Source organism: Streptomyces sp. NPDC054872, assembly GCF_053610705.1.
In genome coordinates this window covers 1-47,809 of the sequence record NZ_JBSGYY010000059.1, presented here as the reverse complement: position 1 = coordinate 47,809, position 47,809 = coordinate 1, and the positions used below count along the sequence as shown (strand labels likewise).

Annotated in this window: 45 protein-coding genes, 2 tRNA genes and 1 pseudogene; 19 read left to right on the top strand and 29 right to left on the bottom strand. The window is 69.5% G+C overall.

Features of this window, described 5'->3' with window-relative positions:
- Positions 1 to 117: 117 nt before the first annotated feature.
- From ACWGIH_RS41335 to pdhA, 9 genes and pseudogenes are all read right to left on the bottom strand, one after another.
- Positions 118 to 660 (bottom strand): bacterial proteasome activator family protein, encoded by a 543-nt coding sequence (locus ACWGIH_RS41335; RefSeq protein ID WP_249588835.1) that lies wholly within the window; start codon positions 658 to 660, stop codon positions 118 to 120.
- Positions 661 to 780: 120 nt separating this feature from the next.
- Positions 781 to 1,179, bottom strand: coding sequence for a hypothetical protein (locus ACWGIH_RS41330; protein ID WP_453451380.1), 399 nt, complete (start codon positions 1,177 to 1,179; stop codon positions 781 to 783).
- A gap of 102 nt (positions 1,180 to 1,281) precedes the next feature.
- The gene (locus ACWGIH_RS41325; RefSeq protein WP_453451379.1) at positions 1,282 to 2,259 is read right to left on the bottom strand and encodes an NAD(P)H-quinone oxidoreductase; all 978 of its coding nucleotides are present in this window, start codon (positions 2,257 to 2,259) and stop codon (positions 1,282 to 1,284) included.
- Between the two features lie 39 nt (positions 2,260 to 2,298).
- Positions 2,299 to 3,420 carry a potassium channel family protein gene (locus ACWGIH_RS41320; protein WP_453451378.1) on the bottom strand — a complete coding sequence of 374 codons (1,122 nt, stop codon included), beginning with the start codon at positions 3,418 to 3,420 and terminating at the stop codon, positions 2,299 to 2,301.
- Positions 3,408 to 4,952: a molybdopterin-binding protein gene (locus ACWGIH_RS41315; RefSeq protein ID WP_453451377.1), complete on the bottom strand. Its 1,545-nt coding sequence runs from the start codon at positions 4,950 to 4,952 to the stop codon at positions 3,408 to 3,410. Before ACWGIH_RS41315 ends, ACWGIH_RS41320 begins: the two co-directional genes overlap by 13 nt.
- 224 nt (positions 4,953 to 5,176) lie before the next feature.
- A pseudogene (locus ACWGIH_RS41310) lies at positions 5,177 to 6,037 on the bottom strand (NTP transferase domain-containing protein); the annotation flags it as partial.
- 323 nt (positions 6,038 to 6,360) lie between these two features.
- Positions 6,361 to 7,899 (bottom strand): dihydrolipoamide acetyltransferase family protein, encoded by a 1,539-nt coding sequence (locus tag ACWGIH_RS41305; protein WP_453451376.1) that lies wholly within the window; start codon positions 7,897 to 7,899, stop codon positions 6,361 to 6,363.
- Positions 7,899 to 8,927, bottom strand: coding sequence for an alpha-ketoacid dehydrogenase subunit beta (locus ACWGIH_RS41300; protein ID WP_453451375.1), 1,029 nt, complete (start codon positions 8,925 to 8,927; stop codon positions 7,899 to 7,901). The genes ACWGIH_RS41305 and ACWGIH_RS41300 overlap by 1 nt, the downstream gene beginning before the upstream one ends.
- A complete protein-coding gene (pdhA, locus tag ACWGIH_RS41295; protein ID WP_453451374.1) occupies positions 8,924 to 10,114 on the bottom strand; it encodes a pyruvate dehydrogenase (acetyl-transferring) E1 component subunit alpha in 1,191 nt (396 codons plus the stop codon). The genes ACWGIH_RS41300 and pdhA overlap by 4 nt, the downstream gene beginning before the upstream one ends.
- A gap of 190 nt (positions 10,115 to 10,304) precedes the next feature.
- Between pdhA and ACWGIH_RS41290 the strand changes: the two genes are divergently transcribed.
- Positions 10,305 to 10,871, top strand: a complete 567-nt coding sequence (locus ACWGIH_RS41290; RefSeq protein ID WP_453451373.1) for an Lrp/AsnC family transcriptional regulator — start codon at positions 10,305 to 10,307, stop codon at positions 10,869 to 10,871.
- 21 nt (positions 10,872 to 10,892) lie between these two features.
- On the opposite strand, the gene ACWGIH_RS41285 is transcribed toward ACWGIH_RS41290, so the two are convergent.
- Together ACWGIH_RS41285 and ACWGIH_RS41280 are read right to left on the bottom strand one after the other, a co-directional pair.
- Entirely contained in the window at positions 10,893 to 11,486 is a 594-nt protein-coding gene (locus ACWGIH_RS41285) for a TetR/AcrR family transcriptional regulator (RefSeq protein WP_453451372.1), read from the bottom strand.
- Positions 11,483 to 12,997, bottom strand: a complete 1,515-nt coding sequence (locus ACWGIH_RS41280; RefSeq protein WP_453451371.1) for a 3-hydroxyacyl-CoA dehydrogenase — start codon at positions 12,995 to 12,997, stop codon at positions 11,483 to 11,485. Before ACWGIH_RS41280 ends, ACWGIH_RS41285 begins: the two co-directional genes overlap by 4 nt.
- Positions 12,998 to 13,190: 193 nt before the next feature.
- Here ACWGIH_RS41280 and paaN point away from each other — a divergent pair, with 193 nt between their 5' ends.
- Entirely contained in the window at positions 13,191 to 14,882 is a 1,692-nt protein-coding gene (paaN, locus tag ACWGIH_RS41275) for a phenylacetic acid degradation protein PaaN (protein WP_453451370.1), read from the top strand.
- 16 nt (positions 14,883 to 14,898) lie between these two features.
- On the opposite strand, the gene ACWGIH_RS41270 is transcribed toward paaN, so the two are convergent.
- The 3 genes from ACWGIH_RS41270 to ACWGIH_RS41260 are packed head-to-tail and all read right to left on the bottom strand — an operon-like array spanning position 14,899 to position 17,814.
- Positions 14,899 to 15,678, bottom strand: coding sequence for a TrmH family RNA methyltransferase (locus ACWGIH_RS41270; protein WP_453451369.1), 780 nt, complete (start codon positions 15,676 to 15,678; stop codon positions 14,899 to 14,901).
- A 16-nt stretch (positions 15,679 to 15,694) separates the two neighbouring features.
- Positions 15,695 to 16,951 (bottom strand): HTTM domain-containing protein, encoded by a 1,257-nt coding sequence (locus tag ACWGIH_RS41265; protein ID WP_453451368.1) that lies wholly within the window; start codon positions 16,949 to 16,951, stop codon positions 15,695 to 15,697.
- Entirely contained in the window at positions 16,948 to 17,814 is an 867-nt protein-coding gene (locus ACWGIH_RS41260; protein ID WP_453451367.1) for a DUF5819 family protein, read from the bottom strand. Before ACWGIH_RS41260 ends, ACWGIH_RS41265 begins: the two co-directional genes overlap by 4 nt.
- A gap of 221 nt (positions 17,815 to 18,035) precedes the next feature.
- Here ACWGIH_RS41260 and paaA point away from each other — a divergent pair, with 221 nt between their 5' ends.
- From paaA to ACWGIH_RS41230, 6 genes are all read left to right on the top strand, one after another.
- Entirely contained in the window at positions 18,036 to 19,034 is a 999-nt protein-coding gene (gene paaA / locus ACWGIH_RS41255) for a 1,2-phenylacetyl-CoA epoxidase subunit PaaA (RefSeq protein ID WP_453451366.1), read from the top strand.
- The gene (paaB, locus tag ACWGIH_RS41250; RefSeq protein ID WP_160506146.1) at positions 19,031 to 19,321 is read left to right on the top strand and encodes a 1,2-phenylacetyl-CoA epoxidase subunit PaaB; all 291 of its coding nucleotides are present in this window, start codon (positions 19,031 to 19,033) and stop codon (positions 19,319 to 19,321) included. Before paaA ends, paaB begins: the two co-directional genes overlap by 4 nt.
- Positions 19,318 to 20,070 (top strand): 1,2-phenylacetyl-CoA epoxidase subunit PaaC, encoded by a 753-nt coding sequence (gene paaC, locus ACWGIH_RS41245; protein WP_453451365.1) that lies wholly within the window; start codon positions 19,318 to 19,320, stop codon positions 20,068 to 20,070. The genes paaB and paaC overlap by 4 nt, the downstream gene beginning before the upstream one ends.
- A complete protein-coding gene (gene paaD, locus ACWGIH_RS41240; protein WP_453451364.1) occupies positions 20,064 to 20,555 on the top strand; it encodes a 1,2-phenylacetyl-CoA epoxidase subunit PaaD in 492 nt (163 codons plus the stop codon). The genes paaC and paaD overlap by 7 nt, the downstream gene beginning before the upstream one ends.
- Positions 20,555 to 21,631 (top strand): 1,2-phenylacetyl-CoA epoxidase subunit PaaE, encoded by a 1,077-nt coding sequence (gene paaE / locus ACWGIH_RS41235; protein ID WP_453451363.1) that lies wholly within the window; start codon positions 20,555 to 20,557, stop codon positions 21,629 to 21,631. Before paaD ends, paaE begins: the two co-directional genes overlap by 1 nt.
- Positions 21,632 to 21,770: 139 nt before the next feature.
- On the top strand, positions 21,771 to 22,904 hold the full coding sequence (locus ACWGIH_RS41230) for an acyl-CoA dehydrogenase family protein (protein WP_453451362.1): 1,134 nt from the start codon (positions 21,771 to 21,773) through the stop codon (positions 22,902 to 22,904).
- A gap of 75 nt (positions 22,905 to 22,979) precedes the next feature.
- Here the strand turns inward: ACWGIH_RS41230 and ACWGIH_RS41225 are convergent, their stop codons facing one another.
- The 4 genes from ACWGIH_RS41225 to ACWGIH_RS41210 all read right to left on the bottom strand — a co-directional run bounded on the left by ACWGIH_RS41225 (position 22,980) and on the right by ACWGIH_RS41210 (position 26,190).
- Complete coding sequence (locus tag ACWGIH_RS41225; protein ID WP_453451361.1) at positions 22,980 to 23,327, bottom strand: rhodanese-like domain-containing protein; 348 nt, start codon at positions 23,325 to 23,327, stop codon at positions 22,980 to 22,982.
- Between the two features lie 22 nt (positions 23,328 to 23,349).
- The gene (locus ACWGIH_RS41220; RefSeq protein ID WP_453451360.1) at positions 23,350 to 24,234 is read right to left on the bottom strand and encodes a J domain-containing protein; all 885 of its coding nucleotides are present in this window, start codon (positions 24,232 to 24,234) and stop codon (positions 23,350 to 23,352) included.
- A gap of 155 nt (positions 24,235 to 24,389) precedes the next feature.
- Entirely contained in the window at positions 24,390 to 25,856 is a 1,467-nt protein-coding gene (locus tag ACWGIH_RS41215) for a DUF2252 domain-containing protein (RefSeq protein ID WP_453451359.1), read from the bottom strand.
- Between the two features lie 247 nt (positions 25,857 to 26,103).
- Positions 26,104 to 26,190: transfer RNA gene (locus ACWGIH_RS41210), tRNA-Leu, on the bottom strand.
- A gap of 414 nt (positions 26,191 to 26,604) precedes the next feature.
- Between ACWGIH_RS41210 and ACWGIH_RS41205 the strand changes: the two genes are divergently transcribed.
- From ACWGIH_RS41205 to ACWGIH_RS41190, 4 genes are all read left to right on the top strand, one after another.
- Complete coding sequence (locus tag ACWGIH_RS41205) at positions 26,605 to 27,498, top strand: FhaA domain-containing protein (RefSeq protein WP_453451358.1); 894 nt, start codon at positions 26,605 to 26,607, stop codon at positions 27,496 to 27,498.
- A 10-nt stretch (positions 27,499 to 27,508) separates the two neighbouring features.
- Positions 27,509 to 28,033, top strand: a complete 525-nt coding sequence (locus tag ACWGIH_RS41200) for an FHA domain-containing protein FhaB/FipA (protein ID WP_361828992.1) — start codon at positions 27,509 to 27,511, stop codon at positions 28,031 to 28,033.
- Between the two features lie 120 nt (positions 28,034 to 28,153).
- Positions 28,154 to 29,701 carry a Stp1/IreP family PP2C-type Ser/Thr phosphatase gene (locus ACWGIH_RS41195; protein WP_453451357.1) on the top strand — a complete coding sequence of 516 codons (1,548 nt, stop codon included), beginning with the start codon at positions 28,154 to 28,156 and terminating at the stop codon, positions 29,699 to 29,701.
- Positions 29,702 to 29,727: 26 nt separating this feature from the next.
- A complete protein-coding gene (locus ACWGIH_RS41190) occupies positions 29,728 to 31,155 on the top strand; it encodes an FtsW/RodA/SpoVE family cell cycle protein (protein WP_453451356.1) in 1,428 nt (475 codons plus the stop codon).
- Positions 31,156 to 31,284: 129 nt separating this feature from the next.
- On the opposite strand, the gene ACWGIH_RS41185 is transcribed toward ACWGIH_RS41190, so the two are convergent.
- Entirely contained in the window at positions 31,285 to 31,722 is a 438-nt protein-coding gene (locus ACWGIH_RS41185) for a hypothetical protein (protein WP_453451355.1), read from the bottom strand.
- 697 nt (positions 31,723 to 32,419) lie between these two features.
- Here ACWGIH_RS41185 and ACWGIH_RS41180 point away from each other — a divergent pair.
- Positions 32,420 to 33,877 (top strand): peptidoglycan D,D-transpeptidase FtsI family protein, encoded by a 1,458-nt coding sequence (locus ACWGIH_RS41180; RefSeq protein WP_453451354.1) that lies wholly within the window; start codon positions 32,420 to 32,422, stop codon positions 33,875 to 33,877.
- Between the two features lie 168 nt (positions 33,878 to 34,045).
- Entirely contained in the window at positions 34,046 to 36,052 is a 2,007-nt protein-coding gene (gene pknB / locus ACWGIH_RS41175; RefSeq protein WP_453451353.1) for a Stk1 family PASTA domain-containing Ser/Thr kinase, read from the top strand.
- Between the two features lie 108 nt (positions 36,053 to 36,160).
- Here the strand turns inward: pknB and ACWGIH_RS41170 are convergent, their stop codons facing one another.
- Genes ACWGIH_RS41170 through ACWGIH_RS41145 form a run of 6 tightly spaced genes read right to left on the bottom strand, consistent with a single transcriptional unit; the run spans position 36,161 to position 40,611 of the window.
- Positions 36,161 to 36,922, bottom strand: a complete 762-nt coding sequence (locus ACWGIH_RS41170) for a class E sortase (protein ID WP_453451352.1) — start codon at positions 36,920 to 36,922, stop codon at positions 36,161 to 36,163.
- Between the two features lie 24 nt (positions 36,923 to 36,946).
- On the bottom strand, positions 36,947 to 38,287 hold the full coding sequence (locus ACWGIH_RS41165; RefSeq protein WP_453451351.1) for a class E sortase: 1,341 nt from the start codon (positions 38,285 to 38,287) through the stop codon (positions 36,947 to 36,949).
- Entirely contained in the window at positions 38,284 to 38,937 is a 654-nt protein-coding gene (locus tag ACWGIH_RS41160) for an aminodeoxychorismate/anthranilate synthase component II (protein WP_453451350.1), read from the bottom strand. Before ACWGIH_RS41160 ends, ACWGIH_RS41165 begins: the two co-directional genes overlap by 4 nt.
- A complete protein-coding gene (locus ACWGIH_RS41155) occupies positions 38,934 to 39,176 on the bottom strand; it encodes a hypothetical protein (RefSeq protein ID WP_453451349.1) in 243 nt (80 codons plus the stop codon). The genes ACWGIH_RS41160 and ACWGIH_RS41155 overlap by 4 nt, the downstream gene beginning before the upstream one ends.
- Entirely contained in the window at positions 39,127 to 39,819 is a 693-nt protein-coding gene (locus ACWGIH_RS41150; RefSeq protein WP_453451348.1) for a class E sortase, read from the bottom strand. The genes ACWGIH_RS41155 and ACWGIH_RS41150 overlap by 50 nt, the downstream gene beginning before the upstream one ends.
- A 21-nt stretch (positions 39,820 to 39,840) precedes the next feature.
- Entirely contained in the window at positions 39,841 to 40,611 is a 771-nt protein-coding gene (locus ACWGIH_RS41145) for a DUF881 domain-containing protein (RefSeq protein WP_453451347.1), read from the bottom strand.
- A 92-nt stretch (positions 40,612 to 40,703) separates the two neighbouring features.
- On the opposite strand from ACWGIH_RS41145, the gene crgA reads away from it, so the two are divergent.
- On the top strand, positions 40,704 to 40,958 hold the full coding sequence (gene crgA / locus ACWGIH_RS41140; RefSeq protein WP_160506128.1) for a cell division protein CrgA: 255 nt from the start codon (positions 40,704 to 40,706) through the stop codon (positions 40,956 to 40,958).
- A 278-nt stretch (positions 40,959 to 41,236) separates the two neighbouring features.
- Here the strand turns inward: crgA and ACWGIH_RS41135 are convergent, their stop codons facing one another.
- Entirely contained in the window at positions 41,237 to 42,133 is an 897-nt protein-coding gene (locus ACWGIH_RS41135) for a rhomboid family intramembrane serine protease (RefSeq protein WP_453451346.1), read from the bottom strand.
- Positions 42,134 to 42,249: 116 nt separating this feature from the next.
- Complete coding sequence (locus ACWGIH_RS41130) at positions 42,250 to 42,783, bottom strand: peptidylprolyl isomerase (RefSeq protein ID WP_453451344.1); 534 nt, start codon at positions 42,781 to 42,783, stop codon at positions 42,250 to 42,252.
- Positions 42,784 to 43,035: 252 nt separating this feature from the next.
- Between ACWGIH_RS41130 and ACWGIH_RS41125 the strand changes: the two genes are divergently transcribed.
- On the top strand, positions 43,036 to 43,758 hold the full coding sequence (locus ACWGIH_RS41125; RefSeq protein ID WP_453451343.1) for a DUF5324 family protein: 723 nt from the start codon (positions 43,036 to 43,038) through the stop codon (positions 43,756 to 43,758).
- A gap of 91 nt (positions 43,759 to 43,849) precedes the next feature.
- Here the strand turns inward: ACWGIH_RS41125 and ACWGIH_RS41120 are convergent.
- Positions 43,850 to 43,922: transfer RNA gene (locus ACWGIH_RS41120), tRNA-Ala, on the bottom strand.
- Positions 43,923 to 44,106: 184 nt separating this feature from the next.
- On the opposite strand from ACWGIH_RS41120, the gene ACWGIH_RS41115 reads away from it, so the two are divergent.
- A complete protein-coding gene (locus ACWGIH_RS41115) occupies positions 44,107 to 44,655 on the top strand; it encodes a helix-turn-helix domain-containing protein (RefSeq protein WP_453452812.1) in 549 nt (182 codons plus the stop codon).
- 49 nt (positions 44,656 to 44,704) lie between these two features.
- Positions 44,705 to 46,162, top strand: coding sequence for a protein kinase domain-containing protein (locus ACWGIH_RS41110; RefSeq protein ID WP_453452810.1), 1,458 nt, complete (start codon positions 44,705 to 44,707; stop codon positions 46,160 to 46,162).
- Here the strand turns inward: ACWGIH_RS41110 and ACWGIH_RS41105 are convergent.
- Positions 46,149 to 47,426 carry a hypothetical protein gene (locus tag ACWGIH_RS41105; protein WP_453452808.1) on the bottom strand — a complete coding sequence of 426 codons (1,278 nt, stop codon included), beginning with the start codon at positions 47,424 to 47,426 and terminating at the stop codon, positions 46,149 to 46,151. The genes ACWGIH_RS41110 and ACWGIH_RS41105 overlap by 14 nt on opposite strands.
- On the opposite strand from ACWGIH_RS41105, the gene ACWGIH_RS41100 reads away from it, so the two are divergent.
- The gene (locus ACWGIH_RS41100) at positions 47,407 to 47,631 is read left to right on the top strand and encodes a hypothetical protein (protein ID WP_453452806.1); all 225 of its coding nucleotides are present in this window, start codon (positions 47,407 to 47,409) and stop codon (positions 47,629 to 47,631) included. The genes ACWGIH_RS41105 and ACWGIH_RS41100 overlap by 20 nt on opposite strands.
- Positions 47,632 to 47,809: the final 178 nt, after the last annotated feature.

Sequence of the window (47,809 nt, the reverse complement as noted above, 5' to 3'; positions counted from 1 at the left end):
TCCCCCGGGCCACCCGGGCGTGCGGGGGGCGCGGTACCCGCCGAAACCCAAATAACCGCCGCTCGGGGCCCGGCCCCCGGGGGCCGGGCCCTTCGCGTCGTCCTGTCCGGCCGCCGCCTAGAGGTAAGGCCCTCCGGTCCGTCCCGCGATGCCGCCGTCCTCTTCCTCCTCGCCGCCGCCCACACCGGGCGGCAACGCGCGCCGCATCGATTCGAGCTGCGCCCGCGCCGCCATCTGCTGCGCGAAGAGGGCCGTCTGGATCCCGTGGAAGAGCCCCTCGAGCCAGCCCACCAGCTGAGCCTGCGCGATGCGCAGTTCGGCGTCGCTGGGTACTCCGTCGTCGGTGAAGGGGAGGGAGAGCCGCTCCAGTTCCTCGACGAGCTCGGGGGCGAGACCGTCCTCGAGCTCCTTGACCGAACTGGCGTGGATCTCCTTGAGGCGCACCCGGCTCGCCTCGTCGAGAGGTGCCGCCCGCACCTCCTCGAGCAACTGCTTGATCATGCTGCCGATGCGCATGACCTTCGCCGGCTGTTCGACCATGTCCGTCACCGGGACCTCGCGGGATTCGTCGTCTCCGCCGCCGCCGAGTGCCATTCCGTCCTGGCCCACGACCAGGACCTGCGGGCTCTCGGGCGACCTTTCGTTCCTCGGCATCTCCATGCCGCCATTCTCTCGCACCCGTACATCACACATCGGTGGTGCCCCCATTTGCCGCTGATCCACCGTGTACGAAGGGGCCGGAGGTGTCAGTCGTCCCTCTGTGTCAGCCGTCCGTCCGTGTCAGCCGCGGCGCAGCCGCACCGCGAAGAACCCGAGACCGAGGCCGATCAGGACCAGGCCGCTGCCGAGCGGCAGGACACGAAGGGCGGGTACGACGGGCTCGGTGGCCGTCCGCCGGGAGACGTCGGACGCCGTGGTCGCCCGGCCCTGGGGCCGCACCTGGGCCGGGGTGTCGGCGTGCGTGGGGATCTGCCGCGGCGGCCTGCGGGGCGGCTCGGACGCCGCGGCCGACGGCGGGGGCTCGTCCCGGCCGGGCCTGGCACGTCCTTCACCGGAGACGCTCCCGGCGCGGGTCTCGCCGGGAGAGGGCTCGACCGCGTACGACGCGTACGAGAGGGAGACAGGGGAGACGGCCATCAGCACCGTCAGGACCAACAAGGGGCGAAGCCATGGAGTCACCGCGCCGGCTCCCTCCCGTTACCGGGTCGGAGAGATCACTGAAGCTGGAGCAAGCGTCACATGGTGACGCTTGTCCGGCATCTCGAGTGACCCGCGCCGCGACTAGCGGACGAGCAGCACCTTCCCGATGTGGTTGCTCTCCTCCAGCACACGGTGGGCGGCGGCCGCGTCACTCATCGGCACGGTCTGGTCGACGATCGGGCGTACGTGACCGGTGGCGATCAGCGGCCACACGTGCTCGCGTACGGCAGCGACGATCGACGCCTTCTCCTCCGCGGGGCGGCCCCGCAGCGACGTCGCGGTGACAGCGGCGCGCTTGTTGAGGAGCGTGCCGATGTTCAGCTCACCCTTGGCGCCGCCCTGCATGCCGATGATCGCGAGGCGACCGTTGGTGGCGAGGGCCTGCACGTTCCGGTCCAGGTACTTGGCGCCCATGTTGTCGAGGATGACGTCCGCGCCCGCGCCGTCCGTGGCCTTCTTGATCTCCTCCACGAAGTCCTGCTCGCGGTAGTTGATGAGGATGTCCGCACCGAGCTCCGCACAGAAGTCGAGCTTCTCCTTGGTGCCCGCCGTGACCGCCACCTTGGCGCCGACGGCCTTCGCCAGCTGGATCGCCATCGTGCCGATACCGCTGGAGCCGCCGTGCACGAGGAACGTCTCGCCGGGTCGGAGATGGGAAATCATGAAGACGTTGGACCAGACGGTCGAGGTCACCTCGGGCAGCGCGGCCGCCGTGACGAGGTCGACGCCGTCGGGCACGGGCAGCAGCTGCCCCGCGGGAACGACGACCTGCTCGGCGTAGCCGCCGCCGGCGAGCAGCGCGCACACCTCATCGCCGATCTTCCAGCCGGAGACGCCCGGCCCGATGTCGGTGACACGGCCCGCACACTCGAGGCCCGGATAGGGGGACGATCCGGGTGGCGGGTTGTAGAAGCCCTGGCGCTGGAGCAGATCGGCGCGGTTCACGGCGCTGGCCACGACGTCGACCAGCACCTCACCCTCGCCGGGTACGGGATCGGGGACCTCGGCCCATACGAGCGCTTCGGGTCCGCCGGCTTCGGGGATCGTGATCGCATGCATGCGGGCGAGGCTACTCTCTGCTCTTTCCCGACGGTCCGATTACGTGCGCAGACCTCCGCGCGGCGGATTCGACTTGGCGTCGGGCGCCATCGGTGACGTCGGCGTCGCCCGCACGATGGTGATCAGACGGTCCATCAACTGCAGCTTCCCGACGGCGGGATCGTCGTACCCGAGCACGCGGTGACCGCGTACGACACTCACGACGAGGTCGTCCGTCTCGCGGACCCCCATCCCCACCTCGGCCTTTATCACCGGCCGCTCGACGAGATCGAGCCCGCTGCCCTGCTGGATCAGGTCCTCCATGACCATGCCCGCGCTGGGGCTGAGCACGGAGAGACCGAGCAGTCGTCCCGCCGCGCTCGCGCTGGTGATCACGGCGTCGGCGCCGGACTGGCGGAGCAGCGGCGCGTTCTCCTCCTCGCGCACCGCGGCCACGATCTTCGCCCCCCGGTTCATCTGCCGGGCGGTGAGCGTGACCAGTACGGCGGTGTCGTCCCGCTGGGTCGCGATGATGATCTGCCGGGCTCGCTGCACCTCGGCACGCAGCAGCACATCGCTGCGCGTCGCGTCACCGATGACGCCCGCGTAACCCTCCGCTGTGGCGGCGTCGACGACCTTCGCACTCGGGTCGACGACCACGATCTGTTCGGGCTTCAGACCGGTCGCGCAGACGGTCTGGATCGCCGAGCGACCCTTCGTGCCGAAGCCGACGACGACGGTGTGTTCACGCAAGTTGGACCTCCAGCGGTTCAGACGCCATTCCTCGCGCGTACGTTCCGTGAGCACTTCGAGGGTGGTGCCGACCAGGATGATCAGGAAGAGCACGCGCAGCGGCGTGATCAGGAGAATGTTGCAGAGCCGCGCACTGTCGCTGTACGGGACGATGTCGCCGTATCCGGTGGTCGAGAGCGTGACGGTGGAGTAGTAGGCGGCGTCGAGGAAGTCGAGGCGGTTGTCCGAGTTGTCGTGGTAGCCGTCGCGGTCAATCCAGACGATGAAGGTCGTCAGGGCGAGCACCGCGAGCGCCATGAGGAGACGCTTGGCAACCTGCCGCAGGGGCCGCTCGACGATCTGGCGCGGCAGCTTGATCCGATGGGTGACGAGGTGCTCGTCGGGGTTGCGGGCGATGGCGTCATGGCCGGGAAGTTTCACGTGAAACACTCCCCGGCCGTGCCGGTGTGCAGGTCCGGCCCGATCCACGGGAGGTCGAGGACCTCCAGCTCCTGACCGCGCCGCGCGCCGCCCGGCGGTACGACCGCGAGCCCGTCCGCCACCGCGATCCCGCGCAGCATCGCCGGGCCGTTGTAGTGCAGGGGCACGGCGTGATCGGCGTTGAGGGTGACGGGGACGAGACGGGTGTCGTGCGGGTGCCCGTGCACGTCCTCGCGCAGCACGGCGGTGTACGCCGACGGGGCAGGGCGCCCCGAGAGCGTACGCAGCAGGGGCTCGGCCAGGGTCAGCAGGCCGGAGACCGCGGCCAGCGGATTGCCGGGCAGGCCGACGAGGTGCTGGTCGGGGCGGAGGCGGGCGAGCAGCATCGGGTGCCCCGGGCGGACCGCGACGCCGTCCACGAGGAGTTCGGCACCGATGCGGCGCAGGATGGGGTGAACGTGGTCGACCGGACCGGAGGCGGTACCACCGGTGGTGACGATGAGGTCGGCCGCGGAGCCGGTGAGTGCCTGGTGGAGCGCCTCGGCGTCGTCACCGAGCCTGCGTACGGCGATGACGTCGGCGCCGAGCGAGCGCAGCCAGGGCGGCAGCAGGGGCCCGAGCGCGTCACGGATGAGCCCCTCGTGGGGGAGCCCCTCGGTCAGCAACTCGTCGCCCAGGATCAGCACTTCGGCACTGGGCCGGGGGATCACGGGCAGTTCGTCGTACCCGGCGGCTGCCGCGAGTCCGAGCACCGCCGGAGTCACCAGGGAGCCGCTCGGCAGGAGTTGGTCACCGGAGCGGCATTCCTGGCCACGGGGCCGGATGTCCTGCCCTTGGGTGACATCACGCCGGGGGTGCAGCCGCCCCTTGTCGTCGGTGAGGCCGTGCTCGCTGCGGATGACGGCGGTGGCCTCCTGCGGGATCCGCGCCCCGGTCGCGATCCGCACGGCTTCCCCGTCGGAGAGCGGCTCGGGCCGCCCGTGCCCGGCGAGGATCCCGTCGGCCCGGACATCCCAGGGCCCGGGCCCGGCGACGACCCAGCCGTCCATCGCGGAGGTGTCGAAGGAGGGCAGATCGGTGAGGGCGACGAGGGGCGCGGCCAGCACGAGGCCGAGCGCTCGCCCCAGGGGGACGGTGACGGGGGCGGAGGTGGAGGGCACGGGCCGCGGGGCGCGCCCGGCAGCGGTGCGGGCGGCGGGCCAGGGGGTGATGTCGCGGTGCTCGGGGCGGGCGCTGGGGTCGGCGTCACCGCTGGGGGTGGGTGCGGTGGGGGCGGATGCGGTAGGAGTGGGTCCGGTGTGGGTGGGGCCGGTGGGGGTGGAAGCGTTGGAGGCGGGTGCGGGTGCGGCGGGGGGCTGGGGCACGGTGCCGTGGCCGGGGCCGCCCAGGTCGCCCAGGTCACCAGTGGCGTCCCGTGCGCTTCGGGGGTCGCCGCCTGTCGGCCCGGCGTCGGCGCGCCTGCCGACCCTGCGGTCGTGGTCGTCGTTCACCAGGGCGAGAGCCTCGTCGAGCTCGGCGTCCGGCGCGGGCTGCCCACTCATCCGGCGTCCGGCCGCATGTCGTCCCTCGCGCCCTGCCCCGGGTCGGGGCGGGTGTCCTGAGGCGTGGGGTCGGGGCTGGTGCTGGTGTCCTGAGGTGTGGCGTCGGGTTGCCGGGTGGCGTCGGGGCGGGGGGACTGCTGGGCCTGCTGGGTGGCGCCGGGGCGGATGGGCTGCTGGGCCTGCTGGGTGGCGTCGGGCGCGGCAGCCGGCTTTCCGCCGCGGATCGCCTCCGGCGCCACACCAGGCGCACCGGCGGGCCCCGCGTCGGAGTCGCCCTCCTGCGCCCACCGGGTGGCCAGCGCCGCCGCCTTGCGGGCCGCGTCGGCGACCGCTTCGGGCCCGCCACCCTGCGCGGCCAGCGCCGCCGCGTACCCCACCAGGAAGGTGGTCAGCGGTGCCGCAGGCCTGGCCACGCCGTGTGCGGCGTCGCGGGCGAGGTCGAGCAACAGGCCGGTGTCGACGTCGAGCTCGATGCCCAGTTCGTCCTTGACTGCGGAAATCCATTCATCCAACACGTGCCCATGCTCCCTGATGCGGGCCCGAGCGGCCGCGATGTCGTCCCAGGTGTCGCAGTCGAAGGAGGCCACCGCGTCGGTGACCCGAGTGAGTTCGAGCCGCGCGGTGAGGGACCGCAGCGGAAGTCCCGTCAGACCGTCGTGCTCGGCGGCGAGCTTCGCGATCTCACGCTTCAGCGCGGCACCGCGATAGGCGGCGACCAGCGGCTGATCCCGGCCGCCGGCATCTCTCAGGACAGCGCCGTCAGCGCCGCTCTCCCGCAACTCGGCGAGGAGGCCGCCCACCGTCCGCTCCTCCAGGAACGGCAGGTCGGCGGAGAGCACCACCACCTGCTCCGCCTCCGTACACCGCAGCCCCGCGTCGAGCGCGGCGAGCGGGCCCGCCCCGGCGGGTTCCTCGCGCGCCCACCGCACGGGTCGGGCGGTCGGGCGGGGCGAGGCGACGACCACGGTCGCCTCGGCGCCGGAACACGCGCCGAGCACGCGGTCGAGCAGTGCGCGGCCGCCCACCCGCAGGCCCGGCTTGTCCGCACCGCCGAGCCGCCTCGCGCCGCCGCCCGCAAGCACCACGGCGTCGTACGGAAGGGCGCTCGGGGAGGCATGCGGGGAGGCCTGCGGGGACGTGTTCGCGGCATCGGCCGTGGCGGCATGCCGAGGATCGGGCGGGTCGGCATGCCGACGATCGTTCGGGGCGGCGTCCGAAGTGGCGGAGTCAGCGCCACCCGGAGCCCTCTGCGCGGTCATGCCCCCGAGTATGAGCGCACGAAGGATCAATGCCACCCCTCGTACGGGGTCTCACATCACCTCTGTACGCAGACTCACATCACCGCGCCGTCGCCCGCACCACCGCCCCGGTCCTCCTCACACCGACCGCGGCAGCATCACGGGCCTCCTCACACCGACCGCAGCAGCATCGCGGGCTGCTCCACACAGTCCGCCACGAACCGCAGGAACCCGCCCGCCGTGCCGCCGTCGCACACCCGGTGGTCGAAGGTGAGCGAGAGCTGCACGACGTGCCGCACCGCCAACTCCCCCTGGTGCACCCATGGCTTGGGCACGATCCGGCCCACGCCGAGCATGGCGGCCTCGGGGTGATTGATGATCGGCGTGGAGCCGTCGACCCCGAACACCCCGTAGTTGTTCAACGTGAACGTGCCGCCCGTCAGTTCCCCCGGCGTCAGCTTCCCGTCCCTCGCCGACTCCGTGAGACGGATCAGCTCGGCGTTGACCGATTCGGTGGTCCGCGTGTGCGCGTCACGCACCACCGGGACGACCAGACCACGGTCGGTCTGCGCGGCGAAACCAAGGTGGACCCCGGCGAGCCGGACCACCTCGCGCGCCTCCATGTCCACGGTGGAGTTGAGCATCGGGTAACGAGTCAGCGCGGCCACGCTGATCCGGGCGAACAGCGCTAGCAGCGAGATTTTCTGGCCCGCGCCCTCCTTGGCTGCGCCCTCCTTCACGGCGGCGTTCATCGCGGCGCGCGCCGCGAGCAGTTCGGTCGCGTCGGCGTCGACCCAGCAGGTGGCCTCCGGTATCTCGCGCCTGCTGCGGGACATCTTGTCCGCGACGAGGCCGCGGATGCCGGTCAGCGGATAGCGCTCCTGCGCCCCCGTCGACACGCCAGGCGTCTCCTCGCTCGCCGGTCCCACCGGCGTGCGCGTGATCGGAGCCGTGTCCGCGGCCGTCCGCTCCGCCGCGATGGCGCTCTCCACGTCGGCCCGCATGATCAGCCCGTCCGGGCCGGTGCCCGTCAGTTCCCGGAGCTCCACGCCGTTCTCACGGGCCAGCTTGCGTACGAGCGGTGAGATGACCGGTATCGGGCCGTCGGGGCGGGGAAGGGTGCCCGGGTCCGCCGCGGTGCCGCGTTCGGCGGGCTTCTGCGGCCTGGAGAGATCCTCCCTCGGCCTGGAAGGCTCGCCCGGTGGGGCGGTCCGCGGTGCTGGCCGCGCGACGGTCTTCGACGCGGTATTCGATGCGGTCTTCGGCGCGGTCTTCGTGCCGAACCCCACCGATCGCACCCGCCTGCGCCGCGCGGGCGCCGCCGCCGTGCCGTACCCGACCAGCACGTTGCCGGACGACTCCTCGGCGGCAGCCGCCTGCAGGGCTCGCTCCGCCGGTTCCTCCGGGGCCGCAGACGCGGCCGCAGACATGTCCGCCGCTCCGGCCGGGGCGCCGACGGCGACCGTCAACAAGGGCGCTCCCACCGGCAGTTCGACCCCCTCCTCGCCGAACCGGGCCGTCACCACACCCTCGTACGGGCAGGGCACCTCGACCATCGCCTTGGCCGTCTCCACCTCGACGACGGGCTGGTCCACCGCGACGAAGTCGCCGACCTGCACGAGCCAGCGGACGATCTCCGCCTCCGTGAGCCCCTCACCGAGATCCGGCAGCTTGAACTCAAGGCTGTTCACGTTCAGACCGGGCGCCATCAGCTGTCCGCCTCCCACTGCAGCCGCGCGACCGCGTCCAGGATCCGGTCCACGCCCGGCAGGTGATGCCGCTCCAGCATCGGCGGCGGATACGGAATGTCGAATCCGGCGACGCGCAGGACCGGCGCCTCCAGGTGGTGGAAGCACCGCTCGGTGACGCGAGCGGCGATCTCGCCGCCGGGCCCGCCGAATCCGTTCGACTCGTGCACGACCACGGCGCGCCCGGTCCGCCGCACGGACGCGGCCACCGTCTCGTCGTCGAAGGGGACGAGGGACCGCAGGTCGACCACTTCGAGGTCCCACCCCTCGGCCACCGCCGCCTCGGCAGCCTCCAGGCAGACAGGGACGGACGGCCCGTATGTGAGGAGCGTGGCGCTGCGCCCGGGGCGCCGCACCACGGCTTTGCCTATGGGTTCAACGGCCTGCGGCGCGTCCGGGTTCCAGTCGGCCTTGGACCAGTAGAGGCGCTTGGGCTCCAGGAAGACGACCGGGTCGTCGGAGGCGATGGAGGCCCGCAGCAGGCCGTAGGCGTCGGCGACCGTGGCGGGCGTGACGACATGCAGCCCTGGGGTCGCCATGTAGTACGCCTCGGAGGAGTCGCTGTGGTGCTCGACTCCGCCGATGCCACCGCCGTACGGCACGCGGACCGTGATGGGCAGCGGCATCGCGCCCCGGGTGCGGTTGCGCATCTTCGCCACGTGGGAGATGAGCTGTTCGAAGGCGGGGTAGGCGAACGCGTCGAACTGCATCTCGACGACGGGCCGCAGCCCGTACATCGCCATGCCGACGGCCGTCCCCAGGATGCCGGCCTCGGCGAGCGGTGTGTCCGTGCAGCGGTCCTCGCCGAACTCCTTGGTGAGTCCGTCGGTGACCCGGAAGACCCCGCCGAGTGCCCCGACGTCCTCTCCGAGGACATGCACGGCCGGGTCGTCGGCCAGGGAGTCGCGCAGCGCGCGCCCGAGCGCCTGCGCCATGGTGGCCGGTTTGGCCGCCTTCTTGGTGGCCCGTTCGGCCGCGACCGTACTCATCGCGCGTTCTCCTCGCCGTTCATGCCGTTCATGCCATCCGTGCCGTCGGTGCCGTCCGTGCCGTGCTCGTCGGACGCCTCCAGCTCGGCCCGCAACTGAGCCGCTTGTTCGCGCAGTTGGGAGGTCTGCTCGGCGTACACGTGGCCGAACAGGTCCATGGGGTCGAGCTCGGGGTCCTGGTTCATGCGTTCTCGCAGATCGGCGGCCATGGCCTCGGCGTCGTCGCGGGCCGCCCGCATCCGGCTCTCGTCGAGGAGGCCGCGCTCGGTCAGCTCCCTCTCCAGAAGCACGATCGGGTCGTGCGCCCGCCAGGCCTCGACCTCGGCGTCCCCGCGGTAGCGCGTGGCGTCGTCGGCGTTCGTGTGGGCGTCCATGCGGTAGGTCACGGCCTCGACGAGCGTGGGGCCGCCGCCTTCCCGCGCACGGGAGACCGCTTCGCTCAGCACCTCGTGCATCGCCGCCGCGTCGTTGCCGTCCACCAGGCGTCCCGGCATTCCGTACCCGACGGCCTTGTGGGCCAGGGACGGGGCGGCCGTCTGCTTGTCGAGCGGCACGGAGATCGCGAATCCGTTGTTCTGCACCAGGAAGACGACGGGTGCCTGCCAGACGGCCGCGAAGTTCAGCGCCTCGTGGAAGTCGCCCTCGCTCGTGCCGCCGTCGCCCACCATGGCGAGCGCGACCACGTCGTCACCCTTGAGGCGGGCGGCGTGCGCGAGTCCCACGGCGTGCGGGAGCTGGGTCGCGAGAGGGGTGCACAGGGGCGCTATGCGGTGCTCGCGCGGGTCGTACCCGGTGTGCCAGTCGCCGCGCAGCAGGGTCAGCGCCTGGACGGGGTCGAGGCCTCGGGCGACCGCGGCGAGCGTGTCCCGGTAGCTGGGGAAGAGCCAGTCCCGCTCCTCCAGGACGAGCGCGGCGGCCACCTCGCACGCCTCCTGACCGGTGCTGGAGGGGTAGACGGCGAGTCTGCCCTGCTTCGTCAGGGCCGTCGCCTGCGTGTTGTACCGCCGTCCGCGCACCAGCTGGGCGTACAGACGGGCCAGGAGCTCCTCGTCGGCCTTGCCGGCGGCCTCGGTGCCCAGGACGCGATACGGCTCGGCGTCGGGCAGCAGCGGCGCGGGATCGGTCCTGAGCTGCCATGCGGGTGGCGGGGTGGGCCGGTAGACGCCCCGCTGCTCCATGACCGTCATGTCGGCACCTCCATGTGGAAGCGATCTCCTCGTGGGAGCGGCAAAGGAGGCGCGGCAATGTGAGGCGCCTCACCTACCGATTGTTCGGTCGTCGGCACATTTTGGCTACAGGCACCTCCAGGCTGTGGACAAACGGTTCTGCACAGCCTGGGATGGATGCAGTACGTCCATGGTAGGGAGGCGGGGGGACATGGCATCTGAACGAATGGCCGACGGACGCGACGGTGATCGTCCGGAAGGCCGGTCCGGTGACCGCCAGGAGGGTCTGCCCCGCCCGAGGGACCCGGCCGGCGACCGCCAGGAGCCCCTGCCCCGTCCGCTGGACTCGATCGACCGCGACATCCTGCAGATCCTGCACACGGACGGTCGCGCGTCGATACGGGCCGTGGCCGAGCGCGTCCACGTGTCACGGGCGAACGCGTACGCACGCATCAACCGGCTCATCGACGACGGCGTGATCCGTGGCTTCGGCGCCCGGATCAACCATGAGCGAGCGGGCCAGGGCGCGTCCGCGTACATCACGCTCAAGATCGTCCAGAACACCTGGCGCACGGTCCGCGAACATCTGCGCACGCTGCCGGGCGCCTCTCACATCGCGCTGGTCAGCGGCGACTTCGACGTACTTCTCCTGGTGCACACGCCGGACAACCGAGCGCTGCGCGAGCTGGTCCTGACCCGGCTGCAGTCCATCCCCGAAGTACTCAGCACGCGTACGTTGCTGGTCTTCGAGGAGGACGACCTGGAGCCGGAGAGCTGACCGGGCCGGAGGACCGTTCCGTCAGCCGCCGCTGCGCAGCCCCGCGAAGGCCAGCTGGACGACGGCGTCGGCGACCTGCTCGCCCGACGAGGCACCACGGGCGTCCGGGCGGTACCACTCCACAATGGAGTTGATCATCCCGAAGAGCAGCCGGGTGGCGAGGCGCAGCTCGACGTCCGAGCGCAGGTCGCCGTCGGCCACGGCCTCCTTGAGGAGGTCGGCGACCTGCTGGTCGAACTCCCTGCGCCGCTCCATGGCCCACCGCTCGGTGTCCGTGTTGCCGCGCACGCGCAGCAGCAGCGTGACGTAGGGCAGTTCCGCGATCAGCACCTCGACGGTGCGCCGCGTGACGTGCTCCAGGCGCTGCACCGCGGTGCCCACGCGCGCGTGGTCCTCGGTGAGGATCCCGAAGAGCCCGTCGAGCGCACGGCTCACCGCGCGGCGGAGCAGCTCCTCCTTGCCGGAGACGTGGTGGTAGATCGAGGACTTGGAGATCCCGGCGGCCTTGGAGAGGTGCTCCATGGAGGTGCCGTCGTAACCGCGCTCGTTGAAGACCCGGACCGCCACCGTCAGGAGGGTCTCCGGGGTGTACGTGTCGCGCCTGGTGGTGGTCATGAGTGGTCCTCTCGCGCTGCCGCGCGGCGCAGCGCCGGGGAGGGCGCGTAGCGGCCGGTGGGGTACTCCAGGTGCAGGCTCTCCAGCGTTTCGCGGACCCAGCCCGCGCCGAGTTCCTCGCCCCACGCGAGCGGTCCGCGCGGGTAGTTGACGCCCAGGCGCATCGCCGTGTCGACGTCCTCCTTGTCGGCGACACCGCGCGCGACGGCGTCCTGGGCGAAGTCGACGAGCATGGCGACGGTACGGGCCACGATCAGCCCCGGGACGTCGGCGACGACGCTGACCTGCTTGCCCAGCGCCTGGAAGAGACCCACGGCCTCGCCGAGCTGGTCCTCGCGGACCGTCGCGGCGGGCGCCAGGGCCATCCTGGTCGCCGACCTGTAGTCCAGCGCGAGGTCGAAGTGGATGACCGGTGCGTCGGCGTCGTCCGCGGCACAGCCGTCGGCAAGGAAGAGCTTGCCGCCTGCGGGCAGTTCGATCCAGCCCGGGTGGTCGGGGTCGATGGGCTCCTCGTACGCGACGTCGATCCCGGCGCCGACGATCAGCTCGACGAGGGCGTGCGCCTGGAACAGCTTCCCGTGCACCGCGACGGACGCCGGGGCCGCCGCGGGCGCCGCGGTGTGCGGCTCCGCGCGCGGGGCGTCGTCTCCGTACGCGTACCAGCCCTGCCCCGACTTGCGGCCCAGGCGGCGCGATTCGACGAGGCGGCGCTGGGCGAGAGACGGCGTGAACTTGGGGTCCTGGAAGAAGGACTCCCATACGGAGCGGGTGACGGCCTCGTTCACGTCCTGGCCGATGAGGTCGGTGAGCTCGAAGGGGCCCATTTTGAAGCCGCCGCATTCGCGCAGGACGGCGTCGATGGTGGCCGGGTCGGCGGCCCGCTCCTCGTGCAGGCGCAGCGCCTCCGCGTAGAAGGGGCGGGCGACGCGGTTGACGATGAAGCCGGGGGTGTCCGCGCTGCGCACCGGTGTCTTGCCCCAGGCGCGCGCCGTCTCGTACGCGCGCGTGGCCGCCGTTTCGTCGGTCGCGGAGCCGCTGACGACCTCGACGAGGGGAAGCAGCGGCGCGGGGTTGAAGAAGTGCAGGCCGACGAAGCGGCCGGGCTTCTTGAGCGTGCCCGCGATGGCGGTGACGGAGAGGGAGGACGTGTTCGTGGCGAGGAGACAGTTCTCGTCGACTATCTCTTCCAGCTCTTCGAAGAGGCGCTGCTTGACCGGCAGTTGCTCCAGGATCGCCTCGATGACGAGTCCGCACCCGGTGAGCTCGGCGAGGCCGGCGACCGGTGCGAGCCGGTCCCCCGCTGCGGACCGGTCGTCAGCCGTGAGCCTGCCCTTCTCGACGAGTCGGTCCAGACGTGCGCCGATCGCCGAGGCCGCGGCTTTCGCCTGCCCCTCCACGGCGTCGTACAGCCGCACGGGGTGGCCCGCCAGCAGGGCGACCTGGGCGATGCCCTGGCCCATGGTGCCGGTGCCGACCACGGCAACGGGGCTGCTGAGCTCGAGTGCTGTCATGCTCGCGATCCTCCCGCACGAGGTGTCCGCCGGAGGTGCGGGGGTGCCCGGCGAGAAGTTGTCCACAGGTTCGGCGGACCCCCTTGTACCGACCGATCGTTCGGTTACTCTAGCTCTGTCCGTCCGTTCCCGCACTGCCCTGCCCAGCTCGCCGGCTCGACGAAGAGCCGGCTCGACGAGGAGTTGGTCCGATATGGCCGCCGAACTCACCGCGCACCAGCTGATCGCCACGCACCGGCCCACACTCGACCAGGCGCTGGAGACGATCCGCACGCGCGCGTACTGGTCGCCGCACCCCGAACACCCCAAGGCCTACGGCGAGAACGGCAGCCTGAGCCTGCCGGACGGCAAAGCCGCCTTCGACGCCCTCCTGGGCAGCCGCTTCGAGCTCGACCAACCGGGCACGGACGACTGGACAGGCGCGGAAGTCTCTCCGTACGGGCCCGAGCTGGGCATCACGTACCCCCACCCGGACATCGACACGCTGTTGCCGGCGATGCGCACCGGGATGCGCGCCTGGCGCGAGGCGGGCGCGGAAGTGCGCGCGATGGTCTGTCTGGAGATCCTGTCGCGCATCAGCGCCCGCACGCACGAGATGGCGCACGCCGTCATGCACACCAGCGGCCAGGCCTTCATGATGGCGTTCCAGGCGGGCGGACCGCACGCCCAGGACCGCGGCCTCGAAGCGGTGGCGTACGCGTACGTCGAGCAGGCCCGCACCCCCGACAACGCGGAGTGGTCCAAGCCCCAGGGCAAGCGGGACCCGATCGGCCTGGACAAGCGCTTCACACCCGTGGCACGCGGCATCGCGCTCCTGATCGGCTGCAACACCTTCCCGACGTGGAACGGCTACCCGGGCCTGTTCGCCTCCCTGGCCACCGGCAACCCCGTCCTGGTCAAGCCCCACCCGCGCGCGGTGCTCCCGCTCGCGCTGACGGTGCGCATCGCGCGGGAGGCCCTCGCCGACGCGGGCTTCGACCCGAACCTGGTGTGCCTGGCCGCCGAGCGACCGGGCGAGGGCATCGCCAAGACCCTTGCCGTCCGCCCCGAGATCAAGATCATCGACTACACGGGGTCGACCGCCTTCGGCGACTGGCTGGAGGCCAACGCCCGCCAGGCGCAGGTCTACACGGAAAAGGCCGGCGTGAACACGGTCGTCGTCGACTCGACGGACAACTACAAGGGGATGCTGTCCAACCTGGCCTTCTCCCTGTCGCTCTACAGCGGCCAGATGTGCACGACGCCGCAGAACCTCCTGATCCCCCGGGACGGCATCACGACGGACGCCGGAGCGAAGTCGTACGACGACGTGGTGTCCGACCTCGCCGCATCGGTGAACGGCCTGCTCGGCGACGACGCCCGCGCGAACGGCATCCTCGGCGCCCTGGTCAACCCGGACGTGAAGGCCCGCCTGGAGGCGGCGGCAGGACTCGGCGAAGTGGCCCTCCCCTCACGGGAGATCAGCAACCCCGAGTTTCCTGACGCCGTGGTCCGCACCCCGGTCATCGTCAAGCTGGACGGCGCGAAGCCGGACGCCGAGGCGGTCTATCTGGACGAGTGCTTCGGTCCCGTCTCCTTCGCCGTGGCGGTCGGCTCGGCCGCGGACGCCGTGGAGCTGCTGCGCCGCACGGTGCGCGACAAGGGTGCGATGACGGTCGGCGCGTACACGACGTCGGACGAGGTGTCCGGCGCCGTGGAGGAGGCCTGCCTCGAGGAGTGCGCCCAGCTCTCCTTGAACCTCACGGGCGGCGTCTATGTGAACCAGACGGCGGCCTTCTCGGACTTCCACGGCTCGGGCGGCAACCCCGCCGCGAACGCCGCCCTGTGCGACGGCGCCTTCGTGGCCAACCGCTTCCGTGTGGTGGAGATCCGCAGGGACGCCTGACGCTCCGGCGGCGGGTTCAGGCCTCCACGCCCGGAGGCCTGCCCGCCGACCAGTGGAAGAGCGTCATGCCGACGCTGGTGGCCAGGTTGTAGCTGGAGACCTGGGGCCGCATCGGCAGGGACACCAGGTGATCGGCGCGCTCCCTCAGCGGCGCCGACAGACCGCTGCGCTCGGACCCGAAGGCCAGCACGGCATCGTCCGGCAGCTTGAGACCGCGGATGTCATCGCCCTCCGCGTCGAGTGCGAACACCGGCCCCGGCGGCAGCTCAGCGACGTCCATCCGCTCGACGGCCGTGGCGAAGTGCAGGCCCGCGCCGCCGCGTACGACCGTGGGATGCCAGGGGTCGAGCGTGCCGGTGGTGACGACTCCCGTCGCCCCGAACCCCGCCGCGAGCCGGATCACAGCCCCGGCGTTGCCCAGATTGCGGGGATCGTCGAGGACGACGACCGGCGCGCTCCTCGGCATACGGGCCAGCGCGTCGAGGTTGGCCGTGCGGGAAGGGCGTGCCGCCAGGGCCGCCACTCCCGTGGGATGCAGACGCGGCACAAGGGCGCGCAGGGCGCTGTCCGGTACCTGGACGAGGAGCGCGTCGAGGGCGTCCCGCACATCCGGCGCGAGCTCGTCGGCGAGGGCGAGCACGGCCGCCCTGTCACTGGTCAGCGCCGAGGGGACGTGTGCCTCGAAGCGCAGCGCGTGCTTGATGGCGTGGAAGCCGTCGAGGAGTACGGAGGTCTCGGCGCTCTCTCGCCAGGCACGCACGGCACCGTCCGGGTCACGCTGGTGCGTCCCGCTCATCCCACGTACGTCCCGTTCATGAGGGAAAGCCTACGCGCGCGTGCTCGGTGGTTTCCGGGGCCGGTTCGTCGTCCGTCCCACGCTGCCCCGGCACCGCGCCGGGGCGCGGCAGACGCGCGAACAGCGCTCCACGCGCGCGTGCCGTCCATCCGCCCACACGGCGCAGGAACGTCGTCGGCAGGAACACCGCGTCGGCCGCGATCATCGCGAGCGAGAAGAAGGGCAGGCCGAGGAGGACCGCGATGACCGCGTGCTCGAAGATCATCGCCGCGAGGAGGACGTTCTTGACCCGCCTGTTGAAGAGGGTGAAGGGGAAGGCGACCTGCACGGCGACCGTCCCGTACGTCACCAGCATCACCATGAGGCCGTGCGAGACGAGCAGGTCGGAGAGTGCCGGCCAGGGGGAGAAGTAGTCGAGGCGCAACGGGTAGTAGACGGCCGTGCCGTCCTGCCAACGGCTGCCCTGGATCTTGTACCAGCCGGCCGTCGCGTAGATCAGACACGCCTCGACCATGATCACCAGCAGTGCGGCGTTGTGCGCGAGCCTGACGATGACGTCGAGCAGCTTGCGCGCCTCGCCGTCGGGCGCGCGCCGTCCGACGGCCCACCACAGGGCGTGCGCGCACCACAGCCCCCAGAAGACCAGCAGCCAGCCCCCGCTGAGCTCCCCCATGAACGTCACCACGGACAGTCCGAGCCCGAGGACCCACCACAGCACGGGCCCGACCCTGTCGGCGCGCTGTGCCGTCTTCGCCAGGTCGACCGGCGTCTCCCCCTGATCGACGGACGCGGCACGCGCGCGTGCCGCGCGGCGGGCGTCGAGCGACCAGACCTGGCCGCAGCGCGTGAACACCAAGTAGGTGGCCATGAGGTGGATGACGTTGTCACCGCCGTCGCCCATGAAGATGGAGCGGTTCTGCAGCGAGAGCACGCCGATCATGAAGAGCACGGACATCGTGCGTGTGCGCCAGCCGAGCATCAGCAGGGCACTGCTGAGGATGGCGAGTACGTAGACGACCTCGAACCACACGCGTCCGTCGGACCACATCAGGGCCGTGAAGGCGTCGTTCTCCGCGATGAGCTGCTGGGCCATGTCCCAGCTCCACGGGCTGTCGGGGCCGTAGAGCTCCTGGCGGTGGGGGAGTTCGCGCAACAGGAAGAGCAGCCAGGTGGCGGCGAACCCGATACGGATCACGGCGGTCTGATAGGGGCCGAGAGCGGACGCGGTGACCCACTCGATGCCGCGCCCGAGCAGGGAGCCGAAGCGGTTCATCGGGCGTCCACCTCAGCTCCCCGGGCCTGGCCCAGGGGCATGTCGTCGGGTGTCACGGACCACCACGGCAGTTGCCGGATCACCGGTTTCGTCGCGACCTTCTCGTCGCTCCACTCGGGGGGCGGCACATTCGTGGTCCTGGAGCGGACCTGGATGCGCTCGATGGTGGCGCCCCGGCCCAGGGGTTGCTCACGCTCGACGCGCATCATCACGATGCGGCGGATGTAGCGCTCCGAGAGCTGCCCGCGCAAGCCGCGGGGACGATTCTGCGCGTCGTGCGCGGCCACGTAGAAGTCCCAGGCCCTGCGCAGTTCGTTCTGCTGCGTATGGCTGGGCAGCAGATTGCCGTCGATGGCGGCGCCGTCGCGCGCCGAGAGGTCGTACCAGTCGGTGGTCCGGGTCGACCCGTCGACCGTGCGGATCTCGGCGCGGGCCTGCACCGCGATGTTCTGCTGCATCGGGTTGGGAGCGAAGAGCTTCCAGTTCTGCTCGAACTCGGGGTAGATCCAGTCATCGACGGCCTGCCCGTGCTGCTTGGTCATGGTGTTCGCGGGGGCGACATGCAGGAAGAGCATCCCGACGTGGACGCAGGCCGTGACGGCGATGAGCGCGAGTGCGAGCGCGGCCACCGCCTGGTAGCGCGGGGAGAGGGCGGCGATACCGGCGCGGGGCTCGGGCGGGGCCGCTGTCGCCGGGGGATGGGGCGGCGTGTTTCCCGGGCGGGTGGCTCCCGGGGCGGCATCCGGGCCCGCTCCCGGGGCGGCTTCCGACGGCGGGGCGGCGGGGGCGCCGTCGGCGGGCGAGGGGACAGCGTCGAAGGCCGGGGGCGGCGACTCGTGCGCATTGTTGTCGTTCGCGTCCATTTGGCCCCGATTCCGATCCCGCACGGTGATGCGCCCGTCGGCCGCCCGTCACACGGCTCTCTACCGCCCGTCGCAGCGGAACGGTACTCATGCCTGCGCGCCAGGCACAGCGTCCGTGAAGTTATCCACAGGGTTGACACCTTATGGCGCTGAGCCGCACCATTGAATTCCACGAACCGAACGATCGGTCGGTAGCTAGCTAAAGGTCGAGGGGGACCGCGATGGCGACAGCAGCCGAGCATCAGACGGCCCGGTCCGGGCCGGACCAGGCAGCGGCCGACGCCGCACGCACGGCGGAGCACGAAGCGGCATTCGACGCCGCGGTCGCCGCCGACGAGCGCATCGAGCCCCGGGACTGGATGCCCGACGCCTATCGCGCCTCACTGGTCAGGCAGATCGCCCAGCACGCCCACTCCGAGATCATCGGCATGCAGCCGGAGGCCAACTGGATCACGCGCGCCCCGTCCCTGCGGCGCAAGGCGATCCTGATGGCCAAGGTCCAGGACGAAGCCGGTCACGGCCTGTATCTGTACAGCGCGGCCGAGACCCTGGGCACCAGCCGTGACGAGCTGCTCGACAAACTGCACTCGGGCCGCCAGAAGTACTCGTCGATCTTCAACTACCCCACGCTGACCTGGGCCGACGTCGGCGCGATCGGCTGGCTGGTGGACGGCGCCGCGATCACGAACCAAGTCCCGCTCTGCCGCTGCTCGTACGGCCCCTATGCCCGCGCGATGGTCCGCGTCTGCAAGGAGGAGTCGTTCCACCAGCGCCAGGGATATGAATCGCTGCTCGCCCTCAGCCAGGGCACCGAGGCCCAGCACGCCATGGCGCAGGACGCGGTGGACCGCTGGTGGTGGCCGTCCCTGATGATGTTCGGCCCACCCGACGACGAGTCGTCGCACTCGGAGCAGTCGATGACCTGGAAGATCAAGCGTCACTCGAACGACGAGCTGCGCCAGCGCTTCGTGGACATCTGCGTCCCCCAGGCCGAGTCCCTCGGGCTCACGCTCCCCGACCCGGACCTCGTGTGGAACGAGGAGCGGGGACATCACGACTTCGGCCCGATCGACTGGACGGAGTTCTGGGCGGTCCTCAAGGGCAACGGCCCGTGCAACGACCAGCGGATCACACAGCGCAGGAGCGCGCATGAAGAAGGCGCGTGGGTGCGCGAGGCAGCAGCGGCGTTCGCCGCCAAGCACGGGGAGGCGAAAGTATGAGCAGCTCGACCGACTGGCCGCTGTGGGAGGTGTTCGTGCGCTCCCGCCGTGGGCTCTCCCACACGCACGCGGGCAGCCTGCACGCGCCGGACGCGGAAATGGCCCTGCGCAACGCCCGCGACCTCTACACCCGCAGGAGCGAAGGCGTCTCGATCTGGGTCGTGCCGTCCACCCAGATCACCGCCTCATCGCCCGACGAGAAGGACTCCTTCTTCGAACCGGCGGGTGACAAGCCCTACCGCCACCCGACCTTCTACGACATCCCGGACGGGGTGAAGCACCTGTGACCGCGCCACTTGCCCCGACGGCCACCGCCACCGCTCTCGCCCTGGGTGACGACGCCCTGGTGCTCTCGCACCGACTGGGGGAGTGGGCGGGTCACGCGCCCGTCCTCGAAGAAGAGGTAGCCCTGGCGAACATCGCCCTCGACCTGCTCGGCCAAGCACGCGTCCTGCTCTCCCTGGCCGGGGACGAGGACGAACTGGCCTACCTGCGCGAGGAACGCGCCTTCCGCAACCTCCAGCTGGTCGAGCAGCCGAACGGCGACTTCGCCCACACCATCGCCCGCCAGCTCTACTTCTCCACGTACCAAACCCTGCTGTACGGCGAGTTGGCGAACGGCGACAGCACCTTCGCCCCGCTGGCGGCGAAAGCGGTCAAGGAAGTCGCCTACCACCAGGACCACGCGGAGCAGTGGACGCTGCGGCTCGGTGACGGCACCGCGGAGAGCCATGAGCGGATGCAGCGCGGGCTCGACACGCTCTGGCGGTTCACCGGCGAGATGTTCCAGCCGGTGGAAGGCCTCGACTACGCGACGGCCGGCTCGGCAGGCGTCGACTGGACGGCGCTGCACACGAGCTGGACGGCCTCGGTGACCGCCGTCATCGAAAAAGCGACCCTGACCGTGCCCACCGGCCCGCAAGAAGGGGCCTGGGCGGCGGGCGCGGGCCGCCAAGGCCTGCACACCGAATCCTTCGGACGGATGCTCGCCGAGATGCAGCACCTCCACCGCAGCCACCCGGGGGCGTCATGGTGACCACCGCCCTCGAGGAAGAGCTCCTTGCCCTGGCGGGCTCCGTGCCCGACCCGGAGCTGCCGGTCATCACCCTGGCCGAGCTCGGAGTGCTGCGCGGCGTCCACGTCCGCGGCATCGGCAAGGTCGACGTCGAACTGACCCCCACGTACACCGGCTGCCCGGCCATAGAGACCATGACCGCCGACATCGAGCAGGTCCTGCGTGAGCGCGGCATGGCGGAGATCTCCGTGCGCACCGTGCTCTCCCCCGCCTGGTCGACGGACGACATCAGCGCCGAGGGCCGCCGCAAACTGGCGGAGTTCGGCATCGCGCCCCCGCGCCCGCACAGCGCCGGCGGTCCGATCCCCCTCACCCTCTCGGTCCGCTGCCCGCACTGCGGCTCGACCGACACCGAACTGCTCAGCCGCTTCTCGTCGACGGCCTGCAAGGCTCTGCGCCGGTGCGTCTCCTGCCGTGAACCCTTCGACCACTTCAAGGAGCTGTGATGGCCCGCTTCCACCAGCTCCGGGTAGCGGCGGTCGAGCGGCTCACCGACGACTCCGTGACGCTGACCTTCGACGTGCCCCCCGCCCTGCGCGAGGAGTACCGCTTCGTGCCGGGCCAGCACCTCGCCCTCCGCCGCTTCGCCGACGGCACCGAGATCCGGCGCACGTACTCGATCTGCGCACCCGCGCCCCACCCCGAGAGCCCCTCGGAGCCGCGAACCCTGCGGGTCGGGGTGCGCTTCGTCGAAGGCGGCGCCTTCTCGACGTACGCCCTGAAGGAAATCGCCGTCGGCGACCTTCTCGAAGTGATGACCCCCGCCGGGCGCTTCACGCTGGAACCGGCACCCGGCCGCTATGCAGCGGTGGTCGGCGGCAGCGGGATCACCCCGGTGCTCTCCATCGTCACGACACTCCTCGAACGCGAACCACACGCCACGTTCTGTCTCATACGGAGCGATCGCACCGCCGCGTCGACGATGTTCCTGGAGGAGGTCGCCGACCTCAAGGACCGCTGGCCGGACCGATTCCAGCTGGTCACCGTGCTCTCCCGGGAGGAGCAGCAGTCGGGCCTCGACTCCGGACGGCTCGACGAGGAGCGGCTCAGCAGGCTGCTGCCGGCGCTGCTGCCCGTCCAGGAGATCGCGGGCTGGTTCCTGTGCGGGCCCCTCGGTCTGGTGCAGGGCGCGGAGAAGACACTGCGCGGCCTCGGCGTGACGCGTCAGCGCATCCACCAGGAGATCTTCCACGTGGACGGCGGACTCGCCTCCCCCATCCCCGCCGGCACGACGACCACCCCCGCGCACAGCACCGTGACGGTGACGCTCGACGGGCGATCCGGCACCTGGCCGGTGAAGGACGGCGAATCCCTCCTCGACACCGTGCTGCGCAACCGCGCGGACGCGCCGTACGCCTGCAAGGGCGGGGTGTGCGGGACCTGCCGGGCCTTCCGGGTCTCGGGCGAGGTGCGGATGGACCGCAACTTCGCCCTGGAGCCGGAGGAGACCGAAGCGGGCTACGTGCTCGCGTGCCAGTCCCACCCGGCCACGGACACCGTGGAGTTGGACTTCGACCGCTGAGGACCGTCCCACCGCCCACCCCCTCGACTGCGGCCTCGCTGTTCCCTTCCCGTAGAACCTGTTCTATCTTGACGACCCGTCAGAAACGGCGGGCGTGGCAAGGACAGAACCGTCGGGCCGGTGCGCGGGAGGACAAGCAGTGGACTTCACCTTCACCGAGGAACAGCAGGCCGCAGTCGAGGCGGCAAAGGCGCTCTTCGCCTCCGTCACACCCGACGGAGTACCGAGCCCCGCCCTCGTACCGGACGCCGTCGCCGAGGACTTCGACCGCCCCCTGTGGGCCAAGCTCGCCGAAGCCGACCTGCTGAGCCTGCTCCTCGCCCCCGAGCACGGCGGCGCAGGCCTCGACGCCATCGCCCTCTGCCTGGTCCTGCGCGAGGCCGCGAAGAAGCTCGCCCGAGTGCCACTCCTGGAGAGCAGCGCCGCCGCGTACGCCATACAGACCTACGGCAGCCAGGAGTTGAAGCAGCGCATCCTGCCGAAAGCAGGCCGCGGCGAACTCGTCCTGACCGTCGCGGCGAACGGCCGCAGCGGCCACGACCCCGCCGAACTGGCCGTCACCGCACGCCAGGACGGCGACGCCTGGCTGCTCGACGGCACACAGACCGCCGTGCCCTGGGCACAGAACGCCGACCTCATCGTGGTGCCCGCCCACACACCCGCAGGACGCACCGTCCTCGCCCTGATCCCCCGCGAGCACGACGGCCTCACCCTCGCCGAGCAGGCATCCACGAGCGGCGAACGCCTCGGCGAGATCAGCCTCGAATCCGTTCGGATCGACGGCGCCGACGTCATCGAGACCGACGCAGCCTGGGACTGGCTGCGCGACCTGCTCACCACCGGAACCTGCGCCCTCGCGCTCGGCCTCGGTGAAAACGTGCTGAGCATGACGAGCGAATACACCGGCAAGCGCGAGCAGTTCGGCTTCCCCGTCGCCACGTTCCAGGCCGTGGCGGTGCAGGCGGCCGACCGTTACATCGACCTGCGCGCGATGGAGGTCACCCTCTGGCAGGCCGCCTGGCGCATCAGCACCGGCGCGAGCGGCGCACTACCCGCCACGGGAGACGTGGCCGTCGCCAAGATCTGGGCATCGGACGGCGTACGAAGGGTGGTGCAGACAGCACAGCATCTGCACGGCGGCTTCGGATCCGACACCGACTACCCCCTGCACCGCTACCACGCGTGGGCCAAGCAACTGGAGCTGTCCCTCGGCCCGGCAGCGGCACACGAGGAGGCCCTCGGCGACCTACTGGCCGCCCACCCCCTCGGCTGAAGGCCGCAGACCCAAAACCTGAGCCCCAAAGCCCAAGCCCAAGGCACAAAACTCAGGGCCCAAAGCCCCGCTGAACTAGATCACGACGCCCGGCTGGCCCTTGTCGTCGACGACGGGCCGGCCCGCGGCCTCCCAGCTCTGCATGCCACCGTCGACGTTCACCGCGTCGACCCCCTGCTGGACGAGGTACATGGCGACCTGCGCCGAACGCCCGCCGACCCGGCAGATGACATTGACCTTGCCGTCCTGCGGGGCAGCCAAGGTCAACTCACCGAAACGGGAGACGAACTCGCTCATCGGAATGTGCAGCGCACCCGCGGCGTGACCCGCCTGCCACTCCTCGTCCTCACGGACGTCAAGGAGAAAGTCGCCGCTCGCGAGGTCGTCGACACCGACCGTGGGCACATGAGATCCGAAAGCCATGCGTCCGACGCTACCCGACCCGCTAGGCGGTCAGCCGCGCGAGCTCCGCCTCGCGCTCGGTGACCTGCGCGAGCAACTGCTCGGCGATCTCTTCGAGGAGCTGATCCGGATCGTCCGGCGCCATCCGCAGCATCGCGCCGATCGCGCCCTCCTCCAGCTCCCGCGCGACCACGGAGAGTAGCTCCTTGCGCTGGGAGAGCCACTCGAGCCGTGCGTAGAGCTCCTCGCTCTTGCTCGGCCACTGCTGCTCGGGCACAGGACCCGCCGCCCACTCCTCGGACAGCTCCCGCAGCAGGGGCTCGTCCCCACGCGCGTACGCGGCGTTCACCCGCGTGATGAACTCCTCGCGGCGGCCACGCTCCTGGTCATCCTGGGCGAGGTCGGGGTGGGACTTGCGGACGAGCTCGCGGTAGAGCTTGCGGGCCTCGTCACTGGGCCGCACCCGCTGCGGCGGCCGCACCGACTGATCGGTCAGCATCGCGGCCGCCTCCGGGTAGAGGCCCTCACCGTCCATCCAGCCGTGGAACAGCTCCTCGACCCCCGGCATCGGCATGACCCGCGCCCGCGCCTCGTCCGCCTTGCGCCGGTCCTCGGGGTCACCACTACGGGCGGCCAGGGCCTCGGCGATCTCGGCGTCCAGCTCGTCGAGGCGCGCGTACATCGGGCCGAGCTTCTGGTGGTGCAGCCGGGAGAAGTTCTCCACCTCGACCCGGAACGTCTCGACGGCGATCTCGTACTCGATCAGCGCCTGCTCCGCCGCCCGCACCGCCTTCTCCAGCCGGTCCTCCGGCCGCGCGGCGCCGCCCTGCCCCGCCGCCCCGTCAGGGCCTCCGCGACCGGCGGTCACGGGATCAAGATCGGGATCGGGCGTCTGAGGCTGCGTAGGCTCGGCTTCCGGGGTCGTCACCCGACCAGCCTAGGCCACCGTGCCCCCGCCCCGACCGAGCGGCGGCCGGGCCCGCGCGGGAGCCGCCAGGGCCCTCTCCCCACACTTCCGGCAAACAGGGGGGCCTCCCCCTCCCCTCCCTCCCCCCCCCCACCCCCCCTCCTACCCCACCCCCCTCAAACCCCCACCTCCGCCACCACCCGCCCCTCCTTCACCGCGCGCACAAGCTCCGCGTGGTCGGCCTCTGTCCGGTTCGCGTACGCCACCGCGAATTCCGCCATCGCCGTGTCCAGCTCGTCGTTCTTGCCCACGTAGCCGGCGACGAGCCGCGGGTCGGCGCTGTGCGCGTGGGCGCGGGCCAGAAGCGCTCCGGTCATCCGGCCGTAGTCGTCGATCTGGTCGGCGGCCAGTGCCGCCGGGTCCACGCTGCCCTTGCGGTTCCTGAACTGCCGTACCTGGAAGGCGCGCCCGGCCACGGTCGTCCACCCCAGCAGGAAGTCGCTGACCACTTGCATCCGCTTCTGCCCGAGCACCACCCGGTGGCCTTCGTGCGCGACCTCGGGCACCGTGAAGCCCGCCGTGGGCAGGTGCGGAAGCAGAGCGGAGGGCCGTGCCTCCTTGACCTGGAGCACCAGCGGTTCGCCCCGGTGGTCGAGCAGCAGCACCACATACGACCGCAGGCCCACGCTGCCCGTGCCCACGACGCGGAAGGCCACGTCCTGGACGGCGTACCGCGCAAGGAGCGGCAGCCGGTCCTCGGACAGCGTGCCGGCGTAGTCCGCGAGGGCGGCGGCGACCTCGGCGGCCTCCGCGTCCGGTATTCGGCGGAGCACCGGTGGGGCGTCGACGAAGCGGCGGCCCGGGAAGCCGGTCTCGTCCTCCGTGCGTTCGGTCGATTTGGCGGCGAACTTGGCGCTCGTGTTGTGCCGTGCCTTCTCGGAGACACTCTCCAGGGTGCCGAGCAGGTCTTTCGCGTCCGTGTGTGAGACGAGTTCCTCGTCCGCGATGGCGTTCCACGCGTCGAGCGCGGGGAGCTTCGCGAGCAGCCGCATCGTGCGCCGGTACGCCCCCACCGCGTCGAACGCCGCTTCCTTGCAGACGTCCTCGCTCGCTCCGGCCTCACGCCCGGCGAGCACGAGCGAGGCCGCGAGCCGTTTCAGGTCCCATTCCCAGGGCCCGTGTCCCGTTTCGTCGAAGTCGTTCAGGTCCATGACGAGCCCGCCCCGGGCGTCCCCGTACAGGCCGAAGTTGGCCGCGTGGGCATCGCCGCATATCTGCGCGCCGATGCCTGTCGCGGGGGTTCGCGCGAGGTCGTAGGCCATCAGGCCTGCGGCTCCGCGCAGGAAGGCGAAGGGCGAGGCGGCCATTCGGCCCGTCCGGATGGGTGTGAGTTCGGGGAGCCTGCTGCGGTTGGTCTCCTGTACGGCGTCGACCGGATCGGGGCGACCGTCGTCCTCGACGAACCACTCGTGCGAGGCACGGCTGACGCGGGCCCGCAGCGCCTTGCCTTCCCGTTTCGGCGAGATCTCCGCCCCGGCAGCACCTTCCGAAGCCCCCGCGTCCGCACCCGCCCTGCCGCGCTGTGAGGGCCACCGTGCGAACCCCTCCACGTACGGCAGTCGCGCGCTCTTGAACTCCGTCATGCTCACCCCCACCGTCCGGGCGCCCCCCGCGGGCTCACCTGGCATGAAGGTACCGCCGGGTGCCGGGCGGCGGCAGAGCCTGTGGACAACCTGCGGCCTGTGGACAACTCGGCGCGCCGGCAGGGGAGGCCGGTGACATAGATCACCATGATCATCGTCCCGGGGCGTACGCGCGCACCCACTCCGGGAGCACAACGAGAAGCGGGCCCCCACCAGGACTTTCATCCTGGTGGAGACCCGCTCCACATGGTGCGCGAGGGGGGAGTTGAACCCCCACGCCCTTTCGGGCACTGGAACCTGAATCCAGCGCGTCTGCCTATTCCGCCACCCGCGCATGGGTGTTGTCTTGGGTCTCTCACCGCTTGGTGCGAACACTTTTCGGTGCGAGCGCCTTCCGACATCCAGAAGATTAGCACGCTGGCAGGGGTGGATTCACATCCGTATTCGGGGGCACCTGCCCTGTTGATCCGGACAGAAGCGGGCGGGGCCGACCGTCCGACCGACCGACTTGCGCCGTACCCGGCGAAGCTCCGCAGTCGGGTGCGCGACACTGGTTTGAGGCCCCCTCTACGATCCCTGTTAGAGGAGCCTGAGAGGAGCCCGGACGGATCCCGGAACCCTGGTGCGGGCATGCCTTGTGAGAGGCGACACTCATCGACTGGGCGGACAGGGGGAACCAGCCGATTTCCCGGCGCGTGGATACGATCAGTAAGCAGTACCAGGATGACTACGACGGAGGAGGTGCCCCATGGGAGTCATGAAGAAGTTCGAGCAGCGACTCGAAGGTCTCGTCAACGGCACCTTCGCCAAGGTGTTCAAGTCCGAGGTCCAGCCCGTCGAGATCGCCGGCGCCCTGCAGCGCGAGTGCGACAACAACGCGACGATCTGGAACCGCGAGCGGACCGTCGTCCCCAATGACTTCATCGTGGAGCTCAGCGCGCCCGACTTCGAGCGGCTGAGCCCCTATTCGGGGCAGCTCGGCGACGAGCTGTCCGGGATGGTGCGCGAGTACGCCAAGCAGCAGCGGTACAGCTTCATGGGCCCCATCAAGGTTCACCTGGAGAAGGCCGAGGACCTCGACACGGGCCTGTACCGGGTGCGCAGCCGCACGCTCGCGTCCAGCACCTCCCAGAGCCCCGAGGGCGCCCCTGTCGGCCCTTCGGGCCCCGCGGGTGCCGGTCACAGTCCCGCCAGGCCCCCTGCGGGCGGCGCGGGCGGTGGCTATGGCTATCCACAGTCCGCCCAGCCCTCCAGCGCTCCTCCCATGCCTGCCGCGCCTCCTCCCGGCGGCCGTCCCGGCGGACCCACGCCGGTGCCGAACCGTCCTCAGGGGCCCGGCGCCGGACCTCTTCCGGGTGCGCAGGTGCGGCGCTGGATCGAGATCAACGGCAATCGCCATCAGATCTCCCGCCCGACGCTGGTGCTGGGACGCAGCACCGACGCCGATGTGCGGATCGACGACCCCGGCGTATCGCGTCGGCACTGTGAGATCCGGACCGGAACGCCCTCGACGATCCAGGATCTCGGGTCTACCAACGGCATCGTGGTAGACGGGCAGCACACCACCCGCGCTACGCTCCGCGACGGCTCGCGGATCGTCGTGGGCCAAACCACCATCGTTTACCGGCAAGCCGAAGGGTGAAGCGGGGGCAATGTCAGAGCTGACCCTGACGGTCATGCGGCTGGGTTTCCTAGCCGTTCTGTGGCTGTTCGTGATCGTGGCCGTCCAGGTCATCCGTAGCGACCTGTTCGGAACACGCGTCACACAGCGCGGTTCGCGCCGTGAGAACGCGCGACCGCAACAGGCCGCCCGCCAGCAACAGCAGGCGGCCACACCACCTCCCCAGCGCCAGCAGCAGGGCGGCGGACGGCAGCGCCGTGGCGCCCCCAGCAAGCTGGTCGTGTCCGAAGGGATCCTCGCGGGCACGACGGTCGCCCTGCAGGGCCAGACGATCACGCTGGGCCGGGCGCACGATTCGACGATCGTGCTCGACGACGACTACGCGTCCAGCAGGCATGCCAGGATCTACCCGGACCGTGACGGCCAGTGGATCGTCGAGGATCTCGGGTCCACCAACGGCACGTATCTGGACCGGACCCGACTCACCACCCCGACGCCTGTTCCGCTGGGCGCGCCGATCCGCATCGGCAAGACCGTCATCGAGCTGCGGAAGTAGTACGAAAATGAGCGAGCGGAGCGAGCGAGCCGACGCGGTCCACACACTGGACGCCAGCGCGCTCCCGACCGGAGGGTGGGCACCGTGCGGATGTACCCGGAGCCGACGGGCGAGGTGCGCATGAGTCTGTCTTTGCGCTTCGCCGCCGGATCGCACAAAGGCATGATCAGGGAGGGGAACGAGGACTCGGGTTACGCCGGTCCGCGTCTCCTCGCGATCGCCGACGGCATGGGGGGCCAGGCCGCGGGTGAGGTGGCGAGCTCCGAGGTGATCTCGACGCTCGTCACCCTCGACGACGACGTGCCGGGATCGGACATCCTCACGTCGCTCGGCACCGCGGTGCAGCGCGCCAACGATCAGCTGCGTCTGATGGTCGAGGAGGACCCCCAGCTCGAGGGCATGGGGACGACCCTGACCGCCCTGCTGTGGACGGGGCAGCGCCTCGGTCTCGTACATGTGGGCGACTCGCGCGCCTATCTCCTGCGGGACGGTGTCCTCACGCAGATCACCCAGGACCACACCTGGGTGCAGCGTCTGGTCGACGAGGGCCGGATCACCGAGGAAGAGGCGACCACCCACCCGCAGCGCTCCCTGCTGATGCGCGCGCTGGGCAGTGGTGAGCATGTCGAGCCGGATCTCTCCATCCGTGAGGTCCGCGCCGGCGACCGCTACTTGATCTGCTCGGACGGTCTCTCCGGTGTCGTCTCGCACCAGACGATGGAAGACACCCTCGCGAGCTACCAGGGCCCTCAGGAGACCGTGCAGGAGCTCATCCAGCTCGCGCTGCGCGGCGGTGGGCCCGACAACATCACGGTGATCGTCGCCGATGTCCTGGACATCGACAGCGGTGACACCCTCGCCGGCCAGCTCTCGGACACCCCCGTGGTCGTCGGCGCCGTCGCGGAGAACCAGCTTCAGTCGCAGGACGACGGCGCCATGCAGACACCTGCGGGCCGTGCGTCGGGCCTCGGCCGCCCGGTGCCGCCGCAGCCTTCCGGAGGCGGCTTCGGGCCGCCCGGGAGCGGCGACACGACGGGGTACGTCCCCGAGGGGAACTTCGGGGCGTACAGCGACGAGGACTTCGTCAAGCCGGGTGGTGGCCGCAAGTGGCTCAAGAGATCGCTCTACACGGTGCTCGCCCTGGCGGTCATCGGCGGCGGTCTGTACGGCGGCTACCGCTGGACCCAGACTCAGTACTACGTGGGCACGAACGACAAGAACGTCGCCCTGTACCGCGGCATCGACCAGGATCTGGCGTGGGTCAGCCTGTCGAAGGTCGAGGAGAACTACCCCGAGATCGAACTCAAGTACTTGCCGCCGTACCAGCGCAAGCAGGTCGAGGGGACCATCCCCGAGGGCAATCTCGACGACGCCAAGAGCAAGATCGAGGAGCTCGGCCTGCAGGCCTCGGCCTGCGAGAAGGACGCCAAGCGCCGCGAGGCCGAGCGCGAGAACGCCAAGCCCGGCGAGGGTGAGGCGGGCGGCACGACCGGCCTGTCGGCCAAGGCTCCCACCGATGATCCGACGGATCCGGCGGACAAGAACGACACGAACGACAAGAACAGCTCGACCGACAAGAACAAGTCCAAGACCGCACCGACTCCCACACCCGGCCCCAGCCTCTCCGAGGACGAGGAGAAGCTGGTCCCGCTGTGCGGTAAGCAGTAAGCAGCCGTTGGGGGCCTTTGCACGCCATGAGCAGTAGCACTACACACACGTCGACCATCGGCGCGATCGGGGCGCCGAGCAGGCGCAACACCGAGCTCGCGCTCCTCGCGTTCGCCGTCGTCATCCCGCTGTTCGCCTACGTCAACGTGGGCCTCGCGATCGACGGCGAGCTGCCGTCCGGCATGCTCGGCTACGGCTGCGGGCTCGGACTGCTCGCTGGCATTTCGCACTTCGTGGTGCGCAAGTTCGCGCCGTACGCCGATCCTCTGCTGCTGCCCCTGGCGACGCTGCTCAACGGGCTTGGCCTAGTGGTCATTTGGCGACTAGACCAGTCGAAGCGCCTGCAGCAGCTGCCCAACTTCAGCCCGGCCGCTCCGAACCAGCTCATGTACTCCGCGATCGGGATCGCCCTGTTCGTCGGCGTTCTGCTCCTGCTCAAGGACCATCGCGCCCTGCAGCGCTATACGTACATTTCGATGGTCGGTGCCCTGATCCTGCTGCTCTTGCCCCTGGTTCCCGGTCTTGGCATGAACGTCTTCGGCGCCAAGATCTGGATTCGCGTCGGCGGATTCTCCATTCAGCCCGGTGAGTTCGCCAAGATCGTCATCGCGATCTTCTTCGCGGGCTACCTCATGGTGAAACGGGACGCCCTGGCTCTGGCCAGCCGCCGCTTCATGGGCCTGTACCTGCCGCGTGGCCGCGACCTGGGTCCCATCGTCGTCATCTGGATTATCTCGATCCTGATCCTGGTCTTCGAAACCGACCTCGGCACCTCTCTGCTGTTCTTCGGCATGTTCGTCGTCATGCTGTACGTAGCCACGGAGCGCACCAGCTGGATCGTGTTCGGGCTAATGATGTCCGCGGTCGGCGCGGTCGGCGTCGCGTCCTTCGAGCCGCACGTCAAGCAGCGCGTCGACGCGTGGCTCGACCCCATGCGCGAGTACACGCTGAGCCAGGAAGGCGTGGTCGGGCACTCCGAGCAGGCGATGCAGGCCCTATGGGCCTTTGGCTCCGGCGGCACGCTGGGCACCGGCCTCGGCCAGGGCAATTCAGACCTCATCAAGTTCGCCGCAAACTCGGACTTCATCCTCGCCACCTTCGGCGAAGAGCTCGGCCTCGCCGGAATCATGGCGATCCTGCTGATCTACGGCCTCATCGTGGAGCGGGGTGTGCGAACCGCCCTCGCCGCGCGTGATCCGTTCGGCAAGCTCCTCGCCATCGGCCTGTCCGGCGCCTTCGCTATTCAGGTCTTCGTGGTCGCCGGCGGCGTCATGAGTCTGATCCCGTTGACGGGTATGACCATGCCTTTCCTCGCGTATGGCGGTTCATCAGTAATCGCCAACTGGGCGCTGATCGGTATTCTGCTCCGCATCAGCGACACGGCTCGCCGCCCCGCGCCCTCGCCCGCCCCGAACCCAGATGCTGAAATGACCCAGGTGGTTCGACCGAGCTGAGCCCTGTCATCGTCAAACCGAGCCGGTGACGGCAGGGCACGAGTGTTCAGCTGCCCTCCCGAGACAGGACTATGGCCCCTGACCGTACATTCTGGTCAGGGGCCATAAATCTATCTGGACAAGCGCTAACTAGTCAGCCTTGGTCGTATCGACGATTACCTTTTCCGCTCGCATGAGACGGTATTGTGAGTCAGAACCGCCGATTTCCTTGATCTTGAATCGGTAGTCACCAGACGGCAGGCCAGTCCAGACGCCCGTACTCGTCTCGTCACCGTCACCCCGAGAGAAACACTCCGTGAAGGTCTTGGAGCCGAAGCTGGTGTTAGTTCCCGTCATGCGGATCAGTTCCACCGTAACGCTGTTGAACACGTGATTACCGTCACTGGCAAAACAGCGCTTGAAGTGGATCTGGGTGTAGCTTTCGTCGGCCCACTCTCGCGACGCAAAGTTAGGCCGCACGCCAGCCAGTTCGCTTTCCCAGGTAGCGTAGGCATTAGTGGTGGCAATCATTGTGACACCCAGGAAAACTCCCGCAACGGTGCCGAACCTCTTGATGTTGTTCTTCATAGTCCCCCCAGCTCATCCGCCATGGCACAGCATTTACGCCATGACCTCATGCTCCGTTTGTGAGGGTGGCATGACTGATCGCCCCCCCTGGATCGAGTAAGTTACTCAAAACTTTTCACTGCCGCAACAAGGAAGTCAGCGTATGAAGCTTTACTCGACACACCCGCCACTACGAGATATTTGACCAATTGAGACATTAAGGACTTCCCCCGCAGGGGGTGCTTTCGGCCATCGAAGCGGAACAGTTTGCTAACGTTGTTGACGTAAAAAGACCAAAGCCTCACGCTTGTAGCGGCGTTTTTGGGTTGCTAGCGCACCCCCTCCACACCCCTTCTGCCAATAGCTGCGGATCAAGGGTTTGCATTTCCGAATCCTGCCGAGTGAAGCGTAGAAGCCTTTCGACCCCAGCCGAGGCGGCGCCTTTACCGCTTACACCTTCGACTCGACCACCTATGTCCCATTTCCTCACCATATGTGCATTGCCGTGTCGATCGGACGCTCCATCCAAGTGGCCATCGCGACGCGACCAAACCGGAGCTAGTTCGTCATGTGCTGGAACCCCTGACGCACATCCCCATACATGAGCCCCGCCAACCAGGCACCGGGCCGCCCGCTCACTCACCGTTAAGCGACTGGCTGTAGTACTAGAATCTTCCGGACCTGGCCATGGTGACCGCAAGTCGAAGAGGTTCGGACCGTGAACAAGCCGCTACGCCGGATCGCGATGTTTTGTGGTCTGCTCATCCTTGCCCTGCTCGTCCGGGACAACTGGCTCCAGTATGTGCAGGCCGACACCCTCGCCAAGGACGAGAAGAACCGCCGCGTGACCATCGAGCGGTACGGCACTCCGCGCGGCGACATCATCGTGGACGGCAAACCGGTCACGGGCTCCAAGCAAACGAGCGGCGGCAACGACCTCAAGTACCAGCGGACGTACACCAACGGGTCTATGTGGTCTCCGGTGACCGGCTTTGCATCGCAGAGCGTAGGCGCGACACAGTTGGAGTCCATCGAGGACGGCATCCTGACCGGCAACGACGACCGCCTCTTCTTTCGCCGCAGCCTCGACATGCTGACCGGCGAGAAGAAGGAAGGCGGCAACGTCGTCACGACACTCAACTCGGCAGCGCAGAAGGCCGCGTACAACGGCCTGAAGGGTCGCGGCAAGGGCGCGGTCGCCGCGATCGACCCGTCCACGGGTGCGATCCTGGCGCTGGCCTCAGCACCGTCGTACGACCCCTCCACCTTCGCCGGATCTGACGCGGACGCCTTTCAGAAGCTGGACAAGAACAAGAACAAGCCGATGCTCAACCGCGCCCTGCGCGAGACGTACCCGCCGGGCTCCACCTTCAAGGCGGTGACGGCCGCGGCGGCCCTGGAGCACGAGCTCTACACCGACGTCGACGCGCCGACCAAGTCGCCGCTGCCCTGGACGATGCCCGACACCCAGACGCCGCTGCCGAACGAGGGCAACATCCCCTGCAAGAACGCCTCGCTGCGTGAGGCGCTGCGGGTGTCCTGCAACACCGTGTTCGGCAAGATCGGCTCGGACCTCGGCAAGGACAAGATGCTCGAGACGGCCGAGAAGTTCGGCTTCAACGAAGAGCAGTTCGTGCCGGTCCGTTCGAACGCCTCCGTCTTCCCCGAGGAGATGGACAGGCCCCAGACCGCGCTCTCCTCCATCGGCCAGTTCGAGACGGCCGCGACGCCGCTGCAGATGGCCATGGTCGCCTCGGCCATCGCCAATGACGGCAAGCTGATGGAGCCGTACATGGTCAGCGAGCTGCAGGCGCCGAACCTGGACGTGATCGAGAAGCACGCGCCCAAGGAGATGAGCCGGCCGCTCTCCGAGGAGAACGCGCAGAAGCTCCAGGACATGATGGAGACGGTCGTCAACGAGGGCACCGGCACCAACGCCAAGATCGACGGCGTCACCGTCGGCGGCAAGACCGGTACGGCCCAGCACGGCGTCGACAACAGCGAGAACCCCTACGCCTGGTTCATCAGCTACGCCAAGACCGACTCCGGTTCGCCGGTGGCCGTCGCCGTGGTCGTCGAGGACAGCAAGGCCGGCCGTGACGACATCTCCGGTGGCGGTCTGGCAGCGCCCATCGCCAAGGACGTGATGCAGGCGGTGCTCGACAGCAAGAAGTGACCCCCGTCACGGCCTCTTCACATCAGTGCACGTTGCGATACCGGTCCTGTATCGGGTGACGGTCGTGGCCGGGTCACGTAAGGCGAGCCGGGTACGGTATGCCCGGACAGCACACCGCCGGACCACACAAGGGTGCGGTCGGGACTGACGGAGAGGGCTGGATTAGCTATGGAAGAGCCGCGTCGCCTCGGCGGGCGGTACGAGCTGGGCCAGGTGCTCGGCCGAGGCGGGATGGCGGAGGTATACCTCGCGCACGACACCCGCCTCGGGCGCACCGTGGCGGTGAAGACGCTGCGCGTTGACCTCGCGCGCGACCCGTCATTCCAGGCCCGGTTCCGCCGCGAGGCCCAGTCGGCCGCCTCGCTCAACCATCCTGCGATCGTCGCGGTCTACGACACCGGCGAGGACTACGTGGACGGGGTCTCCATCCCGTACATCGTGATGGAGTACGTCGACGGCTCGACCCTGCGTGAGCTGCTGCACTCCGGGCGCAAGCTGCTGCCCGAGCGCGCCATGGAGATGACGATCGGCATCCTCCAGGCCCTTGAGTACTCCCACCGCAACGGCATCGTCCACCGTGACATCAAGCCCGCGAACGTCATGCTGACGCGCAACGGCCAGGTCAAGGTCATGGACTTCGGCATCGCCCGCGCCATGGGCGACTCCGGCATGACGATGACGCAGACCGCGGCGGTCATCGGCACCGCGCAGTACCTCTCGCCGGAGCAGGCCAAGGGCGAGCAGGTCGACGCGCGCTCCGACCTCTACTCCACGGGCTGCCTGCTGTACGAGCTCCTCACGGTGCGCCCGCCCTTCGTCGGGGACTCCCCGGTGGCGGTCGCCTACCAGCACGTACGGGAAGAGCCGCAGGCCCCGAGCGTCTTCGACGGTGAGATCACGCCGGAGATGGACGCGATCGTCCTGAAGGCCCTCACCAAGGACCCGGACTACCGCTACCAGTCGGCCGACGAGATGCGCGCCGACATCGAGGCCTGCCTCGACGGCCAGCCCGTCCAGGCCACCGCTGCCATGGGCGCGGTCGGCTACGGCGGCCACCCGGATGACCAGCAGACGGCGATGCTGCGCCCGCAGAACGGCGGCGGCCAGACCTCGATGATGCCGCCGGTCGGCGGCCCTGACGACGGCTACGACGACCACTCGCGCCGCCGCCAGAAGAAGAGCAACACCTCGACGATCCTGCTGGTCCTCGCGGGGCTTCTGGTCCTGGTGGGCGCGATCCTGATCGGCAAGTGGGCGTTCACCGGGGGCGGTGGCGGCGACGACACGATCAAGGCGCCGAACTTCGTCGGCGAGAAGCTCGCGGACGCCAAGAAGTCCGCCAAGAACGTGGACCTCGTCCTCGACGCCTCCGAGAAGAAGCCGTGCGACAAGTTCCCGGCGGGCGAGATCTGCTCCCAGGACCCGGGCGCGAACGCCACGGTCAGCAAGGGCGACACGATCTCGGTGACGGTTTCAACCGGGGCGCCGAAGGTGGCTGTGCCGAAGGTGATCGGCCTGAACGTCGATGCCGCCACGAAGAAGCTCGAAGGCCCCAAGTTCGACTTCGAGGTCGACACCAAGCCGGTGGAGTCCTCGGGCACCGCGGGCGAAGTTCTCGACCAGGACCCGTTCGCCGGCACCGAGGTCGAAAAGGGCAGCAAGATCACCCTTGAAGTCGCCAAGAAGGCCGACAAGGCGACGGTCCCCGACGTCACCGGCAAGACCTGCGAAGAGGCCAAGGCCCAGCTGCAGACCAACGACCTCGTCGGCACGTGCGAGGAAGAAGAGAGCGACTCCGTCGAGCCCGGCAAGGTCATCTCGCAGAACCTCGCCCCGCAGAGCCAGGCCGACCCCGGGTCGACCGTCACGCTGAAGATCGCCAAGAAGGCCGAGCAGGCCACCGTGCCGGCCCTCACCGGTCAGAAGCTGAAGGACGCCCGCAAGGCCATCGAGGACGCCGGCCTCACGGTCGGCACCATCACGGGCCCGCAGGACGACGAAGCCCTCGTGGTCCTCTCGGATCCGCCCGCCAATCAGCAGGTCGCACCCGACACCGCGATCAACCTGACCACGGCAGGCGGCAACCAGGGCGACAACGGCGGCGGCAACGGCGGGGATGACGGAGGCGGCTTCCTCGGAGGCAACGCCGGCTTCTCCCGGAACGGCGAGGACTGACCCACTCCGTAGGAGTACGAAAAGAGCCCCGGACGCCGCTCAGCAGGCGGTGTCCGGGGCTCTTTCGTGTGCGGTGCGTATGCGGTGCGTATGCGGGTGCCAGAGGGCTCAGCCCAGCTCGGCGGGCGGCGTGCGCTTGTTGTCGACCTTTTCGATCCGCTCCAGCTCGCCCCACACCACGTAGCGGTAGTTCGACGTATAGACCGGCGTGCACGTCGTCAGGGTGATGTAGCGGCCGGGCTTCTTCGCGCCCGATTCCTTCGGGATGGCGTTCAGGGCCTTCACGTTGTACTTCGACGTCTCGGGAAGGGTCGAGTACACCTTGTACACGTACCACTTGTCCCGGGACTCGAAGACGATCGCGTCGCCCTTCTTGATCTTGTCGATCTTGTGGAACTTCGCGCCGTGGCCGTCGCGGTGCGCGGCCAGCGTGAAGTTGCCTTCCTTGTCCTGGGGGAGAGCCGACTTGATCGGGTCCTCGTAGTAACCCGCGACGCCGTGGTTGAGCACCTTGCTGCTGGTGCCCTTGCGGACCAGGATGTCGCCGTTGCCCATCGCGGGCACGTGCAGGAAGCCGATGCCGTCCTTGGTGTTCAGGTTCCCCGGGCCGCCCGCCCAGCGGTCGCGCACCTTGTCGCCCTGCTTGTGCGCCTCCCGGTCCGCGACGACGTTCGTCCACCACAGGGAGTAGACGACGAAAAGGCCGAGCACCAGGCCCGCGGTGATGAGGAGTTCACCGAAGACGCTGACCGCCGTGGCGATGGGGCCGCGCCCCCGTGGCCGTGGTGTGCGGGCGGGCGTCGGCGCCTCGGCCTGCTTGTCGGCCCGCTCCTCGGCCTGCTCCTCGTCGTGGTCGGTCCTGGCTGCCACTGGATCTGCCCCGTTCTCACCGTGCTAATTGACGAGCGCGCTCGGTTTGCCCTTGCTGCGCGGTCGTTCCTCGGCCATCTTGCCCCAGACGATCATTCGATACTTACTCGTGAATTCCGGGGTGCAGGTGGTCAGTGTGATGTACCGGCCCGGTTTGGTGAAGCCCGACCCCGGCGGGACGGGCCCGATCACCGAGGTGTTGCTGGGCTGGGTCTGCGGCAGGATGCTCGCCATCTTGTAGACGAAGTACTTGTCCTGCGTCTCCACGATGATCGGATCGCCCGGTTCGAGCTGGTTGATGTACCGGAACGGCTCGCCATGGGTGTTGCGGTGCCCGGCGACCGCGAAGTTGCCCGTCTTGGCGTCCGGCATGGGCGTCTTGGTGCCGCCCTCGTTGTAGTGGCCGACCATGCCGCGGTCCAGGACCTTCGGCTTGTCGATGCCCTCGGCGATCGGCACGACCACGTCCAGGCGCGGGATGTGCAGTAGCGCGAAGCCCTGTCCGGGCTCGAAGGCGCCGGGCTTGCCCTTGCCCTTGGCCCACTTCTCCTGGAGGTCGCTGGCGGCGCCGTTGGCCTGCTGGTGGGCGCGGATGTTCGTCCACCACAGCTGGTACGTGACGAAGAGAAGCATCAGGACGCCGACGGTGATGAACAGTTCGCCGATCCCCCGGCTCACCACGGCACCCGGGGAGGGCTTGCGCGCGCGCTCGGCGCGACGGGCCTCCACGCGGGACAGGGGGGCGGCGGACGCTGCCGTGGAGGGCCGCTGAGGGGCGCCCTTCTTGGCGGCCTTGCGGCGGGCGGCTCGGCCGCCCGTGGGGCGTTCCGGCTCCGGCTCGGGATCGGTCTCGGGCTCGGCTATTCGGCGGGTGTCCGCGGTCCGCAGGCCTACGGTCTCGTCGTCGACCGGGGGCGGCGGCGGTGACTGCGGTTGTGCTTGCGGTTGTGGCTGCCGCTGAGGGGCGTACGCGCCGTACAGCTGCTCGTACGTCGGTTCCTGCGGCCGCTGCTCGTACGTGGGTTCCTGCGGCCGCTGCTCGTACGTGGGTTCCTGCGGCCGCTGCTCCCCGTACCAGTCGCGCGCGTACCCCTGGAGGTCGTACCACTCCTGGGGCTGAGGCTGCTCAGGCTCCGGCTGAGGAGGCGCGGGCTGCGGCTCCGGCTCGGCGGGCCCGCTGCGGAACCACGGCGAAGGGTGCTGGCCCCGCTGACCCGGCAACGGGTCGGTCAGCGGATCGGCAAGGTGATCGACAGCCGCTTCGAACGCCCCGGGCTCCTCAAACGCCCCAGGCTCCCCGTACGACGCGTACTGCTCGTCGTACGGAACTCCGGAGGAATCGCGCTCGGGACGCAACGCGGTCACGCCGTGGCCCTGCCCACCACCGGGGCCAGCCCGCTCGACCTGCCGATGGCCCCCGCGTCCCCGCACTCCACCAGCCAGTTGGCGAGCATGCGGTGGCCGTGCTCGGTGAGCACCGACTCGGGGTGGAACTGCACGCCCTCGACCGGCAGTTCACGGTGGCGCAGGCCCATGATGATGCCGTCCTCCGTGCGCGCGGTGACTTCCAGATCCGCGGGAACCGTGGCCGGCTCGGCGGCGAGCGAGTGATAGCGCGTCGCGATGAACGGCGACGGCAGCCCCGCGAAGACACCCTTGCCCTCGTGGACCACCGGGGACGTCTTGCCATGCAGCAGCTCCGGCGCACGGTCCACCACTCCGCCGTACGCCACCGCCATCGACTGCATGCCGAGGCAGACGCCGAACACGGGCACACCGGTCCCCGCGCAGTGCCGCACCATGTCGACGCAGACGCCCGCCTGCTCGGGTGTGCCGGGGCCCGGCGAGAGCAGGACACCGTCGAAGCCGTCCTGCGCGTAGCGCAGCTCGACCTCGTCGTTGCGCAGGACCTCGCACTCGGCGCCGAGCTGGTAGAGGTACTGGACGAGGTTGAAGACGAAGCTGTCGTAGTTGTCGACCACGAGGATGCGGGTCGGACGTCCGTCGGTACTCACTGGCCGTCCACCGTCACATCGTTGAAGGGAAGCAGCGGCTCGGCCCAGGGGAAGACGTACTGGAAGAGCACGTAGACCACAGCGAAGACGAGCATCAGCGAAAGCAGCGCCCTTACCCAAGCGTTTCCCGGCAGATGCCGCCAGATCCAGCCGTACATGCCGTCCCTTCCGTAGCCGTACGGCACCAGACTAACGGCGTAGTGCCTCCGGTTTCCCGGCCTCGACGGGCTGGGTGGCATCGAGGTGCGCCCAGACGATCAACCGGTGGCTGTGTCCCCACTCTGGTTCACAGGTCGTAAGGGTGAGGTAACGGCCCGGCCCGTCGTATCCGGACTTGCGAGGAACCGCGTCGATGACCCCGGTGTCGCCGGGCAGCGTCTTGTAGGGCTTCTTGTCGATGCGGTACGTGAACCATGTGGTGCCGTCGGTCACGACCACGGGATCGTTCGGCCGCAGCTTCGGGAAGTCCTTGAACGGGTCTCCGTACGTGCGGCGATGGCCCGCCACCGAGAAGTTGCCCCGCTGGCCGAGCTGCGCGGTGTCCTCGTAGTGGCCGAGGCCCTTTTTGAGGGTCTCGGTCCCGGTGCCCTGGAGCACCGGCTTGTTCCACGTGAAACCAAGCCGCGGGATGTACATGACGGCGAAGGGTTTGCCGTCCTCATAGGGAGCGGGCTTCTTCGGGGACGACGCCTTCGAGGGTGCGTCGTCCGTATGCGCCGGCACCGACCCTTGCGCCCACTGGTCCTGCAGCGTGTCGATCTGGCTGTCCATGGCGTTGTCGGCCTTCACGCCGGTCCAGAACAGGACGTACACCACGAAGAGCACGATCAACGTGCCGACGGTGATGCACAGTTCGCTGAACGTCCTGACGAGCACTCGCACCGACACAGCTCCCCCAGCGGCTTACTCCACGGGCTTCGCGTAGTGGAGATCCACTGTGCCCGAGTAGCCGGGAAGAGTCATCGCTCCGTCGTCGTCGACTTTCCAACCGAGGCCGTACGCGTTCACGTACAGCATGTAGTTCTGGATCTCCGGGGACGCGGCGAGCGCCGTCTTGAGCTTCTCCGGATCGCCCACCGCGGTCACCTTGTACGGGGGCGAGTAGACGCGGCCCTGGAGGATCAGGGTGTTTCCCACGCAGCGGACGGCGCTGGTGGAGATGAGCCGCTGGTCCATCACCTTGATGCCTTCGGCGCCGCCCTGCCAGAGCGCGTTGACCACGGCCTGGAGGTCCTGTTGGTGGATGACCAGGTCGTTGGGCTGGGGCTCGGGGTAGCCGGGGAGCTTGGCGGTGGCGTTCGGCGGGGCGTCGGCGAGGGTGACGGAGACCGCCTCACCGCTGAGCTTCTTGGTGCCCGCGTTCTTCTCCAGCGCCTTGAGCCGCGCGTCGTCGGCCTTCGTGCCGCCGTTGTCGCGCTCGGCCAGGGATTCGACGTCGTCGCGCAGCGTCCCGTTGGACTCGTCCAGCTTGCCGTTCTTGTGGCTGCGCTCCTCGATCAGGTCGGAGAGCTTCAGGAGCGAGGCGTCGGTGCGGATGTTCGTGCCCTTGGCCGTGTTGAAGCTGGTGAAGAAGATGAGGCCCGCGAGCGCGAAAACGGCGGCCGTTAGGAGCCGGACCGGCCGCCAGCGAGGACGGCGACCCGGGCCTGTGGGGGAGTCGGCGGAATTGCTCAACGTACCCTTATCTCCTTCAGCGCCGCGGAAGCACTACGCTAACGGACGCCCGGGGGAGGGCTCAGCTCCCCGTATCGACAGGAGAGACCCTCGTGCCGAAGTCACGGATCCGCAAGAAGGCCGACGATTACACGCCGCCCGCGAAGAAGGCGACGAACATCAAGCTGACCAGTCGCAGCTGGGTGGCTCCGGTGATGCTCGCGATGTTCCTCATCGGGCTCGCCTGGATCGTCGTCTTCTACGTCACCGACGGCAAGCTGCCGATCGACCCGCTGGGCAACTGGAACATCGTGGTCGGCTTCGGCTTCATCGCTGCGGGGTTCGGCGTCTCCACCCAGTGGAAGTAGCGCCCCACCCGCAGGGCTGAACGCAAGCCTTACCCTGAGTTATCCACAGCGCTATCCACATCCGGGCGCGACCTGGGGAAAAGAAAGACGATCTGTGGATAACCCTCATGGCGTTGACGCCGGTATGACTGGCTGATCGCCGGCAAGCCCTCACAGGCCCCTTGTCCTTCCTGGGGAAACCCAGGCCAGCGACAAGGGGCACTGTTGTTCCCCACAGAATGCACAAGCGTGGGCACACGCTGTGGACAACTTCGGTCATCGCACTGCACGGGCGACCGTCAGACGAGCTGAGCGGTCCTGATGAGCACAGCCGCGAGGACCACGACCAGCACCACCGCACAGGTCCCCCACTGCACGAGCGTCCGCCGCTCACGGGGCGCGTGCACCATCCCGTACGCGATCGCGACACCGGCGACCAGACCGCCGACGTGCGCCTCCCAGGCGATGCCGTCCATGGTGAACGTGAAGAGCAGGTTGATCGCCAGCAGCGCGATGACGGGACGCATGTCGTAGTTCAGGCGCCGCATCAGGACGGCGGTCGCGCCGAGCAGGCCGAAGATCGCTCCGGACGCCCCGAGCGAGGCCTTGTCCGCGCTCTCCAGGACATACGTCAACGCGCTGCCGGCCAGACCGGACAGCATGTAGAGGGCGAGGAAGCGAGCGCGGCCGAGCGCCGCCTCCAAGGGGCCGCCCAGCCACCACAGCCCCAGCATGTTGAAACCGATGTGCCAGATCTCCTGGTGCGTGAACATCGACGTGACCAGGCGATACCACTGGCCTTCGGCGACGCCTTCCGTCGGCACCCAGGGCGCGGGCGGCCACGCCCCGATCAGGACGAGTTCATTGACCAGGCGGTCCCCCACGGCGAGGACGGCGATGAACACCGCGACATTCAGGCCGAGCAGGATCTTGGTGACAAGACGCGGGTCCGTGGCGATCGAGCCACCGGCGATGGTGCGCGGCTGGTTCGCCGCGGGCGCGTGTCCGGTGCCCGAGCCCTCGCGCACACACTCGGGGCACTGGAAGCCGACCGAGGCGCTGATCATGCACTCCGGACAGATGGGCCGCTCGCAGCGGGTGCAGCTGATGCCGGTCTCGCGATCCGGATGCCGGTAGCAGCCGGGCAGGCCGCTTGCGTCCTGTGGCCCCTGCGGGCTTCCTGGTGCCTGGTCCATGGGGTCCCCTCAATGTCCGTACGAAGGCACAGCTGCGCGCGCGTGGCGAACGCACCGCCCCGCCCTTCCTTACGGATGGGCGGGGCGGTTTGGTTCCCTCGCGGAGTGCGCCGGTGTCAGGCGGCGCGCGTCTCGATGACGACCGATTCGATGACCACGTCGTTCACCGGGCGGTCGGTGCGCGGGTTGGTCTGCGTGGCCGCGATCTCGTCGACGACCTTCTGGCTCGCCGGGTTCGTGACCTCGCCGAAGATCGTGTGCTTGCGCGTGAGCCAGGCGGTCGGGGAGACCGTCACGAAGAACTGGGAGCCGTTGGTGCCCGGGCCCGCGTTGGCCATGGCGAGCAGGTAGGGCTTGTCGAAGGCGAGGTCGGGGTGGAACTCGTCCTCGAACTCGTAGCCGGGGCCGCCCGTGCCGTTGCCCAGCGGGTCGCCGCCCTGAATCATGAAGCCGCTGATGACGCGGTGGAAGACCGTGCCGTCGTAGAGCCGGTCCGTGGTCTTCTTTCCGGTCTCCGGGTGAACCCACTCGCGCTCGCCCTGGGCGAGCTCGACGAAGTTCTTGACCGTCTTCGGCGTGTGGTTGGGGTGCAACAGCACCTCGATGTCGCCTCGGTTGGTCTTCAGGGTGGCGTAAAGCTGCTCGGCCACGGTCTGCCTTCCGTTGTCTTCTCTGACGTCCAGATCCTCGCACGGACCGTATTCCGACGAGTAGTCACCGAGTGGGCGCGCGCCGCGACGATCCGTGGCATTGTCGGCAAAGCACTCTCCTTGTACCGATTTGATCAGAATGATCGCACCCGGATGCCCGGCTGCGTCATGCCTCGGATCCATTCCGGAAGGCATGATCCTTGAAAGGGTGGAAAGGTGACATACCTATAAGCCACCGAGGAGGAGGATCCTGTGACCCGCATCGACAGCGTGCGCGCCGCGACCGGTTCGGCTAGGGACAGCGTGCGGCATGCCGCGGAGGCGGTGGCCCCTTACGCCGGAACGGCCAAGGAGCAGGCCGTCCATTACGCGCACGAAAGCCGTGCACGCCTCGCGCCGAAGGTGTCGCAGGCCGCCGAGCAAGCCCGTGTGCAGTACGGCGCTCATGTCGGCCCGCGCATCGAGCAGGCCCGTGCGCATGTGCCGCCGAAGGTCGACCACGCCGCGCACGAGGCCGCTGTCCGCACCCGTAAGGCCGCCAAGCAGACCCGTAAGGCGGCCCAGCAGGCCGCCGACTACTCGAAGCCGCGGATCGAGCACGCCATGGCCGCGGCTCAGCCCGTCCGTGAGGAGGCGGCGTCCCGCGGTTCCGCGGCGCTCTCCGCACTGCGCGGCGAGGTCTCCCCCAAGGAGATCCAGCGGCTGACCCGCAAGCACAACCGCCGGGCCCGCGCCGGGCGTCTCGCCAAGGGTCTCGTGATCCTGGGCGTCGTGGCCGGCGGTGCGGTCGCCGCCTGGAAGTGGTGGGACAAGCAGGCCAACCCGGACTGGCTCGTCGAGCCGCCGGCGGCGACGGAGGTCCCCGACAGTGCGCCGCTGACCTCGGTCGACGGCAGCGGTCAGGCCTCCCTCGACCCCGAGGTCCAGGCCAAGCAGGCCGAGTCCGAGGCCGCGAACCGCGACGACCTGCGCTGACGCCACTGCATCACCGCATCACCGTATGACTGACAAACGCCGTAGGGCGGTATCACCTCAGCTGAGGTGATACCGCCCTACGGCGTTTCTGTGGAGCCTAGGAGATTCGAACTCCTGACATCTGCCTTGCAAAGGCAGCGCTCTACCAACTGAGCTAAGGCCCCGAAAACGGCGCACCCAGCCGGAAGGTATCCCGCTCCGGTGGGCAACGCAGACCAGAGTACCGGGTCTCCCCCCGGATCTCGCAAAAGGATTGGGGGTCCCGGTGAACGACCACGCTCCGTAAGATGCTCGGCGTGGTTCGCGGCAGCGAACCACGGTTTTTTGGGGAAGCGATGGGGAGACGCAATGGACGCCGCACAACAAGAGACGACCGCGAGAGCACGAGAGCTCCAGCGGAACTGGTACGGGGAGCCGCTGGGGGCGCTCTTCCGTCGTCTCATCGATGATCTGGGCCTCAACCAGGCACGCCTCGCCGGCGTGCTCGGTCTGTCCGCGCCCATGCTGTCCCAGCTCATGAGCGGACAGCGCGCCAAGATCGGCAACCCCGCGGTCGTCCAGCGCGTCCAGCTCCTCCAGGAGCTGGCGGGCCAGGTCGCCGACGGCAGTGTGAGCGCCGGCGAGGCCACCGACCGCATGGACGAGATCAAGAAGTCCCAGGGCGGCTCCGTCCTGACCAACACCTCGCAGTCGACGACGAGTTCGGGTGCTCCCACGGTGAAACGTGTGGTGCGCGAGATCCAGTCGCTGCTGCGCTCCGTCGCCGCGGCGGGCGACATCATCGATGCGGCGGACTCCCTCGCCCCGACCCACCCGGAACTGGCAGAGTTCCTCCGGGTATACGGCGCCGGACGCACCGCGGACGCGGTCGCCCACTACGAGGCGCACCAGAACTGAGCCGTCGGCCGGGCCACCGGGCGGCCCGGAGGGGGAGCAGTGCGCGACCATGGGTGAGGTCTTCGCAGGCCGCTACGAACTGGTCGACCCGGTCGGCCGTGGGGGAGTCGGAGCGGTCTGGCGCGCCTGGGATCACCGGCGGCGCCGGTATGTGGCGGCCAAGGTCCTGCAACAGAGCGACGCGCACGCACTGCTGCGCTTCGTGCGGGAGCAGGCGCTTCGGATCGACCACCCGCATGTGCTCGCGCCTGCCAGTTGGGCCGCCGACGACGACAAGGTCCTGTTCACCATGGCCTTGGTCGCCGGCGGCTCGCTGGCCCATGTGATCGGGGATTACGGCCCGCTGCCGCCCCGCCTGGTCTGCACGCTCCTGGACCAGCTGCTCTCCGGGCTCGCCGCGGTGCACGCCGAGGGGGTCGTGCACCGCGACATCAAGCCCGCCAACATCCTGCTCGAGGCCACCGGCACCGCCCGCCCGCATCTGCGGCTCTCGGACTTCGGCATCTCGATGCGGATGGGCGAGCCGCGGCTGACCGAGACCAACTACGTCGTGGGCACGCCCGGATACTTCGCGCCCGAACAAATGCTGGGCGCCGAGCCGGACTTCACCGCCGATCTCTTCGCCGTGGGCCTCGTCGCCCTGTATCTGCTGCAGGGCGCGAAGCCGGATGCCAAGGCCCTGATCGAGCACTTCGCCGCGCATGGCACACCCGGGGCGCCGCGGGGTGTTCCGGAGCCGCTGTGGCAGGTCGTCGCCACGCTTCTCCAGCCGGATCCACAGGCGCGGTTCCGTACCGCCACGGGTGCGCGCAAGGCGCTGAACTCCGCCGCCGAGCTGCTCCCCGAGCCCGGGCCCGACGACGAGATCGTGGAGATCTTCGACCAACTCGGCCCGCTTCCGCAGGGGTTCGGACCCGACGGCCCTCTCACGGCCTCACCGCAGCCGGGCTTCGCGCCACCCTCGGTCGCGCCTTCGGTTCCGCCCCCGCCCCGCGCCGCGCCCCAGACCGGCAGCTTTCCGCTGACTCCACCACCAGCGCCGCCGCAGGGGACGCCGTCGCGGGGAACGCCTGCGCAGGTCACGCCGCCGTTGGGGACACCGTCACAGGGGACGCCGGCGCAGGAGCGGCAGCCCGCAACGCCTCCCACGCCCACGCCCCCACCCCCGGCTCAGTCCCCGCATGTCCCTTCCCCTCACCCGGTCTCCGCTCCTGCCCCTGTTCACGTGCCGGTTCAGGCGCCGGCGGAACACCCGGCGGCCCACCCGGCGCAGCACCCGACTCCACACCCGGCGTACGAATTCTCACCGTCCGTGATGGCGCCGGAGCACCACGCATCAGCCCCCACCTACCCCTACACCGCTCAAGCCCCGCAGGTTCCACTCCAGCGCCGACCGGTCGCGCACCGGCAGAAACGACCGGGGCCGCCCGCGAAGGTGGCGATCCCGATGCTGCTGGCCGCTCTGGCGTGCTTCGCGGTGGGCATCTGGGCCCTCACTCAGATCTGAACCACACCGGCGGCGGCCCGTACTGCGCGGACGAACCCGATCCCGAGCCGGAGCCCGGGCCCGAGCCCGACCCGGATCCCGAGCCGTAGCCGGACCCCGAAGCGGAAGCCGCAGCCACCCTCGCCCTCCTCCGCCCGATCAGCGTCCACACGCCAAGGATCATCAGCAGCACGGCCCCAGCCCCGAACCCACCGGCGGCGACCACTTTCATGACGTCGCCGTCGCCGTCACCGCTCCCGCCCCCGCTCCCGGCATCCGTCTCGCCCCGCACCGCCGCGTCCTTGTCCTCACCCGTGACGCTGAACTCACCGGCGGGCCGCGCCGTCCCCATATACGCGGGCCCCGCCTTCGCCGCGCCGTCGACGTTCACCCGCAGCGTCAGGTCCAGCGGCTCCTCGCCGAACTCCCGGGTGACCTGCGGATTCAGATGGACGGAGAGGTAGTACCACCCGGCGAACCGTGTTCCGGCCACGCCGTCGATCGGGGAGTAACGGTTCTCGTGGGCAACGGGTGCCAGTGGATCCAGTGCGGTCGTCTTCTGCCGGCCGTCGTAGGCCGTGGTGGCGTCGTCGATGCGTTCGCGCACCGGATTGGCCAGCGACATCACGAGCGCCGACGTGACGTACTCGCCCCCGCCTCCGCTCGCACTGCCCAGCTCGGCACTGGCGGAGATCTGCTGCCCCCAGTCGACCGGCACACGGTAGAAGAGGGTCTGACCGGGCTTGATCCGGTCGCCCCAGACACCTGTTCCCAGCGCCCGCGCGTCGTTGAAGCCCGTGCCGCCCCTGCGCTCCTCGCGCGCGCCACCGGGCGGCGTGGGCGAGGCGGAGTCCCACGATCCGGGCGGCGCCGTCGGGGCGCTCTTGTCCACGCCGGGCTCCGACACGACGCGAAGCTCCGTGGCCCACGTCTCCGTACTGGAGCCCGGGTCGCTGTTCCGCTCGACCACCACGTAGTACGTTCCGGCCACTTTGCACCGGTTGTCGGCGGGGCCGACCGCCCGTACCGCCGAGGCGGAGATGGGCCGCGGGCTCTGCGACGTACCGAACCGGGCGTCTCCGGAGTTGCAGTTGTTGCCGTTCGCGTCCTGCAAGGACACCTCCAAGCCGTCCCCGTAGGCGACCTCGGCATCGAGCCCGGGAACGGCGGTGGCGGATACGTACACGGTCTCGCGGGCGTCCAATTGCAGCTGGTAGTAGAGCTTGGCGCCGCGGGCGAGAGAGCTTTTGTACGTCGACCCGGGCGTGAGTCGCGCGCTGTTCATGCTGGTCCGCGCGCCGTCGACCGGCATGGCCCGCGGGGAGAAGACGTACGGGCTCGGGGCCGGCTCCGACGGCCCCTCCGCCGCCGCCAAGGCCACCCCCGGAGAGGCCGGCACCGCACACAGCACGGCACACAGCGCCGCCCCCACGGCCGGTATCGTCCGGCGTCTGCGCAGCCGCCCCATCACGTGCCACCCCTCCCCCTGAGCCCCAGTCGTCCCGCCCACTATGCCCACGCGAGGACACGACAACCTTTGCTCACGCAAGGTGATGGCTTGCGTGAGCAAACCCGAGCGGCAAGCGACCCAAAAGATCCGGCCAGCCGACCAGCCGGACAGCCAGGCAGTCGGACAGCGCAGGCAGCCGGACAGCACAGGGCCCCGGC

What these genes read in the sequence shown, in the direction of transcription:
- ACWGIH_RS41335 (WP_249588835.1), bottom strand. Translation starts at nt 660, where the DNA reads ATGGAGATGCCGAGGAACGAAAGGTCGCCCGAGAGCCCGCAGGTCCTG.
- ACWGIH_RS41325 (WP_453451379.1), bottom strand. Translation starts at nt 2,259, where the DNA reads ATGCATGCGATCACGATCCCCGAAGCCGGCGGACCCGAAGCGCTCGTA.
- ACWGIH_RS41315 (WP_453451377.1), bottom strand. Translation starts at nt 4,952, where the DNA reads ATGAGTGGGCAGCCCGCGCCGGACGCCGAGCTCGACGAGGCTCTCGCC.
- ACWGIH_RS41305 (WP_453451376.1), bottom strand. Translation starts at nt 7,899, where the DNA reads ATGGCGCCCGGTCTGAACGTGAACAGCCTTGAGTTCAAGCTGCCGGAT.
- ACWGIH_RS41300 (WP_453451375.1), bottom strand. Translation starts at nt 8,927, where the DNA reads ATGAGTACGGTCGCGGCCGAACGGGCCACCAAGAAGGCGGCCAAACCG.
- pdhA (WP_453451374.1), bottom strand. Translation starts at nt 10,114, where the DNA reads ATGACGGTCATGGAGCAGCGGGGCGTCTACCGGCCCACCCCGCCACCC.
- ACWGIH_RS41290 (WP_453451373.1), top strand. Translation starts at nt 10,305, where the DNA reads ATGGCATCTGAACGAATGGCCGACGGACGCGACGGTGATCGTCCGGAA.
- ACWGIH_RS41285 (WP_453451372.1), bottom strand. Translation starts at nt 11,486, where the DNA reads ATGACCACCACCAGGCGCGACACGTACACCCCGGAGACCCTCCTGACG.
- ACWGIH_RS41280 (WP_453451371.1), bottom strand. Translation starts at nt 12,997, where the DNA reads ATGACAGCACTCGAGCTCAGCAGCCCCGTTGCCGTGGTCGGCACCGGC.
- paaN (WP_453451370.1), top strand. Translation starts at nt 13,191, where the DNA reads ATGGCCGCCGAACTCACCGCGCACCAGCTGATCGCCACGCACCGGCCC.
- ACWGIH_RS41270 (WP_453451369.1), bottom strand. Translation starts at nt 15,678, where the DNA reads ATGAGCGGGACGCACCAGCGTGACCCGGACGGTGCCGTGCGTGCCTGG.
- ACWGIH_RS41265 (WP_453451368.1), bottom strand. Translation starts at nt 16,951, where the DNA reads ATGAACCGCTTCGGCTCCCTGCTCGGGCGCGGCATCGAGTGGGTCACC.
- ACWGIH_RS41260 (WP_453451367.1), bottom strand. Translation starts at nt 17,814, where the DNA reads ATGGACGCGAACGACAACAATGCGCACGAGTCGCCGCCCCCGGCCTTC.
- paaA (WP_453451366.1), top strand. Translation starts at nt 18,036, where the DNA reads ATGGCGACAGCAGCCGAGCATCAGACGGCCCGGTCCGGGCCGGACCAG.
- paaB (WP_160506146.1), top strand. Translation starts at nt 19,031, where the DNA reads ATGAGCAGCTCGACCGACTGGCCGCTGTGGGAGGTGTTCGTGCGCTCC.
- paaD (WP_453451364.1), top strand. Translation starts at nt 20,064, where the DNA reads ATGGTGACCACCGCCCTCGAGGAAGAGCTCCTTGCCCTGGCGGGCTCC.
- paaE (WP_453451363.1), top strand. Translation starts at nt 20,555, where the DNA reads ATGGCCCGCTTCCACCAGCTCCGGGTAGCGGCGGTCGAGCGGCTCACC.
- ACWGIH_RS41225 (WP_453451361.1), bottom strand. Translation starts at nt 23,327, where the DNA reads ATGGCTTTCGGATCTCATGTGCCCACGGTCGGTGTCGACGACCTCGCG.
- ACWGIH_RS41215 (WP_453451359.1), bottom strand. Translation starts at nt 25,856, where the DNA reads ATGACGGAGTTCAAGAGCGCGCGACTGCCGTACGTGGAGGGGTTCGCA.
- ACWGIH_RS41205 (WP_453451358.1), top strand. Translation starts at nt 26,605, where the DNA reads ATGGGAGTCATGAAGAAGTTCGAGCAGCGACTCGAAGGTCTCGTCAAC.
- ACWGIH_RS41200 (WP_361828992.1), top strand. Translation starts at nt 27,509, where the DNA reads ATGTCAGAGCTGACCCTGACGGTCATGCGGCTGGGTTTCCTAGCCGTT.
- ACWGIH_RS41195 (WP_453451357.1), top strand. Translation starts at nt 28,154, where the DNA reads ATGAGTCTGTCTTTGCGCTTCGCCGCCGGATCGCACAAAGGCATGATC.
- ACWGIH_RS41190 (WP_453451356.1), top strand. Translation starts at nt 29,728, where the DNA reads ATGAGCAGTAGCACTACACACACGTCGACCATCGGCGCGATCGGGGCG.
- ACWGIH_RS41185 (WP_453451355.1), bottom strand. Translation starts at nt 31,722, where the DNA reads ATGAAGAACAACATCAAGAGGTTCGGCACCGTTGCGGGAGTTTTCCTG.
- pknB (WP_453451353.1), top strand. Translation starts at nt 34,046, where the DNA reads ATGGAAGAGCCGCGTCGCCTCGGCGGGCGGTACGAGCTGGGCCAGGTG.
- ACWGIH_RS41155 (WP_453451349.1), bottom strand. Translation starts at nt 39,176, where the DNA reads ATGCCACCCAGCCCGTCGAGGCCGGGAAACCGGAGGCACTACGCCGTT.
- ACWGIH_RS41135 (WP_453451346.1), bottom strand. Translation starts at nt 42,133, where the DNA reads ATGGACCAGGCACCAGGAAGCCCGCAGGGGCCACAGGACGCAAGCGGC.
- ACWGIH_RS41115 (WP_453452812.1), top strand. Translation starts at nt 44,107, where the DNA reads ATGGACGCCGCACAACAAGAGACGACCGCGAGAGCACGAGAGCTCCAG.
- ACWGIH_RS41110 (WP_453452810.1), top strand. Translation starts at nt 44,705, where the DNA reads ATGGGTGAGGTCTTCGCAGGCCGCTACGAACTGGTCGACCCGGTCGGC.
- ACWGIH_RS41105 (WP_453452808.1), bottom strand. Translation starts at nt 47,426, where the DNA reads ATGAACAGCGCGCGACTCACGCCCGGGTCGACGTACAAAAGCTCTCTC.